Genomic DNA, 40856 nt, shown 5'->3' with positions numbered 1-40856 from the left:
CCGCACTGATGGGCCGCAACGGCGCCGGCAAGTCCACCCTGCTCGGCACCCTGGCCGGCCTGCACGCCGCGAGCTCGGGCACGGTCCGGGTCGGCGCCCTCACCCCGCACCGCGCCCGCCCGCGCGACCTGGTGCGCCAGGTCGCGCTGGTCCCGCAGGACCCGCGCGACCTGCTCGGCGCCGAGACCGTCGCCGCCGAGTGCGCCGCCGCCGACCGCGATGCCGGTGCGGCGCGCGGCCGCTGCCGCGCCCTGCTGGCACGGTTGGCCCCCGGTCTGCCCGACGGGGCCCACCCGCGGGACCTGTCCGAGGGCCAACGCCTCACCCTGGCACTGGCGGTGGTGCTCACCGCCGACCCGCGGCTGCTGCTGCTCGACGAGCCCACCCGCGGCCTCGACTACGCCGCCAAGGCCCGCCTGGTGGCGATCCTGGCCGACCTGGCCGCGACCGGCACCGCGATCCTGCTGGCCACCCACGACGTCGAGCTGGCCGCCGAACTCGCCCACCGCACCCTGGTGCTGGCCGACGGCGAGCTGGTCGCCGACGGCCCGTGCGCGGAGGTGGTCACCGCCTCCCCGGTCTACGCCCCGCAGGTGGCCAAGATCCTCGCCCCCGAACCCTGGTTGACGGTCCGTCAGGTTGCCGACGCGCTGCGCGCAGGGGCCGCCGGATGAGCCGCCGCCTCGGGCCGCGGGCCGCGCTCGCCCTGCTGCTGGTCACCCTGGTCGGTCTGGCCGCCTTCGGCTGGCCGCTGCTGGCCGGGCCGCACTCCGCCGTGGTCGGCCACGCCGCCGACGCGCCGTGGCTCTTCGCCCTGCTGCTCCCGCTGCTGCTGGCCGTGCTGGTGGCCCAGATCTCCGAGGCCGGCCTGGAGCCGAAGACGGTGGCCCTGCTCGGCGTGCTGGCGGCGGCCGGCGCCGCGCTGCGCCCGCTGGGGGCCGGCACGGCGGGGCTGGAGCCGATGTTCTTCCTGATGGTGCTGGCCGGCCGGGTGCTCGGCCCGGCCGACGGCTTCGTGCTGGGCGCGATCACGCTGCCGGCCTCCGCACTGCTCACCGGCGGGGTCGGGCCCTGGCTGCCGTTCCAGATGCTGTCGATGGGCTGGGTCTGCCTGGGTGCGGGGCTGCTGCCCGGCACCGCCGGCACCAGGGCCGAGCGCCTGCTGGTGGCCGGGTACGGCGCCCTCGCCGCGGTGGCCTACGGCACCGTGATGAACCTCCAGGGCTGGCCCTACATCGGCGGCCTCGGCAGCGCGGTCGCCTTCGTGCCGGGCGACCCGCTCGGCGCCAACCTGCCGCGGTTCGTGCTGTACTGCCTGACCACCTCGCTGGGCTGGGACCTGACCCGGGCCGCGCTGACCGCCGTGCTCTGCCTGACCGCCGGCGGTCCGGTGCTGCGCGCGCTGCGCCGGGCCACAAGGCGGGCCGCCTTCGCCGCCCCCGCCGCCTTCCGGGCCCCCGCCGGGCCCGGCGAGCCGGTCAGCGCGTCGCCGGATGCCGGGTCTGCCTGACCAGCGTCGAGGTCGCCCGCTCCAGCAGCTCGCACAGCACCGTGTACTCGGCCGGCCGGAACGCCCGGGTCAGCCCCGTCTCCAGCTCCGCGACCTCCTGGTAGGCCCGCTTGAGCGTGGTCCGCCCGGTCTCGGTCAGCTCGGTGACCAGGACCTTGGCGTGCGCCGGCGACACCGTCCGGGAGATCAGTCCCTTGCCCTGCAGCGTGCCCAGCACGGTGGCCATGCTCTGCTGGCTGACCCCGCACCCGCGGGCCAGCTGGGCCCCGGAGAGCCCCTCCTCCCGGGACAGCCGGAGCAGCACCGTGTACTGGGTCATGGTGAGCCCGAAGCTGCGCAGCACCGCCTCGTGATGGGCCATCAGCGCCTGTTCCGCGCGCCGGATCCGAGTGCACAGGTGCTCTGCGGCCGGGATATCGGTCATGCGCCACACAATACTGTTCCATCTCCGCCGGCATATCTCGTTCACTCCAGGAGCTCGCGCCGGGCCCGCGGCGGGCGCAGTCTGGAAGGACCACGGTCCGGCGACCGATGCCGGGCCGGCGAGCGGACGGAGGTGCCACTGCCATGGCCACCTTCATGGACGTCCACCACGGGATGACCGGGATCACGGCCGAGGACCTGGCCGCCGCCCACCAGGCCGACCTGGCGATCGAGAAGGAGGAGAACGTCAGCTTCAAGCAGGCCTGGGCGGACCCGGACTCGGGCACCGTCTACTGCCTGTCCGAGGCGCCCTCGATGGAGGCGGTCCAGCGGGTGCACGAGCGCGCCGGCCACCGCGCCGACGAGATCCACCCGGTCCCCCTGTCGGTCTGAGCGCCCGCGGCAGCACCGTCAATCCCGATTGACGCGGCCCTCTAGGATCAGCCCCAGTACACAGGGGTTTTCGGTTCAACGGGGGTGTCGGCACCATGGGTGTCATCGTCGTCGCGGTCGCAGCGGTCCTGCTCGTCGCGCTGCTGGCCTGGTTGGTCGGCGTCTACAACCGGCTGGTCCGGCTGCGCAACCAGACCGAGGCCTCCTGGGCCCAGATCGACGTGCAGCTCAGGCGTCGACTGGACCTGATCCCCAACCTGGTGGAAACCGCCGAGGGCTACGCCGGCCACGAGCGGGCCACCTTCGAGTCGGTCGCGGCGGCCCGCTCGGCCGCCGCGGTCGAGGGCCTGGGCACCGCCGACCGGGCCGCGGCCGAGGGCGCGCTGGCCACCAGCCTGGCCAAGCTGCTGGCGCTGGGCGAGGCCTACCCGCAGCTGAAGGCCGACGGCCGGTTCGCCGTGGTCCAGTCCGAACTGGCCACCGCCGAGAACAAGATCGCCTACGCCCGCCAGTTCTTCAACAGCGCGGTGCAGAGCTACAACACCGCGCAGCAGAGCTTCCCGGCCAACCTGGTGGCGGGCCTGGGCGGGCACGCGCCCAGGGAGTACTACGAGGCCGGGGCCGCCGCGCAGGACCCGGTGCGGGTCTCCTTCTGATGGTCGCCGTCCTGCTCGGGGCGGCCGCGGCGGCCGGCCTCTGGCTGCTGGTGCTGGCCGTCGCCCTGCTGCTCACCCGCAACGGCAAGGTGCACCCCGCGCCCGCCTCCCAGGAGTTGGGGCCCGAGCCGGAGTCGCCCGCCGTGGTCAGCCTGCTCGGCTCCGGCTGGCGCGGGGTGCGCCACGCGGCCGCCGCCACCGTGCTCGACCTGGCGGCCCGCGGGGTGCTCGAACTGCGCCAGCCGGGCGACGACCCGGCAGCCACCACGGTCCACCTGACGGGCCGTCAACTGCCGTCCGCCACCGCCTGCGAGCGCCGGGTGCTGAACCGGGTGGGTGCGCTGGCCCGCAGCGGCGGGGCGCCGATCGGCGCGATCGCCTTCCGGGCCGACCGGGCGGCCGCCGGCTGGCAGGCCGCGCTGCGCCGCGAGGTGCTCGCCGAGGCCCGGGTCCGCGGTCTGTCTTGGCGCCGGCTGCCGCAGTCGCTGGTCAACGGGCTGCTGCTGGGCACCCTGGCGCCCGGCGCGCTGGCCGCCCTGGCCGTGGTGGTCGGCGGCCACCCGGTGCGGGCGGCGGTGCTGGTCGGCGCCGTGCCGACGGGTGCGCTGGGCCTGCTGCTGGCCCGCTCGGTGGGCGAGCGGGCCACCCCGGCCGGGCTGGTCCGGGCCGGGCACTGGGCCGGACTGCGCCAGTGGCTGCACGCCCACGAGGCCTTCGCCGGCCTGCCGCCGGCCGCGGTCACCGTCTGGGACCGCTACCTGGCGTACGGCACGGCGCTGGGCGTCTCCAGCACGGCCGGCCGGCTGCTCGGCTTCGACGCGGGCTCCAAGCGCCGGGTCTGGTCCGAGTTCGGCGGGCGGTGGCGCGAGGTGCGGATCGGCTACCCGCCGCTGTGGCCCGGGTACGGGGCCGACGGCGCCCGACTGCTGCGCACCGCGGGGGCGTTCGCGCTGCTCGCGGTCGGGGCGGGCGTGTTCGCCGCGGTCCGCTCGGCCGACTGGGCCGCGAGCGACCCGGCGGACGGTCCCGGACCCGCGGCGGTCCTGGGCGCCGGCTGGTGCCTGCTCCTGGTGCTGGCGATGCTGCTGGCCGGCCGGCTGACGTCGCGCACCTTCTTCGTGCCGCTGCTGCTCCTGCTCGCGGTCGGCACCGCCGGCGCCCGGGCCGGCTTCCTGGCCGACGGGCTGACCCGGCCGGGACCGCTGCCCGCCGAGACGGCGGCGATCGTGCTGACCGGCGCGGCCGCGGTCGGCTACCTGGTCCTGCACCGGCTGCGGCGCCGGCCGCCGGTGGTCGTGGTCGGCGAGGTGCTCCGGCTGGAGCGGCGGTTCGGCCGGCGGGCCGGGCACCACCTGGCGGTGGACGACGGCCGCGCCGACCGCACCACCGCCTGGGCCCTGCCGTACGGCCGTCCCGCCCCCGCCCCGGGCAGCACGGTCCGCCTGACCGTCTGCCCGGCCACCCGCACCGTGCTGACCGCGCAGCCGGTCGCGCGCGCCGCCGCGGCGGCCGGAGCCCGCGGGTAGCGGGGTCAGAAGGACCGGCCCTCGCTGTGCGGCACGTGCGCCGCCGGCGTGGGGTCGGGGTGGTCCTGCGGGTCGCCGCACAGCTGGGAGCTCAGCCGGGTGAGCAGCTCGGCCAGGTCGGCGAACTGCTTCTCGTCCCAGTCGCCGAGCAGCTCCGACAACTGGTGGCGACGGGCCGCCACCAGCCGCAGCGCGAGCTGCTCGCCCTCCTCGGTGAGCCGCATCGGCAGCCCGTTGCGCTTCGCCAGCCCGCGGCCCTCCACCTCGCGGGCGGCGGCCTCCACCACGGCCGGCGGCACGATCCGCCGCTCCGCCAGTTCGGCCGGCTCCACCGAGCCCTGCCGGTGCATCTGCAGCAGCAGCCAGCTGGAGGCCGGCTGCAGGTCCAGGCCCGCCTCGGCGGTGATCCGCCGGTACAGGTCGCGCCGGGCCTCCCGGCTGTTCAGCACGGCCAGCGCGCGGGCGATCTCGTCCACCGAACTGCGCTCCACCGGGTTCATCCCGATCGACTCGGACAGGTCCGGCGCCGTCACCGAGGCCCGCAGCGGCTGCTCCTGGACGAACAGCGCCAGCACGAAGGCCACCGCCGCCACCGGCGCCGCGTACAGGAAGACCTGGGAGATGGAGACCGCGTACGCGTGCAGCACCCCGTGCTGCACGGCCGGCGGCAGGGTGTGCACCACCCGCGGGTCGGAGCTGATCGTGCCGGGGGTGAAGCCGGGCGGCAGCTGCACCCCGCTCAGCGCGGCCGCCAGCTTGTCCTTCAGCCCGGTGGTGAAGATGGTGCCGAAGATCGACACCCCGAAGGAGGCCCCGATCGAGCGGAAGAAGGTGGCCGAGGCGGTGGCCACCCCCAGGTCCTGGTAGCCCACCGAGTTCTGCACGATCAGCACCAGCACCTGCAGCACCAGGCCCAGGCCCAGGCCGAAGACCAGGAAGTACAGGCTCATCACGGTGGTCGAGGTGGACTCGGTGAGCCGGGAGAGCAGCACCAGACCCACCGTCACCACCGCGGTGCCGGCGATCGGGAAGACCCGGTAGCGCCCGGTCCGCGCGACCACCTGGCCGGAGCCGATCGAGGTGACCAGCATGCCCAGCACCATCGGCAGCATGTGCACGCCGGACATGGTGGGCGAGACGCCCTGCACCACCTGCAGGAAGGTCGGCAGGTAGGTGAGCGCGCCGAACATCGCGAAGCCGACCACGAAGGAGATCACCGCGACCAGGCTGAAGGTGCGCGAGCGGAACAGCCGCGGCGGCAGCACCGCCTCCTCGGCCCGCCGCTCCACCAGCGCGAAGCAGGCCAGCAGCACCACCCCGAGCACCCCGAGGCCGATGATCTGCCAGGAGCCCCAGGCGTAGGTCACCCCGCCCAGCGAGGTCATCAGGACGAAGCAGGTGGCCACCGAGGCGATCAGCACGATGCCCGGGTAGTCGATCCGGTGCTCGCGCTTGACCTCGACGCTGTGCAGCACGACGGCGATCGCCACCAGCGCCACGGCGCCGATCGGCAGGTTGATGTAGAAGACCCAGCGCCAGGAGAGCTGGTCCACGAAGAAGCCGCCGAGCAGCGGGCCGAGCACGCTGGTGGCGCCGAAGACCGCGCCGAACAGGCCCTGGTACTTGCCGCGGTCGCGCGGCGGCACCAGGTCGCCGACGATCGCCTGGGTCAGCACGATCAGCCCGCCGCCGCCCAGCCCCTGCAGGGCGCGGAAGCCGATCAGCTCGCCCATGTTCTGCGACAGGCCGCACAGCGCGGAGCCGACCAGGAAGATCACGATGGAGGCCTGGAAGAACCGCTTGCGGCCGTACATGTCGCCGAGCTTGCCCCACAGCGGGGTGGCGGCCGTGGAGGCCAGCAGATAGGCCGTCACCACCCAGGACAGGTGTTCCAGACCGCCCAGGTCGCTGACGATGGTGGGCAGCGCGGTGGACACGATGGTCTGGTCCAGTGCGGCCAGCAGCAGGGCCAGCAGCAGCGCGCTGATCGGCACCCAGAGGTTGTGGACCGGGGCCTGTTGCGGGACGAGCGGTGCGGTGTCGGTCGCCGGTTCCGCCATCGGGGGGCCTCCAGGTGATGCGCCGTCCGGTGTCTCGTCCTCATCGTGTCAGATTTGTCCGTATATGTGATGGACAGTTGGGCCATTAGTAAGCCGGGCGGGCCTGTCGGCCGCACAGGTCCTGCTGCATAATCGGGCGCGTTCGACGCACCGACGCTTCCAGGAGGACCGGTCCCATGCCGGGATTCGACCAGCCGGGCTCCGGGCCGGATCCCGATCTGACCGAGACCGCCGTCATGCCGCACGTCGAGGGTCCGCCGCTGGTGCGCCCGTACGCGCCCGCGGCACCCGCCGGCGCGCGGTTCGCCGCCCCCGGGCAGCAGCAGCCGGTGCCGCCGATGCCGCCGCAGGCCCCCGGGCCGTACCAGGCCCCGCCGGTGCCGTACCAGCTACCGTCCGGACAGCCGCCGCAGGCCCCGCCGGTGCCGCCGCAGGCTCCCCCCGTACCGCCGCAGGCCCCGCCGGTGCCGACCGCGGCGCAGCCGATGTACGGTCAGGTCCCGCCGATGCCGGTCGGCGCCCCGCGCCATCCGCAGCCGCCGGCGGCTCCCCCGGTGCCCGCCGCCCCGCCGGCCGCCGAGACCACCATGCTGCTCCCGCCCGCCCCGCCCTCGGCCGCCCCGCGCGAGCTGGGCCTCTTCCCGCTCGCCACCGACGAGCCGCGGTCCAGACGCGCGGCCCGCCGGTCCGGACAGCGGCGCACCGGACTGGTCGCCGCGGCCGGCGCCGGCGTGGTGCTGCTCGGCGTCGGCCTGGCCTTCGCCCTCTCCCCCGGCGCCGACGGCAACCGCACGGCACTGCCGGTGCAGCCCACCGGCGTCCAGGACCCCAGCCCCAGCGATCAGCCCAGCGCCTCCGACGCCCCCTCGGCCGCCGCGCAGACCGGCTCGGCCGCCCCCACCTCGGCCAAGCCGACCGTGGCCCCGAAGAGCAAGGCCCCGGCCCCGGCCCCGACCACGGCGGCCCCGCCGACCAGCCAGGCCCCCAAGCCCACCCCGAGCGCCAGCCCGACGCCGAGCCCGACGCCGACCGGCCCGCCGCAGACGCTGCGCCTGGGCTACTCGGGCCCCGAGCTGGCCGCGCTGCAGCAGCAGCTGATCGCCGCGGGCTGCGCCGGCAGCCTGGATCCGGCCCAGTACGACTGGGACACCGCGATGGCGGTGAGCAACTTCCAGCAGGCGAACCACTCGCTCCGCAAGGAGGAGTGGGGCGCCTACACGCCCGCCACCCGGGCTGCCCTGACCTCGGGCAAGACCTGCTGACCCGCCGTCACCCCGTGATCGCCCCGACGATGCTCACGCCCGCCAGCACCAGCATCGCGGCGGCGGCGACCCGGATGATCACCTTCATCGGGACGTGCTTGAGCAGCTTCTGACCGCCCAGGATCGCCAGCCCGCCGACGGCGCACAGCGCGAGCCAGGCGCCCAGGCCCACCGACAGCGGGTCGGCGTACTTGGCGGCCAGGTTGGCGGTCATGATCTGGGTCAGGTCGCCGAACTCGGCCACCGCGACCACCAGGAAGCTGGCCCCGGCCACCTTCCAGAACCCGTTGGAGCCGGGCTTCTTCGCCTCGTGCGGCTCCTCCTCGTGCTTGTGCAGCAGCAGCATCACCGCGCCGGCCAGGAAGAGCAGGCCGGTCACCAGCTCCACCCAGCGGTGCGGCAGCAGCGCCAGCAGGCTGCCGGCCACCAGCGCCAGCCCCACCTGCACCGCCATCGCGGCCGCGACACCGGCGAACACGTAGGCGGCGCGGTACTTGGTGCCCAGCATCAGGGCGGCCAGCGCGGTCTTGTCCGGCAGCTCGGCCAGGAAGATGATGCCGAAGGTCACGGCGAAAACGGTCAGGCTCATCAGGTCGAGAATCCCTCGGTTGCGGCTGCCCGGCCAGTCCCGAAGAGCAAAAGAGACCTCGGCCCGGCAGCACTGGTGTGGTCACAGCACTGCGGCCGAAGGTCTCGCCGACACGTCGTGACGTGTCCCGGGCGCCGGGCCCCTCATCGCTGAGCGGCCAGTATGTCGACGGTCCGGTGGAGGGCTACTCCCCTTCAACGCCTCCACTCTACCGGACGCCGCACCAGCCCCCGCCCCACCAGCTCCAGCACCACCACGACCGCCACCGCCTCCACCGCCAGCAGGGCCACCAGCACGAACAGCTGCACCGCCCCCGCCGCCACCGGGGAGGCCCCGCCCAGCAGCATCCCGACGAACGCGCCCGGCAGCGTGACCAGGCCGACCGTGCGGGTCTGGTCCAGCGCCGGCACCAGCGAGGTGGCCGCGGCGGTGCGGCAGATCTCCAGCCGCGCGTCCCGGTCCTCGAAGCCGAGGGCCAGGGCCGCCTCGACCTCGCCGTGGCGCTGGGTCAGCTCGTCCAGCGCCCGGCGGCCCGCCAGCGAGGTGGCGGTCAGCGCGCCGCCGATCAGGATCCCGGCCACCGGGACGATCGACAGGCCCTGCCAGGGCAGCAGCCGGCTGCCCAGCAGCAGCGCCAGCACCGGCAGCACCCCCGCGCCGATCGGCGCGGCCGCCCAGGCCCAGGACCAGCCGGGCGCGTCCGTCATCCGCCGCCCGGCGGTGCGCACCGCGACCGAGAACATCACCAGCACGAAGAGCGCGGTCCACCAGAGCGAGTGCACCACCCAGGTGATCACGGAGGCAACGGCGGCCAGCTGCACCACCGCCCGCACGCCGGCCCGCAGCACGTCCTTGCCGTGCCCGAGCCGCCCCCAGCCGGCCACCGCCACCCCGGCGGCCAGCAGCACCGCCATCGCCACCCCGAGCGCGGGGGTGACCGGCAGCAGCTGGTTGCCGCCGCCCGCCGCGCCCAGCTGCCGGACCGTCAGATCCAACTGGTGAACCACATGTGGTCCTGCCACTCGGTCATCGGGATCACCTGCGCGGTGTACAGCGGCAGGAAGTAGAGGAAGCAGCCCACGATCGCCAGCACGATGCCGCCGGCCGCCGCCGCCCCGTAGGCCCGCCGGCGCGGCGGGCAGCCGGGCGGCCCGAGCAGCGCCCCCAGCAGCTGGGCCACCGCGAGGCAGAGGAACGGCACCAGCACCACCATGTAGAAGGAGAAGATGGTGCGCTGCTGGAAGCCGAACCAGGGCAGGTAGATCGCCGCCACCGCGCAGAGCACCGCGCCCGAGCGCCAGTCGCGCCGGAAGAACCAGGCCCACAGCAGGTAGGCCAGCGCGAAGCAGGCGGTCCACCAGAGCAGCGGGGTGCCGAGCGCCAGGATCTGCGTGGTGCAGCCGCCCGGCGCGGTGCAGCCCTGCTGCCCGGTGCTGACGGGCTGCCAGTACATCGACACCGGCCGGCCCTGGACCAGCCAGCTCCACGGGTTGGACTGGTAGGTGTGCGGGCTGGTCAGCGTGGTGTTGAAGTGCCACATCTCCGACTGGTAGTGCCACCAGCCCTGCCAGGCGGCCGGGCCGAAGCCGGACCGCCCCGCGCCCCACTGCCGGTCGTAGCCGCCGGAGGTGGCGAACCAGCCGGTCCAGGAGGCCACGTAGGTGAGCGCCCCGACCACCACCATGGAGACGAAGGCGGGCCCGGCGTCGTGCCGCAGCATCGCCCGCCACGGCCGCCGGGCGCCGGCCCGGCGCCGGCCGGCCTGGTCCCAGAGCACGGTGAGCAGCCCGAAGGCGGCCAGGATCTGCGCGCCGTTCCACTTCACCGAGCAGGCCGCGCCGAGCAGCAGCCCGGCCGCCAGCCGCCACGGGCGCAGGCCCAGCCGCACGGCGTCCCCGTCGACCCCGTCGGCGAACAGCCGCTCCCGGGTCCGGTCGCGGTCCACCAGCAGGCAGCCGAAGGCGGCCAGCACGAAGAACATCAGCACGCCGTCGAGCAGCCCGGTGCGGCTCATCACCAGTTGGAGGCCGTCCACCGACATCAGCAGCGCGGCGGTGCACCCGAGCAGGGTCGAGCCGAACAGCCGCCGCCCGATCCGGGCCAGCATCAGCACCGTGACGGTGCCCAGCAGCGCCACCATCACCCGCCAGCCGAACGGGTGCAGGCCGAAGGCCGCCTCGCCGAGCGCGATCACCCACTTGCCCAGCGGCGGGTGCGCCACGAAGGCCGGCGCGCTGCCCAGCGGGATCACCTGGGGCACGGCGAGGAGCTGCTCGTTGGCGTTGCTCGGCCAGGTGCCCTCGTACCCCTGCTGGAGCAGCGACCAGGCGTCCTTGGGGTAGTACGTCTCGTCGAAGACGAAGGCGTTGGGGTGGCCCAGGTTCCAGAACCGCAGCACCCCGGCGAACAGCGCCACCGCCAGCGGCCCGAGCCAGCCCGCGTACCGGACCAGCCAGGGCAGCCGGGCGGCCAGGCCGTCCAGGACCGGCGAGCGGCCGGTCACCGGGGCCGCGTGCGCCCCGCCGACCGGCCGCTCGATGACTGCCGTCTCTGCCATCGCCCCACCGTCGACTCGTCGGTCACCGCCGAGCCGGGGTGCCGGCGATCTCCCCGGTCAGCCTCTCATGCCGCCGTCTGCAGCTCGCGGACCGGCGCGGGGCTCGGGCTGCCCACCGGCTCGGCGGCGTTGTCCTGGGCCGGCGTGAGGGAGCCGCGCAGGCGCAGCGCCAGCACGATGATCAGCAGTGTGCAGCCGGTCATCGCGAGCAGGTAGAGCGGCCAGGTGCCGGAGCCGACCAGCAGCACGCCGACAGCCGGGCCGACCGCGATCGCGGTCTGCTTCACCAGCGCGAAGGCCGAGTTGTAGGTGCCGAGCAGCCGGGCCGGGGCCAGGTCGGCGACGATCGGGCCCAGGGTCGGCGCCAGCATCGACTCGCCGACGCCGAACAGCACGTAGATCGAGACGATCGCCACCGTGGCGGCCACGGCCTCGCCGCGGACCAGGCCGGCCAGCAGGGCCATCGCCCAGGCGCCCAGCCAGACCACGCCGGTGGCGGCCATCGCGGTGGTCCGCCGCCGCTTGGCGGTGATCCGCACCATGATCATCTGCAGCAGCACGATGGTCACCGCGTTGGCCCCGATCGCCAGACCCAGGGTGGACGGCGCGGTCTTCACCGTGTCGGTGGCGAAGGCCGCGACGCCCGACTCGAACTGGCCGTAGCAGGTGAAGAAGATCAGCCCGGCCAGCAGGCAGAGCCGCAGCATCGCCTTGTCCGCCCGCAGCGCCCGCAGCGCACTGGGCGCCGGACCGTCGCCCACCAGGACCGGCGCCGGTCCGGGGATCCGGGCGGTGCCGGTGACCAGCGCCAGGCCGAGGAAGGTGAGCGCCTCGATGGTGAACAGCCGGGTCAGGCTGGCCGGCTCGGCCACGTCCACGATCTGCCCGCCGACCAGGGCGCCGATGCCCATGCCGAGGTTGACCAGGGTGAACTGCAGCGCGAAGGCGTGCGAGCGGGTCTTCGGGGTGGAGCAGCGCACGATCATGGTGGCCAGTGCCGGCTGGCAGGTGGTCACCCCGCCGCCGAACAGGAACGAGGCCACCAGCAGCCCGGCCGTTCCGCCCGCCTGCCCGAAGGCGAAGGCGCCGGTGGCGGCCAGCGCGCAGCCGGCCAGCAGCACCGGGCGCGGCCCGAACCGGTCGATGCCCCGGCCCGCGAACGGCAGCACCACCAGCGCGGCCAGCGCGAAGACGGTGAAGACCATGCCCGCGGCGAGCGAACCCAGCCCGCGCACCTGGTCCACGTACACGAACATGTACGGCAGCGTGAAGCCGCTGCCGAAGGCGCTGAGCGCGTTGCCGAGCTGGACGCGGCGCAGGGTGCCGCCCGCACCGTACCTCTGCTTCTTCATCGGGGACACCCCTTCTCACTTCAACTCGGAAGACTTCAGAGCTAAACTCTAAGAGGCGAAACAATATTTCGTCAAAGTCTTAACCGGCCGAGGGATCGTGGGAGACTGGGCCCATGACTGCACCCAAGCCGGGCGGCCAGGACGCCGGCGAGCTCGACATCGCCGAACAAGTGGCCATCTACCAGCGGGAGTTCCCCACCGTGGACCCGCAGGTGGAGACCATCGTCTCCTCGCTCTCCCGGGTCTCCCGGCGGATGGGCGTGGCCTACTCGCGACAGCTGACTGTGCTCGGGATCACCAGCGCCGAGTGGGAGGTGCTCAAGGCCCTGGTGGTGGCCGGCAGCCCCTACCGGCTGGGCCCGGGCGAGCTGGCCAAGCGGCTCGGCCTGACCCCGGCCGCGATGACCCACCGGATCGACCGGATGGTGACCGAGGGCCTGGTCACCCGGGAGCGGGACGAGGCCAACCGGGTCCGGGTGATCATCGAGCTCACCGAGGACGGCCGCGACAAGTGGCTCGAATCGATGCGGATGGCCGCGGTCTTCGAGGAGGACCTGCTCTGCGACATCGGCGCCGAGGAGCGCACCCTGCTCTCCGGCCTGCTCGGTCGGATGCTGCGCCGGCTCGAGGACGAACAGGCCTGACCCGGGCCGCCGCGGCCACCGGGCCGGTGCGCGGCGGTCACCGGCCCGTCCGGTGGTGTTGGCGTGTCGTTGAGTGGCGGGCGGGGGTGGCCGACGGCAGGGTGAGTGCTGAGGGACTTCGACGCGCGTGCGTCGGTCCGGACCACTCCCGCCCCCTGGAGGCGACACCCATGCCCGTGGTCAGCAACCCGTACACCCCCGGCACGCCGTGCTGGGTCGACCTGATGGCCCCCGACCAGCAGGCCGCCATCGACTTCTACCGCGACCTGTTCGGCTGGCAGGGCGAGAAGGGCCCCGAGGAGTTCGGCGGCTACGCGGTGCTCACCCTGAACGACAAGCCGGTGGCCGGCATCGGACCGGCGATGGCGATGGGCGACAACCCGCCCCCGCCCACCGTGTGGACCACCTACCTGGCCACCGACGACGCGGACGCCGCCGCGGTGCGGATCACCGAGGCCGGCGGCCAACTGCTCTTCCCGGTGATGGACGTCGGCACCACGGGCCGGATGCTGGTGGCCACGGACACCACCGGCGCGGTCTTCGGCGTCTGGCAGCCGGTGGACTTCTTCGGCGCCCAGGTGGTCAACGAGGCCGGCGCGCTGATCTGGAACGAGCTCAACACGACGGACACCAAGGCCGCCACCGCCTTCTACGCCGCCGCCCTCGGCATCGAGATGATCCCGATGGAGGGCATGGAGACCTACCTGGGCCTGAACGTGGCCGGCAAGGTGGTCGGCGGTGCGCAGAGCCTGGAGAACCACCCCGCGGGCACCCCGCCGCACTGGGCCGTCTACTTCGCGGTGGACGACGTGGACAGCACGGTCGACGCCACGGTGCGGGCCGGCGGTGCGCTGCTGATCCCGGCGATGGACACCCCGGTCGGCCGGATGGCCGGCCTGGCCGACCCGCAGGGCGGCGCCTTCTGGGTGATCAAGCCGGAGATGCCCGAGGAGTCCTGACGGACGGTCCGGACGGGCCGCGGCCCCGGAGCGTGAGCGCTCCGGGGCCGCGGCGGCTTTCCGTGCGGGCGGGTCAGCAGGGACCGTTGTCGGTCCACACGCCCCAGGCACCGCTCAGGGTCGGGTCCTCGTTGGTGGTCCACCACTTGTTGGTGTAGTTGTGGCCCTTCCAGGAGACCTTGGTGCCGGCGGTGGCGTACACCGTGCTCGCGTTCCAGCTCGGCGCGGTGCAGGTGCCGGCCGGCGGGGTCGAGGCCGGCGGGGTGGTCACCGGCGGGGTGGTGACCGGCGGGGTCGACACCGGCGGGCTGGTCACCGGCGGGGTCGAGACCGGCGTGGTCGGCGACGACGAGGTCGGCGGGGCCGGGCAGTTGGCGGCCGAGCCGTTGGTGGCGTTCACCATGGTGTCGAACAGGCCGGTCTGGGTGCCCAGGTCGTAGAGCGAGAAGGCGAACGAGCCGCCCAGGCCGTTGCAGTGCAGGTAGTCGGCCTTGGCCTGGATCGACTGGGCGTTCTCACCGCTCCAGAAGGTGGTGCCGTCGTAGAACCAGGCGGCCTTGGCGGTGTCGTCCCAGTAGGTGTACGACGGGTTGTCCACGAAGCCGTTGAGCTCCTTGAACATCCGGATGCCGTTCACGTTGCCCGAGTCGGCGGCGCCGGTGGCCGGGCCGGTCGCGCTCTGGAACAGGCCGTGGTTGCTGCCGGCCGGCACGCCGGTCCAGCCGCGGTAGTAGAACGGCACACCCATGTTGATCTTCTTGGCGGGGAAGCCGCCGGGGATGCCGTACTGCGGGTCACCGACCGTCCAGGCCTTGATCGCCTCGTCGATCGAGTACTTGGAGGTGCCCGGCGAGACCGGCGTCATCGGGTCGTTCGGGTCCGAGTAGAGCGCGGCCTGGTGGTTGGTCGGGCCGGTCGCGTCCCAGGCGCCGTGCATGTCGTACGTCATCACGTCCATGAACGTGAGGTACTGGCCGATCTTGTCGGTCTCGTAGTTCTGGATCTTGTCCTGGCCGGCGCCGACCGCCGCGCTCAGCGCGTAGGTCTTGTTGTCCGCCTTGCCCTGGGCGTCCAGCTCGGAGCGGAACTCGGCGAGCAGCGCCGTGTAGTTCTGCTTGTCGGCCGGCGAGGAGTGGTTGCCGGTGTGGCCGCCGCCGCCCGGGTACTCCCAGTCCAGGTCGAAGCCGTCGAAGATGCCGGCCGCCGAGCCCGGGCCGCCGAAGCCGGCGTCCGAGGGGAGGTTGCCCTTGATGAACATGTTGATGCAGGACGAGACCAGCGCCTTGCGCGAGGAGTCGGTCGCCGCCGCGTCGGAGAAGAACTTGGAGTAGGTCCAACCACCGATCGAGAGCAGGATCTTGAGGTTGGGGTTCTTCGCCTTCAGCTTCTTCAGCTGGTTGAAGTTGCCCGCGATCGGCTGGTTCCAGACGTCCGCCTGGCCGTCCACGCTGATGTCCGCGCCGTACGACTTCTCGTAGTCGGCGAAGGCGTCGCCGGCGCCGTCACCCGCGTTGGGGTTGGCGTCGTTGGTGTCGGCCGCCTTGGTCGCCTCGAAGCACTGCAGCGTGGTCGGGTTGATGTTGGCGAAGTCGTAGATCATGTAGTCCAGCTTCCCGGCGACGCCGGTGTCCTGGGCTGTCTTGGGGTAGTACGCGTTGGCGTACACCGACCACTGGTCGAAGTAGGCGACCTTGAGGCCACCGCTGGTGGCCTGCGCGCCGGTGGTGTTGGTGGCCGCCGCGTTGGCGGTGCCGCCGGAGGTCAGGGCGAGCGAGGCGCCGAGCAGCAGCGAGGCGGCGGTGCCCAGGGCGAGGGCCGCGACGCCCTTGGAGCGGCGGCGCTTGCCGCCCTTCTCCGTGGGCTCGGCGGCGATCGAGCGAGTGAGCATGGTTGCGTGACTCCTGAGTGTGGGGGCCGGCATGCCCGGGGTGGGCCGGCCGCTCGGGGTGGGACCCGAGTGGACCTGGGCATGACAGAAAGGGGTCGTGCAGCGTGCGGTGGGCGCGGAGCTCCCCTGGACCGGCGCCGGCGGTTTGGGGCCGCGGGCGCCGGCTCAGGGGCTCCCTGCACCTGCGGATTAAAATGGACTAGACCAGAGGGGGCGTCAAGTGCGGTGCGGCACACTTGAGTCAGCGTTAAGGTTCGCCCCACCGAGGCTCCAGCGCTGAGCTGCGGTTAAACCTCCGCAGGCGAATCAAGGTCCGTCTTAAGTCGTACCCGGGCTGCATCTCGCGTCGCACCCGCCACCCCGGAGCGTGCGACCTCAGCCGCTCGATGCGGACCGCCCCCGCTGCCTAGCGTGGTGGACGTCCCACCCGTCCACTCCCTCGCCCGAGGACCCCAGATGATCGAAGCCGTCGGCCTCACCAAGCGCTACGGCACCCGAACCGCAGTCTCGGACCTGAGCTTCACCGTCCGCCCAGGGGTGGTGACCGGCTTCCTCGGCCCCAACGGGGCCGGCAAGTCCACCACCATGCGGATGCTGCTCGGTCTGGACGCGCCCAGCGCCGGCCACGCCACCGTGAACGGCCGCCGCTACGCCGAGCACCCCGCCCCGCTGCGCGAGGTCGGCGCGATGCTGGAGGCGCGGGCCGTGCACACCGGCCGCTCCGCCTACAACCACCTGCTGGCGCTCGCCGCCACGCACGGCATCCCGAGCTCCCGGGTCGACCAGGTGATCGACCTGGTCGGTCTGCGCGAGGTGGCCCGCAAGCGGGCGGGCGGGTTCTCGCTCGGCATGGGCCAGCGCCTGGGCATCGCCTCCGCGCTGCTCGGCGACCCCGCCACGCTGATCCTCGACGAGCCGGTCAACGGGCTGGACCCCGAGGGCATCCTGTGGATCCGCAACCTGCTCAAGGCGCTGGCCGCCGAGGGCCGCACGGTGCTGGTCTCCTCGCACCTGATGAGCGAGATGGCGCTGACCGCCGAGCACCTGATCGTGATCGGCCGCGGCCGGCTGATCGCGGACACCTCGGTGGCCGAGTTCACCGCGAGCGCCTCCCAGGGCGGCGTCCGGGTCCGCACCCCGCAGGCCGAGCGGCTGACCGAACTGCTCGCCGGCCGGGCCGAGGTGACCGCCGAGGCGGAGCCGCAGGTGCTCACCGTCACCGGCACCGACAGCGAGGCGGTCGGCCGGCTGGCGGCCGAGCACGGCGTGGTCCTCTACGAACTGACGCCGCGCCAGGCATCGCTGGAGGAGGCGTTCATGGAGCTGACCAAGGACGCCGTGGAGTACGAGGCCGTGGTCGCACCGGCCGAGCGGGTCAAGGAGCAGGTGGCATGAGCAGCACGGTCTTCACGTCCCAGCAGGCCGGCACCGCCCGGCTCACGCTGCCCCGGGTGGTGCACGCCGAGTGGATCAAGTTCCGCTCGCTGCGCTCCAGCTGGATCACCCTGGCGGTGGCCGCGGTGCTCACCATCGGCTTCGGCGCGCTGTTCTGCTGGGCCGTGGTCAGCCACTGGGACCGGCTGCCGGCCCGCGAGCACGCCGACTTCACCCCGGCCGAGCACAGCCTGCGCAGCTACTTCTTCGCGCAGATGGCGCTCGGCGTGCTGGGCGTCCTGTCGGTCACCGGCGAGTACTCCACCGGGATGATCCGGGCCTCGCTCTCCGCGGTGCCCAAGCGGCTGCCGGTGCTCTGGGCCAAGACCCTGGTCTTCGGCGCGGTGGCCTGGGTGGTGGCCACCGCCTCGGCGCTGGTCGCCTTCTTCCTCGGCCAGGCGATCCTGTCCGGCAAGCACATCGAGACCACCATCGGGGCGCCCGGGGTGCTCCGGGTGGTGCTCGGCACCGGCCTGTACCTGACCGCGATCGGCCTGCTCGCGGTGGCGCTGGGCACCCTGATCCGCAACACCGCCGGCGGCATCGCCGCGGTCTTCGGCCTGCTGCTGGTGCTGCCGCTGGTGAGCGAGGCGCTGCCCTCCGACTGGCAGAGCCACGTGGTCCCGTACCTGCCCAGCAACGCCGGCGCCGCGCTGATGCACATCAGCCGGGGTCCGAACGAGATGGCGCCGTGGGCCGGCTTCGGGCTGCTCTGCGGCTACGTGGTCGTGGCCATGGCCGGCGCGGCCCTGGTGCTGCGCCGCCGGGACGCCTGACCGACGCGGGTGGGTCCGGTGGACGCGACGACGTTGCACAATGGCGCAATGACCTCCGCGCCCGCCACCCACCCGACGCTGCCCGGGCCGAGCCCCGCCGCGCGCCCGCTGGGCGTGCTGCGGGGCTCGGCCCTGCCGCGGGCGGCCCGGCTCTGGGAGCGGCACCCGACCGTGCTGGACGGGGTCGGCGCGGTGCTGCTGCTGCTGGTGACCGCCGGGGTGCACAGCCGAGTGCACCCCGACTGGTGGGAGTGGCCGCTGCAGGCCGCCCTGGTGCTGCCGCTGACCTGGCGGCGGCGGGCCCCGCTGGCCGTCTTCGGGGCCATCGCGCTGATCGCCTTCGTCCAGTGGCTGGTCATCGCCTTCGCCGGCCGCGCGCCGTTCCCGGCCGACTTCGTGGTGCTGGTCGCGCTCTACACGGTGGCCGCGCGCAGCTCGACCCGCTGGACGCTGGCCGCCTACCTGGTGGCCGAACTCGGCGTGCTGCTGCTCGCCGTGGTCAACACCGCGCCGCCCTACCTGCAGATCGACCCGCTCTGGCTGTACCTGCGGGTCGCCTTCTTCCTGTCCGGCGCCACCACCGCCGCCGCCCTGCTCGGCCTCAACACCCGGGCCCGGCAGGCCAAGCTGTCCGCCCTGCACGAGCGGGCCCGGGAGCTGGAGCGCCAGCGCGACCAGCAGTCCGCCCTCGCGGTCGCCGAGGAGCGCAGCCGGATCGCCCGCGAGATGCACGACATCGTCACCCACAACCTCTCGGTGATGGTGGCGCTGGCCGACGGGGCGGTCTACGCCAGCGCGCACGCGCCCGACAAGGCCACCGCGGCGATGCGCCAGTCCGCCGAGACCGGTCGCCAGGCGCTCACCGACATGCGCCGCTTCCTCGGCGTGCTGCGCGCCGACGAGCCGGACGCGCTGCGCCACCCGCAGCCCGGCCTGGGCGCGCTGGACGGCCTGGTCGCCCAGGTCCGGGCGGCCGGCCTGCCCTGCGAGCTGACCCTGACCGGCGGCCCGGCCGGCGTCTCGCCCGGTGCCCAACTGACCGTGTACCGGCTGGTCCAGGAGTCGCTGACCAACACCCTCAAGCACACCGCGCCCGGCGCCAGGGCCGCCGTGACCGTGGCCTGCGTGCCCGGCTCGGTGCGGGTCGAGGTGCGCGACGACGGCCGGGCGACGGTCCCGGCGGCCGGCTCGGCGACCGGCTCGGCGACCGGCGGCGGCCACGGCCTGGCCGGCATGCGCGAGCGGGTCGCGGCCTACGGCGGCGAGCTGACCGCGGGCCCGCTGCCGGGCGGCGGCTGGCGGGTGGCGGCCACCCTCGACCTCGACCCCGACCGCCTGGAGGATCCCCGATGACCGTCCGCGTCCTGCTGGTGGACGACCAGCCCCTGCTGCGGGTGGCCTTCACCCTGGTGCTGGACTCGCAGCCGGACCTGGAGGTGGTCGGCGAGGCCGACGACGGCGCCGCGGCCGTGCGGCTGGCCGCCGAGCACCGCCCCGACGTGGTGCTGATGGACGTGCGGATGCCCGGCATGGACGGCATCGAGGCCACCCGGCGGATCGTCGACGACTCCCCCGACACCAAGGTGCTCATCATGACCACCTTCGACCTGGACGAGTACGCCTTCGCCGGGCTGCGGGCCGGCGCCTCCGGCTTCCTGCTGAAGAACGCCCAGCCCGCGGAGCTGCTCAGCGCGATCCGCAGCGTGGCGGCCGGCGACGCGGTGGTGGCGCCCCGGATCACCCGCCGGCTGCTCGACCAGTTCGCCTCCCAGCTGCCCGCGAACGGCACCTCGGCCGGCGGCGGCGAGGCCGCCGTCGAGGCCCTCACCGCCCGCGAGCGCAGCGTCCTGGCGCAGGTGGCCCGGGGCCTGTCCAACGCCGAGGTGGCCGCCGAGCTGTTCCTCGCCGAGGCCACCGTGAAGACCCACGTCAGCCGGATCCTGCTCAAGCTCGGCCTGCGCGACCGGGTGCAGGCGGTGGTCTTCGCGTACGAAAACCGGTTGGTCCGGCCCAGCTGAGCGGGACACAATCACCGGATGACCGACGACCTGCCCACCCGCCGCCGCCGGGCGCTGCGCACCTGCCACCGCGTCCTGGGGGCGGAGAAGCCCCGCACGGTCCGCGAGCGGCTGACCGAGCTCGCCGACCTCGGCCCGGAGTACGGGCTGGACGAGCTGCCCGACCGCTACGCCACCGGCGGCCCGGTCGCCCGGCTGGAGCAGCGGGTCGCCGAGCTGCTCGGCACCGAGGACGCGGTCTTCTTCCCCACCGGCACCATGGCCCAGCAGGTGGCGCTGCGCTACGGCGCCGAGCTGACCGGGCGCCCGGCGGTCGCCCTGCACCCGATGAGCCACCTGGAGCGCTGGGAGCGGCAGGCCTACAGCCAGCTGACCGGCCTGCGCGGGCTCTGGCCGACCGAGACGACCCGGCCGTTCACCGCCGAGGAGCTGGCCGCGGTGCGCGAGCCGTACGGCACGGCGACCGTCGAACTGCCGCTGCGCGACCCCGGGTTCCTGCTGCCCGACTGGGACGAGCTGGTCGCGGTGGTGGACACGGCCCGCGCGGCCGGCGCCCGGGTGCACTTCGACGGCGCCCGACTGTGGGACTGCACCCCGCACTTCGACCGCCCACTGACCGAGATCGCCGGCCTGGCCGACAGCGTCTACGTCTCCTTCTACAAGACCCTGGGCGCGATCCACGGCGCCGCGCTGGCGGGTGACGCGGCCCTGGCCGGCTACGCCCGCGCCTGGCGCCACCGGCACGGCGGCACCGTCTGGCAGAACTGGCCCGCCGCCCTCGGCGCGCTGGCCGGACTGGACCGGGCCCTCCCCCGGGTCCCCGACTGGACCCGGCAGGCCGCCCTGGTCGCCGACGCCCTGCTCACCCTGCCCGGGGCCCGGGTCAACCCCGCCCCGCCGCAGACCCACGAGTTCCAGCTCTACCTCCCCCACCCGGCCGAGGCCCTGGAGGCCGCCAACCTCCACCTCGCCGAGACCGAGGGCACCTGGTTCGCCGGCTTCTGGACCGAGGTGGCCCCGGGCCTGTCCATGATGGAGGTCCAGACCCGCGAGCAGGCGATGGCGTGGACCGCCGAGGACGTGGTGGCGGTGGGCCGGCGGTTCCTGGAGCTGGCGGCCGCTCAGTAGCGGTCGATGGCGGTGAGGTCGATGTCGATCGGGAACGGCTCGGTGACCTTGAGCCGGTTGTGGCAGACGTCGACCCCGATGTACGTCTGACCGGCCGGCTCCAACTCGAAGACGTACACCACGGGGCGGCCCCGCTCGTCCTCCTCCACCCGCCAGAAGTGCGGGATCCCGGCCCGGGCGTACTTGGGCGGCTTGATCTCGCGGTCCCGGCGCACGGACTCCGCGGAGACCACTTCGACCGCGAGCAGGACGTCCTCGGCCTCGAAGCCGGTCTCCTGGTGGGTGCCCGAGGCGGCAGACGCCCGGATCAGCACGAGATCCGGCTCCGGACGGTCGAACTGTCCGAGCCGCACCGTCATCTCGCGGGCCACCCGCACGCTCTCCGGTGCCGCGGTTCGCAGACCGGCTTCGAGGAGGTACATCACCAGCGAGTGGAAGTACTTCTGCGGACTCACGAAAACCAGGCTCCCGTCGAGCAACTCCGTGTGCGGCGGGAGGTCGGGCAGGCGGTCGAGATCCTCGGCGGTGAAGCCCTCGGCCGGAGGGATCATCCAGTCGGGTACGGCAGTCATGGTTCCTCCCATGGCGGTGATCCTTGCCGACGCTGCCAGCGTATCGGGACGGATTCCGCCACGGACCACTCCCGCGGGTGAACGCGCCGGCTCAGTACCGCACCGCCCGCGCCACGTTCGCCACCACCGTGCCCGACAGGGTGCGGTTGCTGACGGCGGTGGCGTTGGCGGTCTGGCCGGCCGCGACCGGGCCGGGGTTGAGCACCACCACGTCCTGGGTCGAGCCGCTCTGGTCCTTGAAGTCCACCTCGATGGTGTACCGCTGGTCGGTGGACTGGCTGTTCTTGACGGTGACCGGCACCTGGGCCTTGCCGTCCGAGGTGGTCGAGACCGTGCCCAGGGTCACGTCCGCGGTGGCGTCCAGCCCGGCGGTGGCGCTGGCGAAGGCCGACGACGCGGCGGAGGCGGCCTCCGAGGCCCCGGCGGAGATCGCCGAGGAGGCCTGCGAGGCGGCCTGCGAGCCGATCGAGGAGAGCGCCGACTGGGCCGCGCTGACCGCCGAGGAGGCGACCGAGGTGGCCGTGCTCTTGGCGCTGGACGAACAGCCGGCCAGCGCCAGGGCACCGGCGGCCACGGACAGCGCCGCCCCCGCCGCGAGCGTGCGACGGGAGCGGGGGGCGGTGGTGCGGGGCGCGGTCGTGCGGGGCTGGGTGCGGCGGTCCACGGAACCTCCTGAGTACGGGCTACCGGGCCCCACCCTCGGTGGTCACCGGGCCCGCCGCCACCGGAGCGGGGCAGCCGGGTGACGGTGCCTCACATGCTCAGGTAGACCGCGCTGCCCACGCCGGCCACCATGCAGTAGAGGGCGAACGGGGTCAGGCTCTTGTTCTCGAAGTACTTGGTGAGGAACTTCACCGAGATGTAGCCGGCCACGAAGGCGGCGATCGAGCCGGCCACCAGCGGCCCGCGGATGCCGGCGTTCTCCGGCTTCAGCAGCTCCGGCAGCTTGAGCACCGAGGCGGCCAGGATCACGGGGGTGGCCAGCAGGAAGGAGAACCGGGCGGCGTCCTCGTGGTTGAGTCCGCGCAGGATGCCGGTGCTCATGGTGACGCCGGAGCGGCTGATGCCCGGCAGCAGCGCGAGGATCTGGGCCGCACCGATCCAGGTGCCCTGACGCAGGCTCAGCTTGGCGATCCGGCGGTCCGACTCGATGTCCGCGTCCACGCCCGGGGAGTGCGCCGCCTGCGCGCCCGCCCGGCGGCGGCCGCCGCCACCGCGCTTGAGCCGCTCGGCGCCCAGCAGCACCAGGCCGTTCAGTGCCAGGAAGACCGCCGCCGGCAGCGGCTTGCCGAGCGCGGCGCGCAGCGCCTTCTCGGCCACCAGGCCGGCCACGCCGACCGGGATGGTGCCCACGACCAGCAGCCAGGCCAGCTTCTGCTCACTGGTCTCTATTCGGCGCTGGGTGATCGAGCTGACCAGCCCGCGCACCACCCGCACCCAGTCCCGGCGGAAGAAGACGACCAGCGCCAGCGCGGTGGCCAGGTGCAGGCCGACCAGGACCGCCAGGTACGGCGACTTGTCGCCGGTCATCGACAGGTCGGTCTTGTAGGGGTCACCGAGCAGTGCCGGGATCAGGATGCTGTGGCCCAGGCTGGAGACCGGGAAGAGCTCGGTCACACCCTGGAGCAGGCCCACGCCGATGGATTCCGGGTAGGTCAGGGACATGGCACACCCTCAGCTTCGCGATACGGGTCCGGGCAGAGGGCGCCAGCCTACCGAGGCGGGCCGGAACGGCTTCGGGCCCCTCCCCGCGAGAACGTACTACACATCTGTAGACGTTCGGCCGGGAGGGGCCCGAGTTCATCGTCCCGTCACCCGATGCTCATTCCGGCTCGGCCTCCATCGCCGCGGCGGCGGCCTCCCGGACCCCGCGCTCGCGCTTGCTGACCACGCCGTAGGCCCCGGCCGCGGCGGCGACGAAGCCCAGCACGCCGAGTGCCGGCTTGTTGAGCAGGTTCCCGGTCAGCGCGTCCAGCGACAGGCTGCCGGGACCGGCCACCGAGATCGCCAGCGCGCACGCGCCGAGCAGCGCCGGGTACTCGAAGCCGCCCTTGCTGACGAAGAAGCCCTTCGGGACGTGCACCGAGATCGCCCCGGCCATGGTGCCGGCCACGATCGGCCCGGCGATCGGCGTGGCCAGGCCGCTGATCAGCAGCGCGCCGCCGCCCGCCTCGCCGAGCCCGGCGGCCAGCGCGCTCTGGCCGCCGGGCTTGAAGCCCATCGCCTCCATCGCCTGCGCGGTGCCCTCCAGCCCGCCACCGCCGAACCAGCCGAAGAGCTTCTGCGTGCCGTGCGAGAAGAGCACCCCACCCACGGCGGAGCGCAGCAGGAGCAGTCCGAGATCTTTACGGTTGACGCAACCCATGGTGTGTCCTCAATCTCTGCGGTCCCCGTCCCCCATCCCAACCGACCGGGGACCGCTCCTCGACCCGGCGCGGCCATCCGGGGGACGCACCGCGGCCACCCCCGCGCGGCAGGATGGGCCCATGGAGACCGAGTACGAGATGGACGGCGCCGCCGCCACCGACCGCCCCGGCCTGTTCGCGGCCCTGGGCAGCGCGCTGAACGGTCCGGGCGGCTACTACGGGAGCAACCTGGACGCCCTGGTCGACTGCCTGCGCGGCGGGTTCGGCCCGGTGCCGCCGTTCACCCTGGTCTGGCACGACTTCCCGGCGGCCGACACCACCCCCGGCCTGCCGCCCGGCTACGCCCGCGAAGTGGTCCGGGTGCTGCGCGGCGCCGGCGTCACGGTGCGCCTGTCCTAGGCGGCCGCCCGGGCTCGCCATCCTGGGGGGATGTCCGTCCTCAACCTGAGCAGCGCGTTCATCACCTTCTTCGCCGTGGTGGGGCCGCCCAAGGTCCTGCTGACCTACGCCCACCTGGCCCGCAGCCGCACCAAGCAGCAGCTGAACCGGCTGGTGCTGATCAGCTCGGTGCTCGCGGCGGCGGTCGGGGTGCTGATGGCCTTCATGGCGGACGGCATCACCACGTTCTTCCACGTCAGCGACGAGTCGCTGCAGCTGGCCGGCGGGGTGATCTTCTTCCTCTACGCGGTCGGCCTGGTGCTGGGGGTGCACGTCGGCGCCGGCGAGGAGTACGAGGACGAGCTGGCCAACCCGATGGCCGAGGGGATCCGCGAGCTGATGCTGCCGTACGTGGCCAGCCCGCTGGCGATGACGGCGGTGCTGGTGGAGTCGCTCACCAAGGACACCTGGAGCTGGCGGTTCACCGTGGCGGGGGCGTACCTGGCGGTGGTGGTGATCAACACCGCCAGCGTGGTGCTGCTGGCCCCCCTGCTGCGGCGCACCCACCAGACCTCGCTCGAGGTGCTCTCCCGGCTGCTCGGCCTGCTGCTCGCCGCGGTCGGGGTGGAGCTCTTCCTGGACGGGCTGTCGGGCCTCGGGGTGCACATGATCGAGACCGGCGGCCACTGAGCCCGCTACGGCGGCGTCACCGGCCGCCAGGGCACCGGGCTGGAGAGGATCATCGAGCTGGACGGCTGCCCGTAGCCGGCCAACCGGTCGATCAGCGCCTCGAACTGCGCCATCCCCGGCACCGCCACCAGCAGCACGCAGCAGGCCCCGCCGGTCACCCGGTGCAGCTGCAGCACCTCCGGCCAGTTCGCCACCTCGGGGTCGCGCAGCACGCAGCGGTGCCCGTAGCACTCCACCTGGACCAGCGCGGTCACCGGCAGCCCGGCCCGGGCCAGGTCCACGTGCGCGTGGTAGCCGCCGATCACCCCCTCGGCCTCCAGCCGGCGCACCCGCTCGGCCACTGCGGGTGCCGACAGGCTCACCCTCCGGGACAATTCGTTGTACGAGAGCCGGGCGTCCGCCTGCAGTTCGGCGAGCAGTCTGCGGTCGAGGGTGTCCATCGCGGGCTCCGGTTGTCGATCAGCAAGTCCGGCGTCGAAACGGCTCGCGAACGCAAAGCCGCCCCTCCGATCCGGGGTTCACCGCCCATTCAAGACCGCGGGGATCCGCCGGACAATATCCACGAAAAGGCCGCAGCCCGCACCTGTACGAGGGGGACCCGACCATGGCCGCGCCCACCGTCCATACGCCCAACCTGGCCTTCGCCGCCGAGGCGGAGCCCGTCAGCGGCGCCACGCCGTACGAGCGCTACGCCCGCCTGGACGTGCTGCACACCCTGCAGCAGCCGCGCAGCAAGGTCGACGCGGAGCTCTCCTTCATCATCACCACCCAGGTGATGGAGCTGCTCTTCGACCTGCTCCGGCACGAGTGGTCGCTGGCCCAGCAGGCACTGCGGGAGGACGCGGTCGGCCCGGCGCTGGCCGCGTTGCGCCGCGGCTGCCACGTCCAGGACGTGCTCAACTCCTCCTGGGACCTGCTGGCCACGCTCACCCCGGTGGAGTTCAGCGCGTTCCGCCCGGTGCTCGGCGAGGCCTCCGGCTTCCAGTCCTCGGCCTACCTGCTGCTGGAGTTCCTGCTCGGCAACAAGTCCGAGCGGCTGCTGGAGATGTACCAGGACTCCCCCGCCACCCACCAGGAGCTGGCCGCCGCGCTGCGCGCCCCGGGCCTGTACGACGACGTGCTGGCGCTGCTGGCCCGGCGCGGCCTGCTGGCCGGGGCCGAGGCCCCGGGCACCGGCCGCTACCGGCCCAGCGAGGCGGTCGCCGCGGCCTGGCTCACCGTCTACACCGACCCCGCGCAGGCCGAGCTGGCCGCGCTGGCCGAGGCCCTGCTGGACACCGCCGAGCGGGTCAGCCGGTGGCGCCAGCGGCACTACGCCTCGGTCAAGCGGACCATGGGCAGCAAGCCCGGCACGGGTGGGTCCAGCGGCCTGAACTGGCTCAAGGCCGCGGCCGACCAGGACGTCTTCCCGGAGCTGTGGACCGTGCGGGGTGCGCTGTGAGCCTGCCGACCTCGCGCGCCGACTGCCTGGCGCTGGACGCCGCCGACCCGCTGGCGGTGTTCCGCAAGGAGTTCGCCCTGCCCGCGGACACCGTCTACCTGGACGGCAACTCGCTCGGCGTGCTGCCGGTGCGCACCCCGGAGCTGGTCCGCCGCACGGTGGAGCAGGAATGGGGACAGGGCCTGATCACCAGTTGGAACGCGGCCGGCTGGGTCGAGCTGCCGTTCACCCTGGGCGCGCAGGTGGCGCCGCTGGTCGGGGCCGGCGCCCACGAGGTGCTGGTCTGCGACTCGGTCTCGGTGAACCTGTTCAAGGTGCTCACCGCGGCGCTGCGGCTGCGTCCCGGGCGGCGCACGGTGCTGGGCGAGCGGGCCACCTTCCCGACCGACCTGTACATCGCCGAGGGCGTCACCGGCCTGTTCGAGGGCGGGCGCACCGTGCTGCTGGACTCGCTGGACGAGCTGGACGCCCGGCTCGGCGAGGACGTCGCGGTGGTGGTGCTCTCCCAGGTGGACTACCGCACCGGCGTGCTGCTGGACATGGCCGCGATCACCGAGCGGGTGCACCGGGCCGGCGCGCTGATGGTCTGGGACCTGTGCCACTCGGTCGGCGCGCTGCCGATCGAACTGACGGCCTGCCAGGTCGACTTCGCCGTGGGCTGCACCTACAAGTACCTCAACTGCGGCCCCTGCGCGCCCAGTTTCCTGTACGTCGCCGAGCGGCACCAGGCGGTCGCCGAGCAGCCGCTGACCGGCTGGTTCGGCCACGCGGAGCCGTTCGCCTTCGTGCCCGAGTACCGGCCGGCGGACGGGATCGGGCGGTTCCTCACCAGCTTCCCGCCGCTGCTGGCGCTGGCCGGGGTGCGCGCCTCGCTGGAGGTCTGGCAGCAGGTGGACCTGGCCCAGGTGCGGGCCAAGAGCCTGGCCCTGACCGGGCTGTTCATGGACCGGCTGGCCGACCTGGAGATCGTCACCCCGCGCGAGCCCGAGCGGCGCGGCAGCCAGGTGGCGCTCCGGCACCCCGACGGCTTCCCGGTGGTGCAGGCGCTGATCGAGCGCGGGGTGATCGGCGACTTCCGCGCCCCCGACCTGATGCGCTTCGGCTTCACCCCGCTCTACACCTCCTACACCGACGCCTGGGACGCGGCCGAGGCGCTGCGCGAGGTGCTCGCGAGCGGGGAGTGGCGGGCCGAGCGGTTCTCCCGCCGGGGCGCCGTGACCTGAGGTGGCGCAGGGCCGGGCCCTGCGCCACCCGGGTCGGTCGGTCAGCTGTGCCGCCCGCGGCGGCGGCTCAGCCGGCGGCCGAACAGCAGCGCGCCCGCACCGGCGATCAGCAGGGCGCCGGCCGTGCCGAGCAGCCCGGAGGTGCCGGAGCTGCCGGTGTTGGGCAGCGAACCGCTCTCGCTGTCGCTGGCCGAGGCGCTCCCGCTGCCGGAGTGGCTCGCGGTCGGTCCGGTGGTCGGCGAGGTGCTCGGGCTGCCGCTGGTCGAGGGGGACGGCGAGCTCGACGGGCTCGGCGAGGTCGAGGCGGACTCCGAGGGCGAGGGCGACGTCGTCGGGGAGGCGGTCGGGGTCGGCGTCGGGGTCGGCGTGCTGCCGCAGTCCGGCAGGTCGCCGTCGAACGGGTAGGCGTGCAGCTCGTAGCCGCCGCCCCCGCTGGTCTGCAGCAGGTTGCCGGCCAGGTAGACGCGGCCGTTGACGCCCGCCGTGGACAGCGTGGTGGTGCCGGCCGCGTTGCCCGCCATCACCGAGCCCTGGAACTGCCCGGTGCCGGTGACGGTGCCGCTGGTCGCGGTCGGGAAGTTCCACATCAGCCTGGGCCGCAGCCCGGTCAGCGGGTCGCTGTTGTCGCCGGTGCCGCTGTAGGTGTTGATGGTGGGGCTGTCGCCCAGCATGTTGACGACCACCGTGGCGCCGGCCGGGATGTTGGCGAAGACCAGGCCGATCTGGCCGCCGCTGCCGCTGGTCAGGTTCTGACTGACGTTGAAGACCTGCCGGGCGCTGGTCCCGTCCCCGGTGAAGGTCGCCTCGCTGTTGGTGACCGCGACCGTGCCGGTCGCGGTCTGCCGGGCGGCGCAGCTCGAGAACTCCTCGATGGTGGTGCGCAGCGGGCCGTAGGTGTCCTTGACGGTGGTGTCGTGGATCTTCTGCCCGGTCGGTTCCACGGTGATGGTGCCGGCGCCGCCGAGCGCGCCGCCGTAGCGCAGGTTGCCGTACGCGATGCTGGTCGGCGGGGAGTCCGGGCCGCCGACGATGAGGTTGTTGCCGGTCTGCGAGGTCACGTTGCCGCCGACGGTGACGAAGTCGTGGCCGTTCGGCGGGGGCACCCGGGAGCCGACGCCGACCACGCCCATGTTGAAGGAGCCGCCGCCGTTCTTGTCCACCGTCAGGTCGCCGAGGGCGACCACCCAGCCCTCGGCCTCGGCGGCCCGGCCGCTGACCGTGTAGTTCCCGCCGGCGAAGATGTTGATGTTGGTGTCGCGGCCCGCGAACCCCTCGTTGTTCGGCGGGTTCCAGCTCGACGGGCAGTCCGGCCCCCCGCACGGCCCCAGCGGCGGCGGGAACGGGATCGCCGCCGCGCGCGGCAGCGGGAGTGACAGCGCCGCCGTCGCGACGGCCGCCACCAGGGCCGCCTTGCTCGCATGCCTCATTCTGTTCTGCCCCTCAGTCCGGCCGATCGCTGGCCCTAGCGGTCATACCGGGACATCAAAGGGTGAATCGGACACCCGCTGCGGCGCACGACACCGCACCACTCCGAAAAGCCATATGAATGCCACTCGGTCGGCCCAACCCGGGACCGCCGATCGGGGCTGTTCGGAACGGGTGTTAGCGTGCCAGGCGGACCCGCGGCCCGCGCGGTCCGCGGACCGAGTGAAGGCTGTCGAAGACCCCATGGCCAAGTTCCTGCTGAGCCTGCACCTGCTGGCTGCCATCGTCGCCATCGGACCGGTGACGGTCGCCGCGAGCATGTTCCCGCGCACGGCGCGCGAGGCGCTGGCGGCCGGCGCCGACGGCGGCGGGGCCGGCTCGGTGCGGGTGCTGCACCGGATCACCCAGGTCTACGCCGCGATCGGGATCGCCGTGCCGGTACTGGGCATCGGCACCGCGCAGGTGATGGGCCTGATGGGCAGCGCCTGGATCATCGCCTCGATCGTGCTGACCGTGCTCGCCGCCCTGGTGCTGCTGGTCCTGGTGCTGCCCCGCCAGGAGGCCGTGGTGTCCGCACTGGCGGGCGAGGGGGCGGGCGAGGGCGACCGGGCGGGTGCGCTCGCCGGGCTCAAGCTGCTCACCATGGGCACCGGGGTGTTCTCGCTGCTCTGGGCCGTGGTCACGGTGCTGATGGTGGTCCGCCCGGGCTCCAGCACGCACGCCTGACCGGGCGTCAGCCGCCGTTCCAGGCGGGGTGCCGGGGATCGTCCAGCCGGATCGTCAGCTCCGCGACCTCCGCCGGCCCGACCTCCTCCTCGTACCGCGCGAAGGCCGGCAGCGTCCACTGCTCCGCGGCCGGCGTGCGGCGGGCCAGCGCTCCCGGACCGAGCATCAGGTGGACGCCGAGGTCGAACGGGAACCAGCGCCCGAACAGCAGCGGCCCGTCCACCAGGACCACCGTCCCGGGGTCCAGCCGGCGGTAGGGGCTGCGGGTGGCCCGGTCGGTGGCCGGGTCGTACAGGTCGGGCAGGATGGTGCCGCTGCCGCCCGGGTCCAGCGGGGTGAAGACCTCGCGGAACAGCGCGTTGTCGTCCAGCCAGCGGCCGTAGTAGGCGTCCGCGTCCTGGTGGCCGTACTCCAGCCGCAGCGAGGCCGGCCGCAGGAAGCCGCCGGCCGGCACCCGCTGCACGGCGCGCCCGCGCAGCCGCAGCTCCGCGGCGAGCGCCTCGGCCAGCCGCTCCGGCTGCGCCGCCGGTGCGCCGTCCAGCGCGATCCGCGGCCAGGCGCCGCCGTCGGCGGTCTCCAGCGCCTCGATCCGGTCGGCCAGCCCGGTGGTCAGGGCCGCCCAGCTGATCGGCTGCAGTCGCATCCGCTCCTCGTCCTCCTCGCGCCCGCGGTCCGGTCAGCGGCCGGGCGGGGCGACCAGGCCCAGCTCGTAGGCGGTGATCACCAGCTGCACCCGGTCCCGCGCCTCCAGTTTGCTGAACAGCCGGGCCACGTGGGCCTTGGCGGTGGCCACGCTGATGAAGAGCTCGGCGGCGATCTCACCGTTGGACAGCCCCCGCCCGACCAGCGTGAGCACCTCGCGCTCGCGCTCGGTGACCTGCTCCATCGCCCGGGCGGCGGCCGCCGGCAGCGGACCGGCGGCCGGCTCCGGACGGCCGGCGAAGTCGGCGATCAGCCGGCGGGTGACGCTGGGCGCGATCAGCGCGTCGCCCGCGGCGACCACCCGGATCGCGCCCAGGATCTCCTCCAGCGCCATGTCCTTGACCAGGAACCCGCTCGCGCCGGCCCGCAGCGCGCCGTAGACGTAGTCGTCGTCGTCGAAGGTGGTGAGCATCAGCACCTTCGACGGGCCCTCCCCCGCGGTGATCCGGCGGGTGCCCTCGATGCCGTCCACACCCGGCATCCGGATGTCCATCACCACCACGTCCGGCCGCAGTTCGTCGGCCAGCCGGGCCGCCTCGGCACCGTTGCCCGCCTCGCCGACCACCTCCAGGTCCTCGGTGTCGCTGATCAGCACCCGCAGGCCGGCCCGGACCAGCGGCTGGTCGTCGGCGAGTACCACCCGGATCACAGCGCCACCCCCGTCGTCGCCGGCAGCGGCAGCCGCGCGGACACCTGGAAACCACCCTCGGGCCGGGTACCGGCCCGCAGCGAACCGTGCAGCAACGCCGCGCGCTCGCGCATTCCGACCAGCCCGTACCCGCCGCCCGGACCGTCCGGGCCGGCGCCGCACCCCTCGTCCACGATCTCCAGCGCCAGCTCGTCCGACCGGTGGTCGATCTCCACCCAGCAGAACCCGGTGCCCGCGTGGCGCACCACGTTGGTCAGCGCCTCCTGGACGATCCGGTAGGCGGCCAGCTCCACCTCGGCCGGCAGCGCGCGCCGTTCGCCGCGCAGCCGCAGCTCCACCCGGACCCCGGCGGCGGTGGTCCGCGCGGCCAGCTCCTCGATCCCGTCCAGCCCGGGCGCCGGGTCCAGCGGCGCCGGACCGCCCGGCTCCGCCCGGCGCAGCGCGCCGAGCATCCGGCGCAGCCCCGCCAGCGTCTCCCGGCTGGTGGCCTCGATGGTGCGCAGCGCGTCGGCCGCCTCGGCCGGCCGGCGCTCGATCACCCGGGCACCCATCCCGGCCTGGATCGCGATGATGCCGATGCTGTGCGCCACCATGTCGTGCAACTCCCGCGCGATCCGCAGCCGTTCGGCGGTGACCGCCTGCGCGGCCGCCTGCCCGCGCAACTCCTCGGCGTGCGCCCGGCCCTGCCGCACCGAGTTGCCGCTCAGCCAGGAGACCAGGAAGAGCAGGACCAGCAGCCAGACCCGGGTGTTGCCGAAGTGGAACTGCGCGGCGTAGCGCCCGGTGTGCTCCACGTTGTACCAGGCGATGCCCAGGGCCACCGCGCCGAGCGCGGCCAGCGAGGTGCGCCGCCGGCAGTCCGCGGCGACGTAGTGCAGGGCGACGATCGCCGCTGCGGAGTAGGCGAGTTCGGTCACCGCGTCGCCCTCGGCGTTCGACAGCAGGAGCGCCTCGAACAGGCTGAGCAGCAGGGCCGGCACCGGGTGGCGGCGCAGCAGCGCGGCCGCGGCCGCGGTGAGGCCGAGGTTGACGATCAGCAGGCGCGGGTCGGTCGGGTCGAGCAGCCACCAGAACACCCCGGCCTGCCAGCCCCGGTCGAAGTGGGCGCCGACCTGGCCCGCGTACCAGGCGAGCAGCAGCCAGCCGGCCGGCGGGACGCGTCTGAGCAGCGGTTGGCGGGGGGTGCTGGACATGGGCCCGATCGTATCCGTCCGACTCCCGCCCGGCATTGGCCCGCGGGCGTACTCCCCGGGGCGGACCGCGGCCGGGGAATGTCGCCGCCGGTCCGATGCCCGTCCCCGGCGCCGCCCGGCAGGGTGGTCACCGTGATCGAAGCCACTGAACTGACGAAGCGTTACGGGAAGACCACGGCCGTGGACCGGCTCGACTTCACCGTCCGGCCGGGCCGGGTGACCGGATTCCTCGGGCCCAACGGGGCCGGCAAGAGCACCACGCTGCGGATGATCCTCGGCCTCAACCGGCCCACCGGCGGCCGGGTGACGGTGGACGGCGTGGAGTTCGCCGGCCGGCCGCGCGGCCTGCGCCATGTCGGGGCGCTGCTGGACGCCGGGGACGTGCACGGCGGCCGCAGCGCCCGGGCCCACCTGGGCGCACTGGCCCGCAGCAACCGGATCCCGCAGCAGCGGGTCGCCCAGGTACTGGAGGAGGTCGGGCTGGCCGAGGTGGCCGGGCGCCGGATCGGCGGCTACTCGCTGGGCATGCGCCAACGGCTCGGGATCGCCGGGGCGTTGCTGGGCGATCCGCCGGTGCTGCTGTTCGACGAGCCGCTGAACGGGCTGGACCCGGAGGGGGTGCTCTGGGTGCGCGGCCTGTTCCGGCGGCTGGCCGCCGAGGGCCGCACCGTCTTCGTCTCCAGCCACCTGATGACCGAGATGGAGCACACCGCCGACGACCTGGTGGTGATCGGGCGCGGCCGGCTGATCGCCGCGCAGCCGCTGGCCGACTTCGCGGCCCGGTCGACCCGGGTCGGCACGGCCGTCCGGTCGCCCGGGGCGCTGGAGTTGGCCGCGGCGCTGGCCCGGGAGGGCGCCCAGGTGCGGGCCGAGGGGGCCGAACTGCTCACGGTGACCGGACTGGACGCCGTGCGGATCGGCGAGCTCGCCCACCGCGAGGGGATCGTGCTGCACCAACTGGCCACCCGGACCGCCTCGCTGGAGGAGGCCTTCATGGAACTGACCGCCGACAGCCTCGACTACCTCGCCGGAGAGACCCGATGACCACCGCCGCCCTCCCCCGCCCGCGGGCCGCCGTCGCCGAGCCCGGTCCGCGGTTCCGCGACCTGCTGGCCGCCGAGTGGATCAAGCTCTGGTCGCTGCGCTCCACCCCGTGGGGCCTGGCGCTCAGCGCGCTCGCGGTGATCGGCCTGAACGTCAACGCGGCCTGGGCCGACTACCAGAACTACCCCGGCTACAGCGAGGAGATCCGCACCAAGGTCTTCGTGCCGTACTGGTCGCTGCACGACGCCTTCGGCCGCAACTCCGCACTGATCCTGATCCTGGCCGCCGGCGCGCTGGGCGCGATGATGGTGGTCACCGAGTACGCCAGCGGGCTGATCCGCACCACCTTCGCCGCGGTGCCGGCCCGGCGCCCGGTGATGGCGGCCAAGGTGCTGGTGATGACCGCGGTGACCACCGTGCACGGGGCACTGATCGCCGGGGTGTCCTGGTGGGCCACCCAGGCGGTGCTGTCCGGTCGGCACGCGGGGATCTCGCTGGGCTACCACGGGGCCTGGCAGCTGGTGGTGGCCTCGGCCCTGCTCTGCCCGGTGGGTGCGCTGGTCGGGATGGCGATCGGCACCCTGGTGCGCACCAGTGCGACCAGCGTGGTGGTCTCGGTGGTGCTGCTGGTGGTGGCGCCGGTGAGCATCCCGGTCAACCACCACTGGCAGGCGGTCCTCGCCCACGCGCTGCCGTACAACGCCTGGCTGCGGCTCGGCCAGGTGAACCAGCCGGACTGGTACCACCAGACGTTCCCGAGCACCGAGGGCGGGGCCTGGCTGGTGCTGGCGGTGTGGGCCCTGGCCGCGGCGGCCGTCACGGTCCTGCCGGCCCGCCGGCGGGACCTCTAGCCCGCCGCGGCTACGGCAACGACGCCACCGCCGCCCGCGCCTCGGCCACCGCCTTGGCGTCCAGGGCGGCGGCGTGGCCGCGCAGCGTGTGGAACGTCTCGATCGCGGCCACGGCGCACAGGCCGGGGATCAGGTCCACGCTGCGCCGGGCCAGCCAGGCGGTGCCCTTGGTGAGCAGCCACCACAGGTCGGCGGCCCGGGACGGGGCCGGCGGGGCCTGCACCTCGGCCGGGGGCGCGCCGACCGGCAGTCCCCGGGCGGCCAGCAGCGCGTGGAACTGACGGGCGATCAGCAGGTGGCCCTGCGGGCTCGGGTGCAGCCGGTCGGCGCTGAGCAGCGCCCGGTCGGTCAGCCAGGGCAGCTCGGCCAGGTGCAGGTGGACGGCCCGGTGCCGGGCGGACAGCTCGTGCACCGCGGTGTTCACCGCCGCCATCCGCCGGGCCAGCGGCCGGCGCAGCGCGCCGGGCAGGCCCAGCAGCGCACCCGGGTCGGGCAGGCAGGCGGTGAGCACCAGCGTGCCGGCCGCGCCGAGTTCGCCCAGCGTGGCGTGGAGCGCGGCCACCGTGCGGGTGATCTCGAAGCCGGCCCGCAGGGTGTCGTTGCCGCCCACCACCACCGCCGCCACCTGCGGCCGCAGGTCGAGCGCCGCCGGGAGCTGACGATCCGTCAGATCGGTGGCCCGGGCGCCGCTGAACGCCAGGTTGTGGTGCTCCACCCGGTCGCCGGCCGGAACCAGCGAGGGGGCCAGCAGGGCCGGCCAGCCCCGCCAGCCGCCGTCCACGGGCGCGCCCACCCCCTCGGTGACCGAGTCGCCCAGGGCCACGAAGCGCAGTGCCCGGGACCGCGGTGCCGGTGCCAGCGCGCCGTCGGGCAGCGTGGGCGCGGTCACCTCGCACGCTCCGGCTCCGGCGCCGGCTCGGGCCCGACGGACCGGGACACCGCGCCCTCGTGCGCGGCCAGGAACGCCGCCACCGCCGCCGACCAGGTGTACCGCTCGGCCCTGGCCCGGGCCGCGGCGCGCCGTGCGGCCTCCGGACGGTCCAGCAACTCCCGTACGGCCGCGGCGAACCCCTCTCCGGTGTCGGGCGCCGGCAGACCGGCCCCACCGATGATGCCCGGCAGCGCCGAGGAGCGGCTGGCCACCACCGGGGTGCCGCAGGCCAGCGCCTCCAGCGCCGCCAGGCCGAAGGTCTCGATCGGCCCGGGCGCCAGCACCACGTCGGCCGCCGCCAGCAGGCCGCTCAGCCCGTCCCGGTCGGCGACGTGCCCGAGGAACCGGGCCGGCAGCTGCTCCCGCCGGGCGCGGGCCTCCAGCTTGGCGCGCAGCGGCCCGGTGCCGGCCACCACCAGCCGGGCCGGGGTCCCGGTGCGGCGCAGCTCGGCCAGCGCCTCCAGGGCCCGCCACGGCCGCTTCTCCGGGGACAGCCGGGAGCAGAGCACCAGCAGCGGCTGGTCCGGCTCGGCGTACCCGGCCCGCACCGCCGCCGACCGCCGGTCCGGGTGCAGCTGGGCCAGGTCGACCCCGAGCGGGGCCTGCACCAGGTGCTCGACGCCGAGCCGCTGGAACTCCTCGGCGGCCCAGGCGGTGGTGCAGACGACGGTGTCGTACCCGCGCGCGGTGCGCCGGTTCAGCCGGTCGGCCAGCGCCCGGGCCAGCGGCTCGGGGACGCCGCGGGTGCGCAGCAGCCCGGTGGCGTTCTCGTGCGAGACCATCGCCGCGGGCACGCCGTGCGCGCGGGCCCAGGCACCGGTCCAGCGCAGCGTGGTGCGGTCGGAGACCTCCAGCCGGTCCGGGGCCAGAGCGGCCAGGGCGCGCTCGACCGCCCGGCGGTCGGTGAGCAGCCGGTAGCCGCCGCTGGCGGGCAGCACCGGGCCGGGCAGGGTGACCACCCGGCCCTGCTCGGTCGTCTCGTCGCGGTGCTCGGGACCGGGCACCACCAGGACCGGCTCGTGCCCGGCCGCCAGGTAGCCGGCGCCGAGGTGCCGCAGCGCAGTGCGCAGGCCGCCGGAGACCGGGGTGACGAAGTTCGCCAGCCGGACGATGCGCAGCGGTCGGGTCATACCGGCTGCTCCTCGGCCTTCTCGGCGGGCTGCTGCGGTGCGGCGACCGGCTGCGGCGCGACCGGGCGCGACGCGGTCTTCTGCGCCGGCACGATCTGCTGCGCCGGCACGGTCGGGTGCGGCAGCACGCTCGGCGCGGCCACGGGCAGCGGCTCGCCGCGGTGCTCGGCGACGACCTCGGCGTAGTGCCGCAGCAGCAGGTCGCCGACCCCCTCCCAGCTGCGCGAGCGCACGTCCGCGCGGCCGGCCTTGCCGTAGGCGGCGCGGCGGGCCGGGTCGGCGGCCAGCTCGGCCACCGCCTCGGTCACCGCGCGCACGTCGCGCGGGGCGACCAGCAGGCCGGTGCGCCGGTGCCCGACCAGGTCCAGCGGGCCGCCCGCGGCCGGCCCGACCACCGGGACGCCGCTGGCCATCGCCTCCTGGATGGTCTGGCAGAAGGTCTCCAACGGGCCGGTGTGCACGAACAGGTCCAGCGTGGCGTAGCAGCGGGCCAGCTCCTCGCCGGTCCGCCGGCCCAGGAAGACCGCGCCGGGGAGCAGTTCCTTGAGCATGCCGGCGCTCGGGCCGTCGCCGATGATCACCAGCCGCACGCCGGGCAGCGCGGCCACCCCGGCCAGCAGGTCCACCCGCTTCTCGGGGGCCAGCCGGCCGACGTAGCCGACCAGCACCTCGCCGCCGGGGGCCAGCGCGCGGTGCAGTGCCTGGTCCCGGTGGCGCGGGTGGAAGCGCAGCGAGTCGACGCCGCGCGGCCACAGGTGGACCCGGGGCACGCCGTGCGCCGTGAGGTCCTGGGCGGCCGGGGTGGAGGGGGCCAGGGTGCGGGCGGCGGACGTGTGGATGGAGCGGATCCGGTGCCAGGCGGCGGCCGCGCCGACCCCGCCGCCGACCCGGTAGGCCTGGGCGTAGCCGGCCAGGTCGGTCTGGTAGACGGCGATCGACGGCAGGCCCAGCCGGCGGGTCTCGGCGGCGCCGCGGGCGCCCAGGATGAACGGGCTGGCGAGGTGGACGATGTCGGGCTGGTGCGCGGCGATGGCGGCACCGAGCCGGGAGCTGGGCAGGGCGACCCGGACCTGCGGGTAGCCCGGCAGCGGGATCGAGGGGATCCGGACCACCGGGAGTTCGGTGGCGTCGGGGCCGAAGGAGTGCGCGGGACAGTGCGAACCCCGGGCCGGTGCGGGGGTGATCACCAGCGGCTGGTGGCCGCGTCGGACCAGGTGCTCGGCGGTGCGGAGCACGCTGTGGGCTACGCCGTTCACTTCCGGCGGAAAGGACTCGGTGACGATGGCGACTCGCATGCCAACGTTGTTGCCGGGCTGAACGTGCGCAGGGCCAAAGGGATCTGTCGCACAGGCGAACGGTTGCCTTCGCTTTACCTCTTTCTTATCTCCGCAGGTTCCACCGGTCCGCCCATGATCGATCAAGACATGACAAAGAATCATGACAAATCCGCGCACAACAGCTAGCCAACCGACCAGTAACCGACTTACCGTCAGGTTTCCCATCCCCGCTCCAGAGTGAGGAGCCCGGTCTTGCCCCCACGCTTGCGGCTCACCCTCGTCGCCGCGCTCACCGGTGCCCTGCTGGCCGCCGCACCCGGTGCCGCCACCGCCTCGGGTGCCCGTCCCGCCGCCCTGCCCGCCACCGCCCCGGACTACTGCGCCGCCCAGTGCCGGGACATCCTGCCGCCCGGCGAGAACGGCAACGCGACACTGGCCGACATCCTCGGCAACAAGCTGTTCGGCACCCGTCCCGCGCACACCGACGACCAGCTCGGCCCCTACGCCGGACTCGCCTCGGCCTACCCCGGCCTGACCGACGCACAGCTGAGCTCGTTCTTCGACGACGCCTCCTTCGGCGTCCCGGCCGACCAGGTGGCCAGCACCAGCAGTCCGCGGTCGGACGTGACCATCGTGCGCGACAAGGCGACCGGCGTCCCCCACGTCACCGGCACCACCCGCTACGGCACCGAGTTCGGCGCCGGCTACGCGGCCGCCCAGGACCGGCTCTGGGTGATGGACCTGTTCCGGCACGTCGGCCGCGGCGAGCTCTCCGGCTTCGCGGGCGGCGCGGCGGCCAACCGGCAGCTGGAGCAGAGCTTCTGGCAGGCCGCGCCGTACACCGAGGCCGAGCTGCAGAGCCAGATCGACGCCATCGCCAACTCCGGCGACCGGGCCAAGCAGGCCCTGGCCGACGCCCAGGCCTACCTGGACGGGATCAACCAGTACATCACCCAGGCCTACAACTCCCGCACCTTCCCCGGCGAGTACGACCTGACCGGGCACATCGACGCGATCACCAACGCCGGCTCGATCCAGCCCTTCCAGCTCACCGACCTGGTCGCGCTGGCCTCGGTGATCGGCGCGCTGTTCGGCTCCGGCGGCGGCGGCGAGCTGGCCTCGGCCCAGGTCAAGGAGGCGGCCGAGGCGAAGTACGGGACGGCGGTGGGCGACCAGGTGTGGCGCTCGCTGCGCGAGGCGAACGACCCGGAGGCGGTCACCACGCTGCACGACGGGCAGTCGTTCCCGTACGCGCTGCCGCCGGACGACCCGCAGGGCACCGCGATGCCCGATCCGGGCTCGGTGGTGCCCGAGCAACTGGTCTACAACGCCACCGGATCGGCCACCAGCACCGCCACCAAGGCGGCCGGCGTGCTGCCCGGCAACCTGCTGACCGCCAAGCACGGCATGTCCAACGCGCTGGTGGTCTCCGGCAAGTACACCGCCAGCGGGCACCCGGTCGCCGTGTTCGGCCCGCAGACCGGCTACTTCGCACCTCAGCTGCTGATGCTGGAGGAGCTGCAGGGTCCGGGGATCAGCGCCCGCGGCGCGGCCTTCGCCGGGCTGAGCTTCTACGTGGAGCTGGGCCGCGGCCAGGACTACGCCTGGAGCGCCACCTCGGCCGGGCAGGACATCACCGACACCTACGCCGTCCCGCTCTGCACCACGGACGGCTCGCCGGTCACCCTGGCCGCCGACTCCTACCTGTACCACGGGGCCTGCACCCCGTTCGACACGCTGAGCCGGGACGACTCCTGGTCCCCCACCACCGCGGACTCCACCGCCGCCGGCTCGTACACCCTGGTGATGCGCCGCTCCGCCTACGGCCTGGTGACCGCCCGGGGCACGGTGGCCGGCAAGCCGGTCGCCTTCACCTCGCTGCGCTCCAGCTACCGGCACGAGGCCGACTCGATCATCGGCTTCCAGATGCTCAACGACCCGGGCGCGGTGCACGACCCGGCGGGCTTCCAGCAGGCCGCCCAGCACATCAACTACACGTTCAACTGGTTCTACGCGGACTCCCAGCACACGGCCTACTACAACTCCGGCAGCAACCCGGTGCGCGCGCCGGGCGTGGACCCCGGACTGCCGGTCGCGGCCGACCCGGCCTACGAGTGGCAGGGCTTCGACCCGGCCACCAACACCGCCCAGTACACGCCGCCCGCGCAGCACCCGCAGTCGGTGGACCAGGACTACTACGTCTCCTGGAACAACAAGCAGGCGGCGGACTTCGGCGCGGCCGGCTTCGGCAACGGCTCGGTGCACCGGGCCAACCTGCTGGACGCCCGGGTCAAGGCGCTGGTCGCGGCCGGCGGGGTGACCCGCTCCTCGCTCACCAAGGCGATGGAGTCGGCCGCGGTGACCGACCTGCGCGGTGAGGACCTGCTGCCGGAGCTGCTCCGGATCATCGGCACGGCCCCCGTCACCGACCCGCAGCAGGCCGCCACCGTGCAGCAGTTGCAGACCTGGCTCGGCCACGGCGCCCGCCGGGTGGAGACCTCGGCCGGCAGCCAGGCCTACGCCGACCCGGACGCGATCCGGGTGATGGACGCCTGGTGGCCGCTGCTCGCCCAGGGCGTCTTCCAACCCGGCCTCGGCGCGCCCCTGTTCGGCGCGCTGACCGGCGCCCTGCAGATCAACGAGTCCCCGTCCGGCGGCCAGACCGGCCCGTCCACCGGCCCCTCGGACGCCAACGAGTCCATCCCGCACAAGGGTTCGTCGTTCCAGTACGGCTGGTGGAGCTACCTCGACAAGGACCTGCGCGCCGTCCTGGGCACCCCCGTGGCGGGGCCGCTGGCCCAACCCTTCTGCGGCGCCGGCTCGCTGTCCGCCTGCCGGACCGTCCTGCTCACCACGCTGGGCCAGGCGGCCGCCCAGACCCCGTCCCAGGTCTACCCGGGCGACGGCGACTGCTCGGCCGGCGCCCAGTGGTGCGCGGACACCATCATCCAGCGCCCGCTGGGCGGTGTCACGGACGCGAAGACGACCTGGCAGAACCGTCCGACGTACCAGCAGGTGGTGGAGTTCCCGACGCACCGCTGACCCGGCGCGCGCCGCAGCGGGGAGGGGCACCGGTACCGGTG

At 74.1% G+C, this 40856-nt stretch carries 40 protein-coding genes; 21 read left to right on the top strand and 19 right to left on the bottom strand.

From position 1 onward, the window contains the following. Together ACFW1A_RS09080 and ACFW1A_RS09075 are read left to right on the top strand one after the other, a co-directional pair. On the top strand, nucleotides 1-674 hold a 674-nt coding region (locus ACFW1A_RS09080; protein WP_380406634.1), incomplete at its 5' end, for an ATP-binding cassette domain-containing protein. Beyond that, entirely contained in the window at nucleotides 671-1510 is an 840-nt protein-coding gene (locus ACFW1A_RS09075; RefSeq protein WP_380406632.1) for an ECF transporter S component, read from the top strand. The genes ACFW1A_RS09080 and ACFW1A_RS09075, both read left to right, overlap by 4 nt. Here ACFW1A_RS09075 and ACFW1A_RS09070 read toward each other — a convergent pair. Then, entirely contained in the window at nucleotides 1479-1934 is a 456-nt protein-coding gene (locus tag ACFW1A_RS09070; RefSeq protein ID WP_380406630.1) for a MarR family winged helix-turn-helix transcriptional regulator, read from the bottom strand. The genes ACFW1A_RS09075 and ACFW1A_RS09070 overlap by 32 nt on opposite strands. Nucleotides 1935-2077: 143 nt before the next feature. Between ACFW1A_RS09070 and ACFW1A_RS09065 the strand changes: the two genes are divergently transcribed. The 3 genes from ACFW1A_RS09065 (at nucleotide 2078) to ACFW1A_RS09055 (ending at nucleotide 4508) form a co-directional block, all read left to right on the top strand. Beyond that, the gene (locus ACFW1A_RS09065) at nucleotides 2078-2326 is read left to right on the top strand and encodes an SCO4226 family nickel-binding protein (RefSeq protein WP_380406628.1); all 249 of its coding nucleotides are present in this window, start codon (nucleotides 2078-2080) and stop codon (nucleotides 2324-2326) included. A gap of 95 nt (nucleotides 2327-2421) precedes the next feature. Next, nucleotides 2422-2982, top strand: coding sequence for a LemA family protein (locus tag ACFW1A_RS09060; RefSeq protein WP_380406626.1), 561 nt, complete (start codon nucleotides 2422-2424; stop codon nucleotides 2980-2982). Next, nucleotides 2982-4508, top strand: coding sequence for a DUF2207 family protein (locus tag ACFW1A_RS09055; protein WP_380406624.1), 1527 nt, complete (start codon nucleotides 2982-2984; stop codon nucleotides 4506-4508). The genes ACFW1A_RS09060 and ACFW1A_RS09055 overlap by 1 nt, the downstream gene beginning before the upstream one ends. Nucleotides 4509-4513: 5 nt before the next feature. On the opposite strand, the gene ACFW1A_RS09050 is transcribed toward ACFW1A_RS09055, so the two are convergent. Beyond that, a complete protein-coding gene (locus ACFW1A_RS09050) occupies nucleotides 4514-6568 on the bottom strand; it encodes an MFS transporter (RefSeq protein ID WP_380406622.1) in 2055 nt (684 codons plus the stop codon). A 176-nt stretch (nucleotides 6569-6744) separates the two neighbouring features. Between ACFW1A_RS09050 and ACFW1A_RS09045 the strand changes: the two genes are divergently transcribed. Beyond that, a complete protein-coding gene (locus ACFW1A_RS09045) occupies nucleotides 6745-7830 on the top strand; it encodes a peptidoglycan-binding protein (RefSeq protein WP_380406620.1) in 1086 nt (361 codons plus the stop codon). A gap of 7 nt (nucleotides 7831-7837) precedes the next feature. Here the strand turns inward: ACFW1A_RS09045 and ACFW1A_RS09040 are convergent, their stop codons facing one another. From ACFW1A_RS09040 to ACFW1A_RS09025, 4 genes are all read right to left on the bottom strand, one after another. Continuing rightward, entirely contained in the window at nucleotides 7838-8422 is a 585-nt protein-coding gene (locus tag ACFW1A_RS09040; RefSeq protein WP_380406638.1) for a TMEM165/GDT1 family protein, read from the bottom strand. A 191-nt stretch (nucleotides 8423-8613) separates the two neighbouring features. Beyond that, nucleotides 8614-9333, bottom strand: a complete 720-nt coding sequence (locus ACFW1A_RS09035) for an ABC transporter permease (protein WP_380406636.1) — start codon at nucleotides 9331-9333, stop codon at nucleotides 8614-8616. 71 nt (nucleotides 9334-9404) lie between these two features. Then, nucleotides 9405-10976, bottom strand: coding sequence for a dolichyl-phosphate-mannose--protein mannosyltransferase (locus tag ACFW1A_RS09030; RefSeq protein WP_380406618.1), 1572 nt, complete (start codon nucleotides 10974-10976; stop codon nucleotides 9405-9407). Between the two features lie 65 nt (nucleotides 10977-11041). Beyond that, nucleotides 11042-12328, bottom strand: a complete 1287-nt coding sequence (locus ACFW1A_RS09025) for an MFS transporter (RefSeq protein WP_380406615.1) — start codon at nucleotides 12326-12328, stop codon at nucleotides 11042-11044. Nucleotides 12329-12441: 113 nt separating this feature from the next. Here ACFW1A_RS09025 and ACFW1A_RS09020 point away from each other — a divergent pair, with 113 nt between their 5' ends. Beyond that, nucleotides 12442-12972, top strand: coding sequence for a MarR family winged helix-turn-helix transcriptional regulator (locus ACFW1A_RS09020; protein ID WP_380406613.1), 531 nt, complete (start codon nucleotides 12442-12444; stop codon nucleotides 12970-12972). Nucleotides 12973-13142: 170 nt separating this feature from the next. Next, nucleotides 13143-13931 (top strand): VOC family protein, encoded by a 789-nt coding sequence (locus ACFW1A_RS09015; RefSeq protein ID WP_380406611.1) that lies wholly within the window; start codon nucleotides 13143-13145, stop codon nucleotides 13929-13931. Between the two features lie 73 nt (nucleotides 13932-14004). Here the strand turns inward: ACFW1A_RS09015 and ACFW1A_RS09010 are convergent, their stop codons facing one another. Beyond that, nucleotides 14005-15819, bottom strand: coding sequence for a glycosyl hydrolase family 18 protein (locus ACFW1A_RS09010; protein WP_380406609.1), 1815 nt, complete (start codon nucleotides 15817-15819; stop codon nucleotides 14005-14007). Nucleotides 15820-16275: 456 nt separating this feature from the next. Between ACFW1A_RS09010 and ACFW1A_RS09005 the strand changes: the two genes are divergently transcribed. From ACFW1A_RS09005 to ACFW1A_RS08985, 5 genes are read left to right on the top strand one after another with little or no spacing between them, the layout of a single operon-like run. Beyond that, nucleotides 16276-17214: an ABC transporter ATP-binding protein gene (locus ACFW1A_RS09005; RefSeq protein ID WP_380406607.1), complete on the top strand. Its 939-nt coding sequence runs from the start codon at nucleotides 16276-16278 to the stop codon at nucleotides 17212-17214. Beyond that, nucleotides 17211-18029: an ABC transporter permease gene (locus ACFW1A_RS09000; RefSeq protein ID WP_380406605.1), complete on the top strand. Its 819-nt coding sequence runs from the start codon at nucleotides 17211-17213 to the stop codon at nucleotides 18027-18029. The genes ACFW1A_RS09005 and ACFW1A_RS09000 overlap by 4 nt, the downstream gene beginning before the upstream one ends. Before the next feature lie 48 nt (nucleotides 18030-18077). Beyond that, nucleotides 18078-19382 carry a sensor histidine kinase gene (locus tag ACFW1A_RS08995; RefSeq protein WP_380406603.1) on the top strand — a complete coding sequence of 435 codons (1305 nt, stop codon included), beginning with the start codon at nucleotides 18078-18080 and terminating at the stop codon, nucleotides 19380-19382. Then, on the top strand, nucleotides 19379-20047 hold the full coding sequence (locus ACFW1A_RS08990) for a response regulator (protein WP_380406601.1): 669 nt from the start codon (nucleotides 19379-19381) through the stop codon (nucleotides 20045-20047). The genes ACFW1A_RS08995 and ACFW1A_RS08990 overlap by 4 nt, the downstream gene beginning before the upstream one ends. Before the next feature lie 18 nt (nucleotides 20048-20065). Next, nucleotides 20066-21175 (top strand): threonine aldolase family protein, encoded by a 1110-nt coding sequence (locus ACFW1A_RS08985; RefSeq protein ID WP_380406599.1) that lies wholly within the window; start codon nucleotides 20066-20068, stop codon nucleotides 21173-21175. Here ACFW1A_RS08985 and ACFW1A_RS08980 read toward each other — a convergent pair. The 4 genes from ACFW1A_RS08980 to ACFW1A_RS08965 form a co-directional block, all read right to left on the bottom strand. Beyond that, entirely contained in the window at nucleotides 21169-21747 is a 579-nt protein-coding gene (locus tag ACFW1A_RS08980) for a Uma2 family endonuclease (protein ID WP_380406597.1), read from the bottom strand. The genes ACFW1A_RS08985 and ACFW1A_RS08980 overlap by 7 nt on opposite strands. 91 nt (nucleotides 21748-21838) lie before the next feature. After that, nucleotides 21839-22411 carry a hypothetical protein gene (locus tag ACFW1A_RS08975; RefSeq protein WP_380406595.1) on the bottom strand — a complete coding sequence of 191 codons (573 nt, stop codon included), beginning with the start codon at nucleotides 22409-22411 and terminating at the stop codon, nucleotides 21839-21841. Nucleotides 22412-22500: 89 nt separating this feature from the next. Continuing rightward, nucleotides 22501-23412: an undecaprenyl-diphosphate phosphatase gene (locus tag ACFW1A_RS08970; RefSeq protein WP_380406593.1), complete on the bottom strand. Its 912-nt coding sequence runs from the start codon at nucleotides 23410-23412 to the stop codon at nucleotides 22501-22503. Nucleotides 23413-23569: 157 nt separating this feature from the next. Further along, nucleotides 23570-24112 (bottom strand): DoxX family protein, encoded by a 543-nt coding sequence (locus ACFW1A_RS08965; protein WP_380406592.1) that lies wholly within the window; start codon nucleotides 24110-24112, stop codon nucleotides 23570-23572. A gap of 121 nt (nucleotides 24113-24233) precedes the next feature. Between ACFW1A_RS08965 and ACFW1A_RS08960 the strand changes: the two genes are divergently transcribed. Both ACFW1A_RS08960 and ACFW1A_RS08955 read left to right on the top strand, forming a co-directional pair. Further along, nucleotides 24234-24512 carry a barstar family protein gene (locus ACFW1A_RS08960; protein WP_380406590.1) on the top strand — a complete coding sequence of 93 codons (279 nt, stop codon included), beginning with the start codon at nucleotides 24234-24236 and terminating at the stop codon, nucleotides 24510-24512. Nucleotides 24513-24542: 30 nt separating this feature from the next. Continuing rightward, nucleotides 24543-25181, top strand: coding sequence for a MarC family protein (locus ACFW1A_RS08955; RefSeq protein WP_380406588.1), 639 nt, complete (start codon nucleotides 24543-24545; stop codon nucleotides 25179-25181). Between the two features lie 5 nt (nucleotides 25182-25186). Here the strand turns inward: ACFW1A_RS08955 and ACFW1A_RS08950 are convergent, their stop codons facing one another. After that, nucleotides 25187-25621, bottom strand: coding sequence for an Lrp/AsnC family transcriptional regulator (locus tag ACFW1A_RS08950; RefSeq protein ID WP_380406586.1), 435 nt, complete (start codon nucleotides 25619-25621; stop codon nucleotides 25187-25189). 164 nt (nucleotides 25622-25785) lie between these two features. Here ACFW1A_RS08950 and ACFW1A_RS08945 point away from each other — a divergent pair, with 164 nt between their 5' ends. Together ACFW1A_RS08945 and kynU are read left to right on the top strand one after the other, a co-directional pair. Then, nucleotides 25786-26622, top strand: coding sequence for a tryptophan 2,3-dioxygenase (locus tag ACFW1A_RS08945; RefSeq protein WP_380406584.1), 837 nt, complete (start codon nucleotides 25786-25788; stop codon nucleotides 26620-26622). Further along, nucleotides 26619-27845: a kynureninase gene (gene kynU, locus ACFW1A_RS08940; RefSeq protein ID WP_380406582.1), complete on the top strand. Its 1227-nt coding sequence runs from the start codon at nucleotides 26619-26621 to the stop codon at nucleotides 27843-27845. The genes ACFW1A_RS08945 and kynU overlap by 4 nt, the downstream gene beginning before the upstream one ends. A 41-nt stretch (nucleotides 27846-27886) precedes the next feature. Here kynU and ACFW1A_RS08935 read toward each other — a convergent pair whose 3' ends face one another. Beyond that, nucleotides 27887-29272, bottom strand: a complete 1386-nt coding sequence (locus ACFW1A_RS08935; protein WP_380406580.1) for a choice-of-anchor A family protein — start codon at nucleotides 29270-29272, stop codon at nucleotides 27887-27889. A gap of 241 nt (nucleotides 29273-29513) precedes the next feature. Here ACFW1A_RS08935 and ACFW1A_RS08930 point away from each other — a divergent pair, with 241 nt between their 5' ends. Next, on the top strand, nucleotides 29514-29996 hold the full coding sequence (locus tag ACFW1A_RS08930) for a hypothetical protein (RefSeq protein WP_380406578.1): 483 nt from the start codon (nucleotides 29514-29516) through the stop codon (nucleotides 29994-29996). 7 nt (nucleotides 29997-30003) lie between these two features. On the opposite strand, the gene ACFW1A_RS08925 is transcribed toward ACFW1A_RS08930, so the two are convergent. From ACFW1A_RS08925 to ACFW1A_RS08915, 3 genes are read right to left on the bottom strand one after another with little or no spacing between them, the layout of a single operon-like run. Continuing rightward, a complete protein-coding gene (locus ACFW1A_RS08925; protein WP_380406576.1) occupies nucleotides 30004-30639 on the bottom strand; it encodes a uridine kinase in 636 nt (211 codons plus the stop codon). A gap of 33 nt (nucleotides 30640-30672) precedes the next feature. Next, complete coding sequence (locus ACFW1A_RS08920) at nucleotides 30673-31347, bottom strand: response regulator (RefSeq protein ID WP_380406574.1); 675 nt, start codon at nucleotides 31345-31347, stop codon at nucleotides 30673-30675. Beyond that, entirely contained in the window at nucleotides 31344-32540 is a 1197-nt protein-coding gene (locus tag ACFW1A_RS08915; RefSeq protein WP_380406572.1) for a sensor histidine kinase, read from the bottom strand. Before ACFW1A_RS08915 ends, ACFW1A_RS08920 begins: the two co-directional genes overlap by 4 nt. A gap of 132 nt (nucleotides 32541-32672) precedes the next feature. Between ACFW1A_RS08915 and ACFW1A_RS08910 the strand changes: the two genes are divergently transcribed. Together ACFW1A_RS08910 and ACFW1A_RS08905 are read left to right on the top strand one after the other, a co-directional pair. Beyond that, complete coding sequence (locus ACFW1A_RS08910; protein WP_380406570.1) at nucleotides 32673-33584, top strand: ATP-binding cassette domain-containing protein; 912 nt, start codon at nucleotides 32673-32675, stop codon at nucleotides 33582-33584. Further along, nucleotides 33581-34435, top strand: a complete 855-nt coding sequence (locus ACFW1A_RS08905) for an ABC transporter permease (protein WP_380406568.1) — start codon at nucleotides 33581-33583, stop codon at nucleotides 34433-34435. Before ACFW1A_RS08910 ends, ACFW1A_RS08905 begins: the two co-directional genes overlap by 4 nt. A 10-nt stretch (nucleotides 34436-34445) precedes the next feature. Here the strand turns inward: ACFW1A_RS08905 and ACFW1A_RS08900 are convergent, their stop codons facing one another. The 3 genes from ACFW1A_RS08900 to ACFW1A_RS08890 are packed head-to-tail and all read right to left on the bottom strand — an operon-like array spanning nucleotide 34446 to nucleotide 37791. After that, nucleotides 34446-35324, bottom strand: coding sequence for an SGNH/GDSL hydrolase family protein (locus tag ACFW1A_RS08900; RefSeq protein ID WP_380406566.1), 879 nt, complete (start codon nucleotides 35322-35324; stop codon nucleotides 34446-34448). Continuing rightward, nucleotides 35321-36496: a glycosyltransferase gene (locus ACFW1A_RS08895; protein WP_380406564.1), complete on the bottom strand. Its 1176-nt coding sequence runs from the start codon at nucleotides 36494-36496 to the stop codon at nucleotides 35321-35323. The genes ACFW1A_RS08900 and ACFW1A_RS08895 overlap by 4 nt, the downstream gene beginning before the upstream one ends. Beyond that, entirely contained in the window at nucleotides 36493-37791 is a 1299-nt protein-coding gene (locus tag ACFW1A_RS08890; RefSeq protein WP_380406562.1) for a glycosyltransferase family 4 protein, read from the bottom strand. Before ACFW1A_RS08890 ends, ACFW1A_RS08895 begins: the two co-directional genes overlap by 4 nt. Before the next feature lie 234 nt (nucleotides 37792-38025). On the opposite strand from ACFW1A_RS08890, the gene ACFW1A_RS08885 reads away from it, so the two are divergent. Next, nucleotides 38026-40815 (top strand): penicillin acylase family protein, encoded by a 2790-nt coding sequence (locus tag ACFW1A_RS08885; protein WP_380406560.1) that lies wholly within the window; start codon nucleotides 38026-38028, stop codon nucleotides 40813-40815. The last annotated feature ends 41 nt before the right edge of the window (nucleotides 40816-40856 follow it).

The sequence above is a fragment of the Kitasatospora sp. NPDC058965 genome (assembly GCF_042741245.1).
Classification (GTDB): Bacteria; Actinomycetota; Actinomycetes; order Streptomycetales; family Streptomycetaceae; genus Kitasatospora.
Note: the sequence above shows the minus strand (reverse complement) of the source record. Positions and strands in the feature narration are given on the sequence as shown.

Bases quoted from the DNA above. Each gene is read 5' to 3' on its own strand.
- ACFW1A_RS09075 (WP_380406632.1), top strand. From the start codon at position 671: ATGAGCCGCCGCCTCGGGCCGCGGGCCGCGCTCGCCCTGCTGCTGGTC.
- ACFW1A_RS09070 (WP_380406630.1), bottom strand. From the start codon at position 1,934: ATGACCGATATCCCGGCCGCAGAGCACCTGTGCACTCGGATCCGGCGC.
- ACFW1A_RS09065 (WP_380406628.1), top strand. From the start codon at position 2,078: ATGGCCACCTTCATGGACGTCCACCACGGGATGACCGGGATCACGGCC.
- ACFW1A_RS09060 (WP_380406626.1), top strand. From the start codon at position 2,422: ATGGGTGTCATCGTCGTCGCGGTCGCAGCGGTCCTGCTCGTCGCGCTG.
- ACFW1A_RS09055 (WP_380406624.1), top strand. From the start codon at position 2,982: ATGGTCGCCGTCCTGCTCGGGGCGGCCGCGGCGGCCGGCCTCTGGCTG.
- ACFW1A_RS09050 (WP_380406622.1), bottom strand. From the start codon at position 6,568: ATGGCGGAACCGGCGACCGACACCGCACCGCTCGTCCCGCAACAGGCC.
- ACFW1A_RS09045 (WP_380406620.1), top strand. From the start codon at position 6,745: ATGCCGGGATTCGACCAGCCGGGCTCCGGGCCGGATCCCGATCTGACC.
- ACFW1A_RS09035 (WP_380406636.1), bottom strand. From the start codon at position 9,333: ATGGCGGTGCTGCTGGCCGCCGGGGTGGCGGTGGCCGGCTGGGGGCGG.
- ACFW1A_RS09030 (WP_380406618.1), bottom strand. From the start codon at position 10,976: ATGGCAGAGACGGCAGTCATCGAGCGGCCGGTCGGCGGGGCGCACGCG.
- ACFW1A_RS09025 (WP_380406615.1), bottom strand. From the start codon at position 12,328: ATGAAGAAGCAGAGGTACGGTGCGGGCGGCACCCTGCGCCGCGTCCAG.
- ACFW1A_RS09020 (WP_380406613.1), top strand. From the start codon at position 12,442: ATGACTGCACCCAAGCCGGGCGGCCAGGACGCCGGCGAGCTCGACATC.
- ACFW1A_RS09015 (WP_380406611.1), top strand. From the start codon at position 13,143: ATGCCCGTGGTCAGCAACCCGTACACCCCCGGCACGCCGTGCTGGGTC.
- ACFW1A_RS09010 (WP_380406609.1), bottom strand. From the start codon at position 15,819: ATGCTCACTCGCTCGATCGCCGCCGAGCCCACGGAGAAGGGCGGCAAG.
- ACFW1A_RS09005 (WP_380406607.1), top strand. From the start codon at position 16,276: ATGATCGAAGCCGTCGGCCTCACCAAGCGCTACGGCACCCGAACCGCA.
- ACFW1A_RS09000 (WP_380406605.1), top strand. From the start codon at position 17,211: ATGAGCAGCACGGTCTTCACGTCCCAGCAGGCCGGCACCGCCCGGCTC.
- ACFW1A_RS08995 (WP_380406603.1), top strand. From the start codon at position 18,078: ATGACCTCCGCGCCCGCCACCCACCCGACGCTGCCCGGGCCGAGCCCC.
- ACFW1A_RS08990 (WP_380406601.1), top strand. From the start codon at position 19,379: ATGACCGTCCGCGTCCTGCTGGTGGACGACCAGCCCCTGCTGCGGGTG.
- ACFW1A_RS08985 (WP_380406599.1), top strand. From the start codon at position 20,066: ATGACCGACGACCTGCCCACCCGCCGCCGCCGGGCGCTGCGCACCTGC.
- ACFW1A_RS08980 (WP_380406597.1), bottom strand. From the start codon at position 21,747: ATGACTGCCGTACCCGACTGGATGATCCCTCCGGCCGAGGGCTTCACC.
- ACFW1A_RS08970 (WP_380406593.1), bottom strand. From the start codon at position 23,412: ATGTCCCTGACCTACCCGGAATCCATCGGCGTGGGCCTGCTCCAGGGT.
- ACFW1A_RS08965 (WP_380406592.1), bottom strand. From the start codon at position 24,112: ATGGGTTGCGTCAACCGTAAAGATCTCGGACTGCTCCTGCTGCGCTCC.
- ACFW1A_RS08960 (WP_380406590.1), top strand. From the start codon at position 24,234: ATGGAGACCGAGTACGAGATGGACGGCGCCGCCGCCACCGACCGCCCC.
- ACFW1A_RS08955 (WP_380406588.1), top strand. From the start codon at position 24,543: ATGTCCGTCCTCAACCTGAGCAGCGCGTTCATCACCTTCTTCGCCGTG.
- ACFW1A_RS08950 (WP_380406586.1), bottom strand. From the start codon at position 25,621: ATGGACACCCTCGACCGCAGACTGCTCGCCGAACTGCAGGCGGACGCC.
- ACFW1A_RS08945 (WP_380406584.1), top strand. From the start codon at position 25,786: ATGGCCGCGCCCACCGTCCATACGCCCAACCTGGCCTTCGCCGCCGAG.
- ACFW1A_RS08935 (WP_380406580.1), bottom strand. From the start codon at position 29,272: ATGAGGCATGCGAGCAAGGCGGCCCTGGTGGCGGCCGTCGCGACGGCG.
- ACFW1A_RS08930 (WP_380406578.1), top strand. From the start codon at position 29,514: ATGGCCAAGTTCCTGCTGAGCCTGCACCTGCTGGCTGCCATCGTCGCC.
- ACFW1A_RS08925 (WP_380406576.1), bottom strand. From the start codon at position 30,639: ATGCGACTGCAGCCGATCAGCTGGGCGGCCCTGACCACCGGGCTGGCC.
- ACFW1A_RS08915 (WP_380406572.1), bottom strand. From the start codon at position 32,540: ATGTCCAGCACCCCCCGCCAACCGCTGCTCAGACGCGTCCCGCCGGCC.
- ACFW1A_RS08905 (WP_380406568.1), top strand. From the start codon at position 33,581: ATGACCACCGCCGCCCTCCCCCGCCCGCGGGCCGCCGTCGCCGAGCCC.
- ACFW1A_RS08895 (WP_380406564.1), bottom strand. From the start codon at position 36,496: ATGACCCGACCGCTGCGCATCGTCCGGCTGGCGAACTTCGTCACCCCG.
- ACFW1A_RS08890 (WP_380406562.1), bottom strand. From the start codon at position 37,791: ATGCGAGTCGCCATCGTCACCGAGTCCTTTCCGCCGGAAGTGAACGGC.